Genomic DNA, 48,891 nt, shown 5'->3' on the forward strand with positions numbered 1-48,891 from the left:
CGTCCGTTGCTGACCGGCAGGAACGGCCGCAGCCGTTCCCACTCGGCATCAGTCAGATCACCCCGCCCCATGTCCACATCAACGACCCGGACACGAAGTAGTCACATGATCGACCGGACAAGTCCTACGCGAGTTCGACGTTTAGTCAACGCTGCGAGGAAGCGGGCATCCGGCCCTCCACTGGGCGGACCGGCTCGTGCTTCGACAGTGCCGTCACCGAGAGCTTCTTCGCTTCGCTGGAAACAGAGTTCATCGACCACACCACGTTCCGCATGCGTCGTCACGCCGAGCAGGCCGTGTTCGCCTACAGCGAGGGCTTCTACAACCCGCGGCGTCGGCACTCGGCGAACGGCCACCTCAGCCCTGCCGAGTACGAGCGTCGACATGCCGCCGGGACACCGAACGTACCTAGCTCCCGGCCGAATACCGGCCTACCGGCGAACGGCGGCACCGCGGCGGGGCCGTGCAGAGGACGGGCAGGGCACAGAGCGGGGGCCCGTCACCCGCCCGCAGGATGCCCGGACGCGGACGCGTCCGGGCACTTCGCATACGTGCCTCTGCGAACTCACCTATTCGACATACCGCACACAGTGCGTCGGCAAAGAAGCGCCCATGCAACTCTGGCAAATCACGCTTGTCCGGGGCATGATCCTCTTCTGACCACCCGACGGGTTCGCCGTTCGGGGAGCTGTAAGTGAGGAGAGTGGGGGGCGTATGTCCCGTATCAAGCGTGTTCTGACCGTGGCGGTCGGCGCCGCCGCCTGTGTCGCCCTGGCGCAGGCCCCGGCGAACGCTGTCGGGTCCTGGCACATCGCGGATGCGGCTAACGGTCGCGGAACCGGTGCGTTCAACAGCGGCGACAACAACAAGTTCCGGATCGCGGACACCAAGAAGGACGGCTACAGCATGGTGCTCCGCATCAAGCTCCCCGGCCGCTCCGAGATCACGTCGTGCGACGACCGGAACGGTGCGAACAACGGGTTCGAGTACTGCAGGATCAGCAACATCCCGCGCAGCACCGAGGTCCAGTTCAAGGCCTGCGCGAAGGACTTCAGCGGCAATCTGCCGGGGTGGATCGACTGCTCTTACTGGATCAAGGACTACACCAGGTAAGAGGCGAGCGGGAGGGTGGCGGTATCGAACGCGAGGATTCCGCCACCCTCCCGCGGAATGCCCGGACGCGTCCGCGCCTGACGGCAGCCTGTGGGACATGCACCCAGGACACACACCGTTGAGCGGCGCGGCGCGTCCTCGTCGGCGAGTGATCCACGCAAGACCGGAAGGCCTACGCCTTCAACCGGACGGACCCAGAACGGGTGGTGCCGCTCCTGGAGGCTGCCGGGCACCGGGTGTTCGCGCCGTCCCTGACCGGCTATGGCGACAAAGTGCACCTGCTCGGTCCGGAGGTGGGACTCGCTACCCACGTCGACGACGTGGTCGGGCTGATCGCCGAGGAGAACCTCCGCGACGTCGTACTCGTCGGCCACGGTTACGCGGGACTGGTGATCTCCTCGACGGCCAACCGGATTCCGGAACGCGTCGCGCACCTGGTCCACCTCGACGCGATGGTCCCGGAAGACGGCGAGTCCGCGGTCGACGTCCAACCGGTGACACGGCAACTGATCGAGCTCGCCGAGAAGTCCGGGGACGGCTGGCGCGTGCCGCCGATGCCCGAAAAGCCCGCGCCCTTCGGCCTGTTCGGCGTCGCGGATCCGGCGGACGTCGCCTGGTTGCGCGGAATGCTCTCGGACCAGCCGGTGCGCTGTCTGCAGCAACCGGTGCGACTGGACAATCCAGCCCTGAACGCGATCCCGCGCACGCACATCCACAATGTCGGCGCTGCACCGGCAGGCATCACCCGTCGCCCTGTCCCCCGATTCAACCCAATGGCACTGCCGCACAGGTCTGGGAACTGCCGACCGGCCACGACTGCATGATCACCATGCCGAGCGAACTCAGCGAACTACTTCTCAAGCTCTCCTGAAGGCTGTCCGGTAAAGGTCATCCGACAGACCCACTTCGAAGACACGGCCCAGGTCGCGTCCGCGATGCCAGGGGGAGCCAGGCTCCGCTCCGGGGTCGCCGCCCTTGGTGCGCCGCCGACGCAGGTAGGTGCGGATCTGGATGGACGAGCAGTCCTTGTCCGCCGCAACCCGGCCGGGCCACGTTCCGGCTCGGCCGGGGCCGCGCCGCGGGACGCGGATACGGGCCATCAGTCAACTCCTTTCGACGGCACCCCGAGCGGAACAACACACCAGCCACTTTGCGGACACGACCCACGCCCCGTCCGGCGAATCATGAGCGGAGCCGGAGCCGACTTGCCGCGCCGGTGGCGGAGGCGGAGACGCTTGCGCATGTCGGCCTGATCCCCGCGCTCCGTCGATCCTCCGGAGCACTCCAGAAAATGCTCCCGTTCGGCTCCCGACAGCGGTGCCAGGAGGTCGTCGTTGGCCCGCTGCCTCGCCTTCGGTGCAGTCCGCCACTCGCCCTCAGCGGTGAGGTTCACCGCATTCTTGCGGCGGTCAGCCGGGGTCCATCAGGGCGGTGACATAGGCGTCCAGCCGTTCCTCCACGAACCGGGTAGTCAGCTCTGTCCTCCCTGCCTCCCGCCAAGCCTGCGCCACCTGCTGCACTTCCTCCGAGCACGCCAGCCCGTCGCGCACCTGCCAGTACAACCGCTCGCTCGCTTCCGCAGCCAGCGCCCCGCCTGCCTGCTCATACGCCTCGGGGAAGCGCAGACCCCACGCCGGGCCGTGCAGAAGGGCGAGGATGGCCGAGCAGTGCGCCACATCGAGATCCGCCGGGCCCCAAGAGGTCGCTGCCCAGTCGACGACGCCGGTGATCCGGTCGCATGCCGGCCCAGAGGGCGGCACGTCGAACAGCACGTTGCCTGGCTGGAAGTCCCGGTGCAGGAAGCGCCCTTCATAGGGAGGCACGGGCTTGCGGATCACATCGATCGCCGCGGCCCATACCGCCGCGTCGGCGCCCTTCGGTGTCACGACGGTGTCGGCGGTCGTCAACGACACGTACTCCCGGGGCCGCTCGGCGGGCCGCAACGCATGGATCGCCACGAGTTGGCGGGCCAGCAGGTGAATGCGCGTCTGCAATCCCTCATCGTCGAGGACCGCCCGGCCCGCCAGATGGGTCATCAAGAGCGACGGATACTCGCAGTACACGGCGGTGGGATCAACCGCGACCAGCTCAGGAGCCGGAACGCCGGTCTGCGCGAGCATGGACAGGGCGCCGGCCTCCCTGTGCAGCGACTCCTCGGCGTGCTCCAGGTAGAACGGGTCGACGAAGCTCCGCAATACCAGGTCACGGGTGCCTCCGTCCCGCCTGCCGACAGTCAGCCGCCGCATCTCGGCAGTGATGCCGCCGCGTAGCACCTCGGTTCTGACGACCCGTTCGCCGACCTCCAGCTGCCTGTTCACCCAAGCCAGCGTCAACGGTCGGACAATCGCCACCTCACGGACGTTGGTCACCGTGCCACCTCATCATCCGGCGGCGGCACGCGCAAAGGCTTTCATTCAGCGGCCTGGGTCCGAGCCGGCCATAAGAGGTTGTCTCCTGCGGTGTGATGTTCGTGTGGTGAACCGAAGCACGACAGGTGTCGCACAGGCGGGGCTTGCTGTCACCGTGGCCCAGTCTGCCTGCGTTGGACTTGTTCAACTGAACACCGAGGCCAGCGACGTCGATTGAGGGGGACAAGGACCGTCGGTGGCTGGTGGCAGGATCACCGGCATGGTCTTTATACGTACGACTCCGCCGCGGCCTGTAGAGGTGTCCGCGGTCTTCCCTGAGCTGGCTTCTTGGGCGCGTCCTGCGATCCGGCTGCATCCCCGCCCGGGGTCGCCTTCGGTCAGGGAGAGCTCGGTCGGGGGACCGTTGCTGTGGCCGGCCGTGGAGCCGTGGCCACACTGCGAAAGCTCGCACCTGCACCGTGACAGTGGATTCCGCCAGTCACCGGCCATAGTGCGGCTTGAGAGACGCATGCAGGCCCGATGGCACCCTGATTCCGGTGATGTCGGGCTGACACCCTAGGAGGCGGCGCTCAAGGAACGGAGCGCCGCGAGGCTCGCGGGGCGACTCGACGCCGGCCCTCCGTGGCCTGCGGACTGCCCGGTCCCCATGCTGCCCGTGGTTCAGCTGTATCTGCGCGACATACCCTTGTTGCGACCGCCCGGCCAGGCCGATCTGCTCCAGATTCTATGGTGCCCCTACGACCACGAACCGGATTACAAGCCGTCGACCGCGCTGTTCTGGCGGTCCGCCGCCGCGGTCGTCGACATCCTCGCCACACCGCCGGAACCGTACGAGGTGAACTATCGGGGCTATGTGCCGGAGCGGTGCGGGCTGTCACCAGAAGCGATCACCAAGTACCCCGACAGCCTCGATCTGAGCCCGGAGATGCGGCTGATGGTGGAGGACCCGAGCAGGTGGCAGGCAGCCGGCGTCGACGTGGACAGCGCCTATGGGGACTACCCGCGGGACTTCTACGACTGCGAACTGGCTGACGCTCCCGGCTGGAAGGTCGGCGGCTGGCCCCCGTGGGGCCGCACCGACCCGTATCGCCGACACGGCACTGTCTGCGATGTGCAGATGATCCCGCTGCTGACGATCGCTTCCTTCGAATGGGACGGTGGTGAGGGACGCAGCTGGACGCCGTGCGAAGACCAGGCCGCCGCCTACGCCGCCCACTACGCCGGCCAAGACCCCTCGCAGCCGACTGCGGTCGAAGTGGGCAGCACCGACAACATGCAGCTCTACGTCTGCCCGGCCTCCCCCGAGCATCCGCACACCGACCTGATCCAATGAGCCATCGGGCCTGTCACACACCCTCCGTAGCCGGTGACATGAATGCTGCCGCATGAGGGTCTGACAGGCGATGTGCCTCGCATGTGCCGACCAGACAGCTGCGATCGATCCCGCTCACCACGTCATCCGGCTACGCCGGTGACCGACTACTGAAGCTCGGCACAGCAGCATGATGCTGGTCGTGGGTGCTGATCGGTCGAAGCAGCTGGTTCCTGACGAACTCTGGGAATTGGTCTTCCGGTTGCTGCTGGACGAACTCGGAGTCAGGGGCGAGGTGGCTGGATCACGGCGACCGTTGACGCGGCCTCCGTCCGCGCGAAGGGGGGCTCGCCGACCAGGCCGGACCCGGTGGATCGCGGCAAGAAGGGCAGCAAGCTGCACGTGTCGCCCGAGGCCCAGGGCATCCCGCCGGCGGTCGCAGCGTCTGGCGCGAACCTGCGTGACAGCCAGGTGTTGACGCCGCTGATCCTGGCGATACCTGCCATCCGTTCGCGGCGCGGGCGAAGTCGACGGTGACCGGTCAGGATCCGTGGCGGCAAGTTCACTCCTGTCCTGCCGGCTCAAGGGCGACGCCGTGTTCCGGGCCACCAGCTGTGTCGCCCACCTGCACGTCCTTCCACTCGGTCCCTGACCAGCCCCTAGCATCGCCTGTCATGGCTACAGTGATCGTGACCGTCGGGCTGGCGTTCATCGGCTACCTCGCGACCTACCTGAACGGCTTGCGGCTTGCGCAGAGACAGGCCCGGCTCACCCGCGTCAATGAGCAGCTGAGCGACTTCTACGGACCGCTGTTCGCCCTGATGGAAGCCAACGGCCGTACCTATGACGCCTTCTCGGAGAAGTACGCCCGCCCTGACGGTCGTGATCCCTTCCGCCACGAGACGCCTCCCACCGATCAGGAGCTTGCGGAGTGGCGCACTTGGGCCACAACCGTCTTCATTCCCAACATCCAGGCCATGCGCGACGTGGTGGTCACCAAAGCGGACCTCCTCATCGAGGAGGAGATGCCCCATGTCCTGCTCCAACTGTGCGCACATGTGGCCGGCTACGAGATCACCGCGGCACGCTGGGCCCAAGGCAACTACGAGGAGCACCTGTCACTCATATCCTTCCCCGGCCCGGAGCTCAGGGAGTACATCCGCGACCGGTTCACCCGACTCAAGAACGAGCAGGCGCGATTGCTGGGGCACAACCGAATCGCCGGCTGGAACCGGTGACGGGCTTTCGTTGCGTGACGGGCCCCGCTGAGTGGTGATGCGGAGCCCGCAAGCCATTGATGAGATGGCTCCTTGGCACCCGGCGTCCTCTCCGTGAAGGCGGTTGCGCTGCGGTCGGCCTGCAGTCCGGCAGGCATCGCCAAACACTGGTCTTCGGCAGATTCTTGCCCGGGAGAACAACGACGACAGCGCCCATACGCAAAGTAGCCCGTGGAGTGACAGGTCTCTGTGAAGGCAACCATTTCATCGGCTTGCCCTTGGCCTTTTCCGGCTCCCGGTAGGCAGCGACGGTCCAGCCCTGGGAGATCTTCGCCTGCAGGGTGGTGCCCGCACGGCTCATGCGCCAGCCGCCCGCCGCATGACTGTGGCGCGCCCACGCTCTCCGCCCCGTACGTCCGGCACCACGGATCCGGCTCGGGCAGCTCAGCACTCGCTCACCGCCTGATCCGGCTCAAGGCCTTGCCCGATGTCTGCGCAAAGCCTATGAACGTCGCCGATCAGTAAGCGTATGTGTATTGAGCGAGAACGCTGTTCCAAGGCAACGGATCGCTCTTGGTGGTACCGCTGGGTGCACCCAGATGTGTCGCAGGGGTGGGGCCCCTTGGACGTTCCGAGGGGAACAATCACGCCGCCGACCTGGGATCTTTGCGCTGTTTGGCATTGAAGCGTGCCTTCTTCTGACGATTCCCGCACGTGTTCATGTCGCACCATTTGCGGGTGCGACTCTGACTGGTGTCGAAGAAGGCGGCTCGACAGGTTGGCGATGCACACAAAGCCAACTTCCCGTCTCGTTCGCCTGCGATGATGCTGATCGCGTCCGCGGCGATCACGCTGAGGGCATCTTCCACGCAGGCGGCCGAGCTGAGCCGCCATTGGCGATTGCCCTCGGGCGTCAGGACGGCCGCGGCACGACCCCGAGCGCTGAAGTCATTGATGACTTGAACAGCAGACGCAGGGAGAGGGTCCTGGATCGCGGCAGCTGTCGCGGCGGCGTGAATCGACTCCCGCAGTTCCCGAGCGAGGTCGAGCTGGTCAGTGGTGCAGGAGTCCACGGCGAGGCCGTACACCGCCAGCCAGTCGACGAGTCGCTGCGGCGTGGGAATGCGCTCCACAGCGTCGCCATGACGCTCCGACAAGGTCCCCGTGAAGCTGGTCGCCAGCACGCTGCCGAGGCGGAAGTCAGGGAACCCAGTACGCATGGAACCACCTTAGGCGGTTGCGGTGTGGCTCGGCAACCTGCTAGAACCGTCTTAGCCGGTTCGCAACAGGTTGTAGCCGGTTCCGCGATGACCGGGAGGTCCTCATGCCCCGTCCGACCACCGACGTGCAAGCGTTCGAAGCCCACGCAGCTGACGCCGACCTCGACGATCTGCGCGCGCGACTGGCCGCGGCGCGGCTTCCGGAGGCCGAGACGGTCCGTCGCGCCGAACCCGGCTCTCGCCGCTGGGAACAGGGCGTTCCGCTCGCCGACCTCGTCGATGTCGTGAACTACTGGCGCACCGGGTACAACTGGCGGTCGTTCGAAGAGCGTCTCAACCGGATCGGCCAGTTCCGCACGACCATCGATGATCTGGGAATCCACTTCCTGCACCGCCGATCTCCGCGCGCCGACGCCACTCCTCTGATCTTGACGCACGGCTGGCCGGACAGCATTGCTCGCTTCATCGATGTGGTGGACGAGCTGGCAGATCCGAAAGGTGCGGACACGCCGGCGTTCCACGTCGTGGTTCCATCGCTGCCAGGCTTTGGTTACAGCGACAAGCCGACCACCACCGGGTGGGGAACCGAAAAGATCGCGGCCGCATGGGTGGAACTCATGGAAAGGCTCGGCTACAGCAAGTTCGTAGCCCACGGCGGCGACTGGGGAGGCAACATCACCACGGTTCTCGGCGGCCGATTCCCGTCGCACGTTCTCGGCATCCACACGACGTTCGCGGAGGCACCCCCCGGGTTGACAATGGACGGGCTGACGGCAGTCGAGCGCAAATGGGTCGAGGAAACCCGCGATTTCTGGCGCTACCGTGCGGCGTACGCGAAGCAGCAGGCGACCCGTCCGCAGACCATCGGCTACTCTCTCGTCGACTCTCCGGTCGGGCTGCTTGCCTGGATCCTCGACAAGTTCGCCGAGTGGACGGACACCGAAGACAGCCCGTTCGAGAGGATTTCCATAGACCGCCTTCTCGACGACGTCACCCTGTATTGGCTGACGCGAACCGGCGCATCGGCCGCCCGCATCTACTACGAGAGCCACAACTCGCTCGACCCCGAACTTCGGGTCGACGTCCCGTCAGCACTCACCATGTATCCCCGCGACGTCGAGAAGTGCCCGCGCCCCTGGGCGCAGGAGCGGTACCGGCAGATCGTCCGATGGGGGTTGCCCGAAGCCGGGGGACACTTCCCGTCACTGGAGGTTCCCGAGTACTTCGTCAAGGACCTGCAAGAAGGCCTCGCGGCAGTGCTGGCCGCTCATCGGTGAACGCGGCCGGGCACCGGCGCCCGATCACCGCCTGATCCGACTCGAGGCGCGAAGATTGCGCGGAGCGCGTCGGGGTCTGCCAGGCCCTTCGGACGGGCAGCGCAGGAACGTCACATCCTGGTAGACCTCGACGTCCACCCGGCAACGCCCCGACACACCTCACCTGCGAAGAGCCAATTACTACCCGCCATCCTCGCCGGCGCCCAAGGCGTGCCGGTGGTCCCGGCCGTACCGGCGCACAGCGCACGGCCTCCCCAGTACGAGGAACGCGTCACCGAGGAAGCGGGGGCGCACCGGCCACACCCGTACCGGAAGAGCGCTACCTCCCACGGAGCAGCTTCTTCTCTCACTCCTCATTCCGCGCAGCGCGGCCTGTCAGTGGCAGTGTCCGGCGGACCCGGTGCCGGAGGGGGATGGTCCGACAGCCGACTGTCGGCAGAAACAGGAGGCATGGATCGATACGTCGGCCCTGGCCTGGGCGAAGCGCAGCTGCTGCTCGACGAGGGAGGCCTCTCCCCTGTGCCCCTGCCGGACCAGGCACTCGTGGAGGCCGTGCAGGCCCCAGACGTTGCCCGGGTGCTGCTGGGACCGCGGGACGGTGCCGTCCAGGCCCAGGTCGGCCCGATACACCGCTGCGGCCTCCTCGACATGGCCCTGCTCCAACAGCAGTGCCCCGTAGGCATGTCGGGTCGGCTGCATCCACCCCCAGGGTTCGTCGTAGGGGAGGTTGTCATCGAGTTCGATCGACCGCCGCAGCGCGGCGAAGGCCTCGTCGATGTTTCCCTTGCGGTACTCCACCTCGCCCTCCAACATCGCGGCCGCCACCGCGAGGATGTCCCGACAGGTGTTGTTGAACAGCGTGCGCGACTCCGGGACCCGTCCCACTGCCTCCTCGAAGAGCGCCCGCTGCGCCTGAGCCGTCTCCACCCGGCCGGAGGCGGCGTGGGCGACGGCCTTCGCGTAGTGCATCATCGCCGTTGTGACGCAGTAGAGCTCCGGGTCTCTCGGCAGGGGTGCGTCGATGATCTCCCGCCACATGCCGAAGCGGATCAGCACGTGCATGCGCATGGAGAGGAGGCCCTCGAGCCAGTCCGCCATCGGTGGCACCCGGACGCGGAGGAGCTCCTCAGGAACCGCCGCCTCGAGTTCGCTGCACGTGTGCAGCGCGGCTGCGCGCTGCCCGAGGAACATCGAGCCGTAGATCTTGAAGTGGAAGTTGTGGCAGCGGTAGAGCGTGTAGAAGTTCATCGGGCCGGAACGCGTCACGAACTTTCCATCCGCCTCGATCGCGCGCGCGTTCGAGGACACCACCTTGGAGTAGTCACCGCACAGGACGTCCAGGTGGGTGGGCATGTGCTGGAGGTGGCCGGCATCGGGGACGAGATCGCGCAGGCGATCGGCCATCGGCAGGGCCTGCTCCGGCACGGACGACATCTCCATCAGATGGATGTACATGTGCAGCACGCCCGGGTGGTCCGGACCGCCCGGCAGTCCCAGTGCGTGATCAAGTGCGGCACGCGCCTCCACGGCGAAGGATCCCGGAGACGGTTCACCGGTCCACTGGTCCCACAGCTGCCACGGGGTGAGGTTCAGCAGCGCGTCGGCGAACAGCGCGATCACGTCGAGATCGTCGGGGTGTTCGGCATGCACCAGGCGCATCGCCTCGGCATATCGGTGGTTCCACACCGAGAGGTCCGGCGCCGCCTCCGGCTGCGGGTATCGCTGCCGCAGCGCGCCGATGAGCGCCCGCTCCACAGGCGTGGTCCGGTGCGCGAGACGTTCCGCCCGGGCGGACGCCTCGAATGCCCGGGAGATACTCGATTCGAGATCGGCAGGGTCGAAGCGTTCCCAGGGCTTGTTGTAATTGGGGCCCAGGGCGTAGGCGATGCCCCAGAACGCCATGGCACATTCCGGGTCGAGTTCGCGGGCCCGCTCGAAGCAGTCGATGGCTTCCTCGTGGTTGAAGGCATAGCTCCACACCAGACCGCGGTCGAACCAGGTCTGCGCCTCCCCCACACCGGTCGACACCAGCCGAGTGCAGCTGCCGAGATCGTAGTAGTCAGTCATCGAGCCTCCTTCGAAACGTCGCCCGGCGTCGCGTCAGGTCACCTCGCACCAGGTCCAGTCAGCGGGTCTTGTCCGATGTCAGGCTCGACCGATGCCGGGGGCGGCATCGGGCGCGCAGCCCTTCGGCCGCGTCGATGAGCTTGGGGGCCAGGTCCCGTGTGCATCGGTGCCGCGGGTGCACAGGGCGCGGCCAGGAGTGCCGCCTCGGCGATCTGCTCCTTGGCCACAGCCGCCATCTTCGCAGCAGGTGATGTGGTCCTCGGTGCAATACACGCGCTGGGTGAGGGACACACCTGCGACGCGCTCGGCTCACGGGCCCTTGCGCGCAATGCGATCGACCTTGTGTTCGATATCGACGGAAGTGGCTCGCATACCGTTGCCGCCTCCTCTTGCTCGGTGTGCGCGTCCCGGCCAACTGCATGGAGGACGGCTCCTACGAGGCAGTGTCTGAGACGTGCAGCCCCATCCGCTCAGTCCGCCGGCTGCTTACTCTTGTGGCCATGACTGCCCAGCCTCCGGAGCCCTCTCCGCGCCCTGCACCACCATCAGGAGAGCTTCGCGCCTCTCACGACGACCGGGAAGCAGTGGTGGAGCAGCTGCGCGATGCGGCAGCCGAGGGGCGAATCGATCTCGATGAGCTGGATTCACGCTTGGAGCAGGCGCTGACGTCCCGGACTTACGCCGAGTTGGCCGTTCTGACCGCCGATATACCTAGGCTGAATTCTGCTGAGAGCCGGTCGCCGCTGGTGCTCAAGGGCGGCATGTACGGCGCGTCTCGAGGCCCCGGACGCTGGAAGGTTCCCGGGCACGTGATCGCTCACGGTGGCGTAGGGGGTGTGAAGATTGACTTCACCCGGGTCGAGTGCCGCCTCACGGAGGTCGCAGTGGAGGCGTACGGGGAGACATCTGGTGTCACGATTGTCGTTCCCGACAGCTGGGTCGTAGACACCAGCGGCATGGATCCCGGCGTTGGCGGCCTGACGGACAAGACCACTCCAGACCGACTCCCGGGAACTCCGCTGATCCGACTCACTGGTTCCGGCGGCATGGCGGGTGTAGTCATCCGCCACCCCAACCGCCGGGAACGGCGCAAGCTGAACAGCAACCCGACGCCAGGTTAGGGCGCGTGCCAGGGTGCTGATCAAGACCTGAAACGATCTTGCAATGGCTCGCGGTGGTCTGCCTCGTCAACCGTGGGTGCGGCTGAAGCGGCCGTTGCCGCCGATACCTGATTGCCCGCTACGCGAGGACCGGCCATACATCCCAGCAGCCAGCCCAACAGCCCACCCAGCGGCGCGAAGAGCGGGGACCTCATCGCAGTTCACGGTCTGGTAAGCGCAGGCGCTGCGGTCACGGACGGCGGTATCCCGCCGTGCCTTCGAACGCCGCCGCCTTTGTGGCCTCTGTTTCCGTGAGGCTCCTTATGCGCGCTTTTGTATGTGCTGTTCCAGATTTTCTCACTGTCCGATCTCGTTGACCTGCGGCGGCAGTGTTCTTCCACTTGTTGCGGTGGCAATCGGTGATCGGCAGGCGTATGGGTGTTCGTGAGGAATAATGGGGCTGTCGGCCCCTTCCGGGGCCGTGTGGGTGACGGGGGAACCGGTGGGTAGACGGCACGTGCGGAAGATGCTGCGGCAGATGGCGAGCGGAGAGCCCGTCGAGGTCGCCCCCGCCCTGGGATCGATGAGGAAGCTCTCCCGCCTCGCCGCCATCGCCCAGCAGTTCGGGTACGAATACGCAGACGTACGGCAGGGGGGCGGGCCGCAGGGCAACGGGTATGTGATGTTGGTCGTGCCCGACCCCGGCCCGCAGGCCCGCGAGCGGGCGGCGCGGAACTGGGCGCAATACCCGAACGCCGTCGACGGGGGCACGCTGCCGCCCCTCGCCCCTGCGGAGGTCGAGCTTCTGAAGGCCCGCATCACGTTCGACATCACCACCATGTACACCAGTAAGCAGCTGGTTGTACTCGCGGGGGTCGGCGCTGTTCCGCTGGCCGTGCCCACCGGTTTTCTGATCAGCGCAGGCGCCACTGCCGTGGTTGTCGCCGGTACCGCCTGGGCCGCGCTGATGGCTCTCGTCCCCGTCGGGTTCGCAGTCAACCGGCGCCACAGGGACAAGCACGCCGCTCTTCTGGAGGGCGCCGGTTTCACACAGGTGACCGACCAGGAGGGGCGGACGCGGTACGTACCGCCGAGCGGGCAGCTTCCTGGGCACGGCAACCCGTTCGCCATAGGGACATGAGTGCCCTCGGCGCCGGGCCCGCCCGCCGCCGAGCAGAAACGGCAGGGCGCAGGCTGTTGCCGGAGGCCGGCTCGCAGGAATCCGGCCACGGCCGGGCCGGGGCTCACTCGGCGCCGTCGTCGTCCGCGAGAGTTGTCCCGTCCACCTTCCACATGCCCCGTAGGAGACCGCAGCAGTACCCGCCAGGCATCCGGCCGCCCCGAGCATGAAGCCGGCCTGCAGCAGGTCGTCCTTCAAGAGCTTGGCGATGCCCCAGACAGCCAGGCCCAGCCCCGCCGGACCAGAAGCACGAGAGCGAGCACCGTCCATGCGCGCCGCATGCCGAGCACCGTGCCCTCGGCAGCGTCGCGCACCGCCGGCGCGACCTCTTCCCCGTCCGCTCCGGGCGCCCCATGGACGGGACAGCGGGGCCAGGGGCAGCGGGCGACACCGGCTCCCCCGCTGCCCGCTGCTGCGGAAGACCGATCCTTCCCAGGAAGGCCTGCACCCCTTCCAGACGCAGGAATCCCCACCGGTCCAGCCGCTGTGGTTGCCGTGTTGGAGGAGGCGTTGGCCAGGTCCTCCGGCGTCACGCGATAGGTCACGCCGCCAACGCTGATCGACGAGGTTCCAGCCATGGTGGGTTGCGCCCCTCTCACTCGATGCAGCGAGCAGTCAAACCTCGACGGGCCCCGAAGAGGCCGCTGCCGCCCCGAGTGAGCGACATATGGTCACAAGCTGAGCAGAGCCGGAACACGATGCGGGCCACTGTGACAAGACTCCGTGGGTGAGCCGACTACCCGTCTTCCGGGTGGGCACCGCCGGTCAGTCCGGCCGCGGTCAGCGTGAGGTGCTGGGCCAGCAACTCGGCCGCGGTGTCGGCGTCGCGGGCCAGCGCCGCCTCCTCCAGCTCGCGGTGCTCGGCGGCACCGTCCCGGTCGGGGACGCGGTGCGCCGACCAGCGGCGGGCCAGTTCACTCGCGGTCCACATCCGGTCGAAGGTCTCCAGCAGGACGGGGTTGCCGCACCCCTCCAGCAGGGTGCGGTGGAAGACCCGGTGGGCTTCTGACCACGCACCGCTGTAGTACGCGCCCTCCTCCGGCACATACGCAGGGGTGCGGGCCAGGCGGTGGTGGGCGGCTCGCACGCGGGCCTCCCAGTCGAGGTCGCCGCGCTCGATGGACATCCGCAACATGACCGGTTCGACGGCCCGGCGGGCTTCCGCGATCTCCTGCCAGCGGCGGTCGGAGAAGGCCGGGACGGCGAAGCCACGGTTGGGCAGCCGGTCGGCGAGGCCGTCGCCGGCGAGCCGCACGAGTGCTTCCCGGACAACGGCCAGGCTCACGCCCTGTTCCTTGGCGAGGTCCTGCGGTTTGAGCGCGTCACCGGGGGCGTGGTCCCCGCGCATGATCGCGTCCCGCAGATGCGCGTGGACATGCTCGGAGAGCATCTGCTTCCCCGACGAGGGCGAGGTCTGGCCGGTCTGAGTCATGCATCCACCATAGACGATCCCGAGGATAATCGATTATTAGTGCTACAGTCGATTCATGTCGAGGGGCGGTGGCGACAGCGGTGCCCCTGCACGACGCTGCTGCCCTCCCTCCGTTCGCCCGCACCACCACCCCGGAGCACGACCTGAAAGGAACGACGCCATGAGCGCCAACGACCCCTTCGCCCGCCTCCCCGAGGCGGCCTCCTTCACCGTCACCAGCACCACCGTCACCGACGGCGCCACTTGGCCGCCCGAGCAGTTCTCCTCCGGTGTCCCCGGCGGGAAGGACATCTCCCCGCAGCTGTCGTGGAGCGGCGCCCCGGACGGCACCAAGAGCTACGCCGTCACCGTCTACGACCCCGACGCCCCCACCGGGTCCGGTTTCTGGCACTGGGCGGTCGCCGACATACCCGCCACCGTCACCGAGCTGCCCGAAGGAGCCGGCGACGACATCGGTTCGGGCCTGCCCGACGGCGCCTTCCAACTGCCCAACGACGCCCGTGCGGCCCGCTTCATCGGTGCCGCCCCACCGGCCGGGCACGGCCCGCACCGCTACTTCACCGTGGTGCACGCCCTGGACGTCGCCTCCATCGGCGTTCCGGCCGACGCCACCCCGGCCGTCCTCGGCTTCACGATGGCCGGTCACGTCCTCGGCCGCGCCGTCCTGACCACCACCGCCGAGACTCCAGCATGACGCACAGCGCAACCCACCTCATCGACACCACGGAGATGTATCTGCGCACCATCCTGGAGCTCGAGGAGGAGCACGTCCTCCCTCTTCGCGCCCGCATCGCCGAGCGCCTGCACCAAAGCGGTCCCACCGTCAGCCAGACCGTCGCCCGCATGGAGCGCAACGGTCTGCTGCATGTCGCGGACGACCGGCACCTGGAGCTGACGCGGGAGGGCCGACGGATCGCCACCCGCGTGATGCGCAAGCACCGGCTCGCGGAGTGCCTGCTCGTCGATGTGATCGGGCTGGCGTGGGAGCAGGTGCACGCCGAAGCCTGCCGATGGGAGCACGTGATGAGCGAAGCCGTCGAACGCCGCGTCTTGGAACTGCTGCGCCACCCGACACAGTCGCCCTACGGCAACCCGATCCCGGGCCTGGCGGAACTCGGCGAGAAGAGCACCACCGAGCCACTCCTCGACGAGAGCATGGTCAGCCTCAGCGACCTGGAGCCCGGGCCGCACGGCGCGAGCGCGGTCGTACGGCGCATCGGGGAACCGGTGCAGACCGACTCCCGACTGCTGTACGCACTACGGCACGCCGGGGTCCAGCCCGGTGCGGTCGTGAACGTGACCTCGACGCCCGGCGGCGTGCTGGTCGGCAGCGGCGCGAAGAACGCCGAACTCCCCGCGCAGACCGCCTCGCACATCTTCGTCGCCGAGCACTGAGTCCTGTTCCGTCGCCGAGCGCTGGGTCCAGCCGGCCACCGGTCCGTTGCGTAACCCACGCAGCCACCAGGGTGGCCCTCGACCACCTCACGGTCGAGGGCCACCGCACGCTGCCTCTGCTGGGAGGGAAGTCGCGATGCTCCGTGTGCGCCGGAAGACCTGCGCCCAAGGTCCACCCCCACCGCTGCTATCGGCGAGCTGTCGCGTCCGAGTCGGCGACGATCTTTTCCGCTCCGATCCGCCGCATGCGTTCGCTGCCCCATTCTCCCAGGGAGGCCAGGGCGGCGTTGAGTGAGACGCCGTGCTCCGTGAGGGAGTACTCGACCTTCGGTGGCACCTCGCGGTACACCTCACGATGCACGAGCCCGTCTTCTTCCATCTCCCGCAGATGTTGGATCAGCATCTTCTCGCTGACGCCCGGCAGTCCGCGTCGCAGCTCGGCGAACCGGCGGGTCCCGTGGTGGTGCAGTTCCCAGAGGATGAGCGACTTCCATTTGCCGGCAACTACGTCCATCGCCGCGTCGATGCCGCAGAAATATGGACCACGCCGCGCTGCGGTTGCCATTCGCCCTCCAAGAGGTACTTACTCGCGGGTGAGTACCCGACTAATTAGTCCGTACTGGTCAACTCTACTGGCTGCGGCCAGGATCGAACCGAAGGACGAACAGGAGGGGAAGCACCGAAATGACAAGTGACAACAGCGTCCAGGTGAGTGTTCTCGGGCTGGGGGCGATGGGCAGCGCCCTCGCGGACGCCCTGGTGAAGGCCGGCTACGAGACCACCTGCTGGAACCGCTCACCGGGGAAGGCGGACGATCTCGTTGCGCAGGGCGCGAAGGCCGCCGACACTGCCGGCGACGCGGTCCGGGCCGGCCGATTGGTGATCGCATGCCTGCTGGACCACGCTTCGGTCCATGAGGTACTCGATCCGCTCTCCGATCAGTTGGCCGGACGAACCTTGGTCAATGTGACGACGACATCTCCCGCGCAGTCACGGGAGTTGGCCGATTGGGCCGCCCGAGCAGGAGTCACCTATCTGGACGGCGGCATCATGGCCGTACCGTCCATGATCGGCCGACCCGGGGCATCGATCCTCTGCAGCGGATCGGCCGACGCCTTCCACCAGCACAAGCCGCTGCTCGACCTGTGGGGAACCGCTACCTACTTCGGTGAGGATGCCGGGCTGGCGTCCCTGTACGACCTCGCCCTGCTCGCGGGCATGTACGTCATGTTCGCAGGGTTCATGCACGGCGCCGCCATGGTCGCGCCGGCCGGTGTGACGGCGGGCGAGTTCGCGTCCATGGCCACACCTTGGCTGACCGCCATGACCGGCGCCTTCGAAGAGTTCGCCACGGTCATCGACGGCGGGGACTACACCGTCGAGGGGCAACAGAGTCTGCAGTTCGCCGACCTGGGTGATCTCCTGGCCGTCAGCTCCGCCCAGGGCATCAGCACCGAGGTGGTCGCCATGGTCCAGCGGCTCGTCCAACGCCAGATCGACGCAGGCCACGGAGAGGAAGGCTTCGCCCGCATCATCGAGAGCATCAAACAACCGGGCTGAGAGCCCGCGCGGACGGGCGTGAGGGCGTCGTCCGCCCGCCCGCGCGAGCTCTACAGCGCTGTTCATGGGCTTGGGGGCGGTGCTGGTCGCGATAGCCGGCGTCGCGCGAACGCTCGGGGGCGCGCTGCTCACCGCGAACGAAGCTGGAAGCCCTCTGGGCGCCTCCCGAGGGAGTCCAGAGCCCCCCGGGTGCGACCGGCCGACATCAGTGGCACGCAATGTGCCGACGGCAGCTCAGCACCAGGGAGGCTCTTGGGGCTCACTCCGACTCGGCCGCCACCGGCTTGGGGATGAGGAGCGAGGTGCCGAACGCGACGGCGAGCAACACCACACCGGCGATCATGCCTGCCGCGTACCCGGTGGACGAGGAGGCGTCCTCGGGCAGGGCCGCGGTCTGCACGGCGTAGATCACCGCGAAGCTGAGCCCCGAGCCGAGGTTGAACGCGCCCGCGTTGAGCCCCGGCAGGAAGCCGGGGTTTTCGCGCGGCGAGTGCACGATGCCCAGTCCGTTGAGCACGATGTTGGCCACGCCCGCGTACGCCACACCGACCAGGATCGAGGCCGCGAGCAGCAGCCAGCGTGAGTGCGCGTCCAGCGTGAGCAGCATCAGCACAACCGTCGCGGCGGCGCCGACGAGTCCGGCACGCAGGATGCGGCCGTAGCCGTGGGTGGCGGCGAGCCGGCCGGCGAGCGGTCCCATGGCGAGGCCGGCCAGCGCGTAGGGCGTGAGGGTCCACCAGGCGGACTGCTCGGCCGACATGCCCAGTCCGGCCTCGGCGTCCTGTGCGAAAGCGGGCAGCAGGCCGTTCATGATGGCGAAGACGCCGGTCATGGTGAGCACCGTGGTCAGCAGCGTCGCCCAGGTGGCCCGCCGCCGCAGATGACGGGTGGCCACCAGCGGGTGCGTGCCGCGGTCCTGGACGCGCCAGAACAGTGCGAAGGCCAGCGCCGAGACCGCGACGAGCCCGCCGGCGAAGGGCCAGTTCGCGGCGCCCAGCTTGCCCGCCTCGTTCAACGCGATGAGCATCGCGCCCACGGAGACCACGAGCAGGGCGACGCCCGGCCAGTCCATCCGGGTACCGGAGGCGGCACGCGACTCAGGTGCCAGCGTCGCCACAAGAACGGTGCCGAGGGCGGCGACCAGGGCCATCGTCCAGAAGACGGCCGCGAAGCCATGGTGGTCGGCCAGGTAGCCGCCGGCGAGCGAGTCGATGCCCGCGATACCGCCGTTGACCGCGGTGACGACACCCAGCAGGGTGCCGTACTTCTTCGGCTCGGTGACCTCGACCCGCAGCATGATCAGGCACAGCGGAACCGTCGGCCCGGAAACGCCCTGGATGACGCGGCCGGCGAACAGCATCGGCACACTGTTCGCCAGCGCGGCGACGACACAGCCGACGGCCATCAGCGCGAGCATGCCTGTCAGCACCTTGCGGCGGCCGATGAGGTCGCCGAGGCGCGGGAGGAAGAGGGAGAAGAGCGCGGCCGAGGTGAAGAACGCCGTTTGCGTCATCCCGATCTCGGCGGAACTGGCGTGCAGGGAGCGCTCGATGCTGCTGAGCGCCGGGCTGAGCATGCTCGCGTTGAGCTGGAAGGCGAAGCAGGCCATCAGCAACGCCGTCATCAGGACGCCGACCCGCACGGGCCGGCCTTGGCGCAGGTGCCCCTCGGGGGCCGGGGCGGTGGTGGAGACGTCGGTCATGCCCGTCCCACCCGTTCGTCGGATGCGGTGGCCGGTGCGCCGGTCGTCTCCTGCGCGGTCGCCTCGGCCGCGGCGCCGACCGTGCCCGAGGAGTCCTCGGCCGCCGACCGCGTCCCCTCGGCGCCGCCGCCCTCGCCGATCCGCTCCAGGGCGTCGATCACCAGGTCCCAGAACCGGGCGTGGTCCAGGTCGACGGCGACCTGGGTACGGCAGTCGGCCGGCGCCGGCGCGCGGAAGTCGGCGACCGTCATGCCCAGGGTCAGTCCGCCGCGCAGCTCGATGTCGACGGGTGCTTTTCGCACAGTCATCACGTCCGGGTCGATGACGTAGGCGACGGCGCACGGGTCGTGCACGGGCGGGTGTGCGAAGCCCTGACTCTCCAGGTAGGTGGCGCCGAAGAAGTCCAGCAGCTCTCGGACGAAGGTCGCCGGGCGGGTGCCCAGTTGCGCGATCCGCTCGGTGACCTCCGGAGTGGCGAGCGCCTGGTGGGTGAGATCGAGACCGACCATGGTGACGGGCCAGCGCTCGTTGAAGACGATGTGCGCGGCCTCCGGGTCGATGACGATGTTGAACTCGGCCACCGGGCTCCAGTTGCCCTGGTGGTAGCCGCCGCCCATCAGGACGACCTCGCGCACCCGCTCCGCGATCCGCGGCTCCTTGCGCACGGCCAGTGCGATGTTGGTGAGGCCGGCCGTGGGCACCAGGGTGATCTCGCCGGGTTCGTGGGCCATCACCGTGTCGATGATCAGGTCCACGGCGTGCCGCTCGTCCACGTCGAACGCGGGCTCGGGCAGCTCGGGGCCGTCCAGACCGGACTCGCCGTGGATGTCCGCCGCCGTCTCGACCGTGCGCACCAGCGGCCTGGGGCAGCCGGCCGCGAAGGGGACGCCGGTGATGCCTGCGATCCGGGCCACGGCGAGCGCGTTGTACGTCACCTTCTCCAGCGTCTGATTGCCGACGACGGTGGTGACGGCGACCAGCTCGACATCCGGATTGCCGTGCGCGAGCAACATCGCGATCGCGTCGTCGTGCCCCGGGTCACAGTCGAGGATGATCTTTCTGGCCACGAAGAGCCCCTTTGCTCAGCCCTCCCTCGCCCCACCCGCCGCCCCCTGGCGGCAGCGCGACGGGAGGGCAGGGATGCGTGTTGCAGGAGCGACGGGATTGGTGGGAAAACGTTCTCCCAAGACTTTGCGTAGCGGGCTACCGGATGTCAATGGAGGACTGCGTCACACCCTTTCACCTGGGCCTGAACCAGATCGAACCCGTCCTGATAACGTTTGCCGACCTTCGACCTGGCACGCGCGATAGGATCCGCCCGCCGGACTCCGACGAAGAAGTGGTGGCCGCCGTGAACCCTGGCTCAGACGTCACACTGCGCGACGTGGCGCGCGCTTCAGGCTGCTCCGTCTCCACCGTCTCCCGGGTGCTGGCCAACTCCCGGCCCGTCGGCGTCGGCACCGCCCGCCGGGTCCGCGAGGCCGCCGAACGCCTCGGCTACCGGCCCAACCAGGTCGCGCGCGCCCTGCGCAGCAGAAGCACCGCCACCGTCGGACTCGTCCTCCCCCAGATCACCAACCCCTTCTATCCGACACTGGTCCGGGAGCTGACACACGTACTGGACGAGCGCGGCCGAGCCGTACTGCTCGCCGACTGCGACGACGATCCGGCCAAGGAAGCCGCACGCATCGAGTCCCTGCTCGCCCGGCAGGTCGACGCGCTGCTCGTGGTGCCCGTCGACGAACACCGCAGCCGCCCTGCCGTCACCGCGGCCGCCGCGCGCGTCCCGCTGGTGCTGCTCGACCGCAGCTGCGGGCCCGGCGTCGCCGATCTCGTGGCCGTCGACAACGCCGCGGGAATGGCGCTGGTGCTCGACCACCTCGCCGCGCAGGGCCGCCGCCGGCCCTGTTACATCGGCGCTGACGGCACCGCCTCGGCCGCCGCGGAACGCCGCGCCGCCTACGAGGCGGGAGTCACGTCCCTCACCCCCGGCGAGTCACCGCTGCTCGCTCTCGGCGACTTCTCCGCCGCTTGGGGCCGGGAGGCCGTCGACCGGCTGTGGAACGAGCGGCAACGCGGGGACGGTCCGGCTTTCGATGCCGTGGTGTGCGGCAACGACCTCATCGCGCTCGGTGCCATCCAGCGGCTACGGCAGCTCGGCGCGGACGTGCCCGGCCAGATCGCCGTGACCGGCTTCGACGACGTCCCACCCGCCGATCTCGCCGATCCGGCCGTCACCACCGTGCGGCAGCCGGTGCGGGACATCGCCGTCGAAGCGGTGCGGCTGCTGGAACGACGACTCGCCACCGGGCAGGACGTCGGCCACTCGACCTACGGCGAATCGGCCGGCGGTGAATCGGCCGATGGTGAATCGGCCGACGGCGGGCCCGTCGGCAGCGGGCCGACCGACAGCGCCCGTCCCGGAGCCCCTACGGCCGCGTCGCCGAGCGGAGCGGGGACACGGCACGCCGTACGGCTCGCCCCGCAGCTGGTCGTCCGGGCCTCGACGGCGCCCGCCCCGCCATCAGCCCCCGGAGCCCCCGGCACCCTCGGAGCCCGAGGCGGCACCGGCAACGGCCCGGTGGCCTCCGGCACCCCTGGTGGAAGCCCTGCCGGGGACGCGGTACGCCACACCACCGCCCCCGCCCCCCGGTCCACCGATTCCCCCTCCGCCCCTCTCTCCTCGAAGGCAGCCCCGTGATCGCAGTCGTCGGAAGTCTCAACCTCGACCTCGTCACCTCGGTACCGCATCACCCGGTACCGGGTGAAACGGTGCTGGGCGGGGACATCGTCCGCCACCCCGGTGGCAAGGGAGCCAATCAGGCCGTGGCCGCGGCGCGGCTCGGCGGCGAGGTCTCGTTCGTCGGCCGGGTCGGTGACGACGACGATGCCGAGGTGATGCTGAGCGCCGCCCGCGATCAGGGCGTGGACGTCGGCCACTTCCGGCGGACCCCCGGCACCCCGACCGGCCGCGCCCTCATCGCCGTCAGCCCGCAGGGCGAGAACACCATCATCGTCAGCCCCGGTGCCAACTCCCGGCTGAGCGCCGCCGACTGCGCCGCCGCGGCCGACACTCTCGGCCGGGCGCGGGTCACCGTACTGCAGCAGGAGGTACCGGACGAGGCCAACCACGAGGCAGCGCGGCTGTCCGGCGGCACCGTGCTGTACAACCCCGCACCCGCCGTCACCGGAGCCGAACTCCCCTCCCGAGTCGACCTGCTGGTGCCCAACCGCACCGAGCTCGCCGCGCTCGCCGGGCTCTCCTCGACGCCGGATAAGCTCGACGACGTCTCGGCGGCGGCGCGAAAACTGCGTCGGCTGGGGGTCGGCGCCGTCGTCGTCACCCTCGGCGGGGACGGCGTCCTGGTGTGCGAAGGACACGCCGTCCTGCACATTCCGGCCTTCCCCGTGACGGCCGTCGACACCACGGCGGCTGGCGACTCGTTCTGCGGCGCCCTGGCCGTGGGGCTGGCCGAAGGACGGTCGCTGGAGCAGGCCGGTCGATGGGCGGCAGCGGCAGCGGCCATCAGCACCACGCGCGCCGGGGCGCAGCCGTCGCTGGCCCGACGCGAGGAGACCGAAGCCCTGCTCGCCCAAGGGACGCTCGGCGAGTCGCTGCCCGGGGCACTCGACTGAGACGACCTCACCTTCCGCTCCCCCGTTGCCGCCCCACCCCACCGTTGCCTCCCCGACCCGGCGACGGCTGAGGCTCCGACTCGGAGCCTCAGCCGTGTGCAGCGGAGCTGTCAGCAGGCGCCGGATCCGGGCGGCATGATGTCCTCCGTGATGAACAGCGCTGACCTGCGTCCTGCTGCCTGGATACCGGGGTACGACGGTGGCCCCCTCACACACCGGGCCGGGCCCCTGGACGAGCCCCTGTTCTGGCTTGGGCACCTCTGCTCGTGTGCCCAGAGCGAGGAGGCTGAGGAACTGCTGTTCGGCGCGGACTACGACGCGGCCGGCGACTTCCAGCAGCGCCTGTGGGACCGGGGCGAGTGGCCGACGTTCACTGTCCCGCTCGCCGACAAGCACCGTCTCCACGTGGTCTACCGCACTGTCGCGGACGACACCGGCACCGACTACCTCCTCCACCACCCCGACTGGGACCAGGCCGAGCTCCTCGCCCGGGACGACGGGCACTTCATGGGGCCGGGCCTGTCCTGGCCCGAACTGGTGGCAGCCGCCGACAACGGGCTGCCCGGCGGCAGCACCACCGATCCCGACGCCCGCCTGCTGCTCCTGCTGCCTGCGTTCGGTGACGACGAGGTACCCGACGATGCCGTTGTCCGCCTGACGGTCGCACTCAGCGCGCGTACGAGCGTGGAAGACCCCGAGACCCTGGCCTCTGCTCTCCTGGAGGACCAGGCCGCTCCCGGCCCGGCACACTGGACGACAGCCGGGCACGGTTTCCCCGTCAACGACGGCGAGTACTCGTTCCGTAATCCCGCCAACCGCTTCGCATTGTCAGCCGATCGGCTGTCCCAGGTGGCCACCGCACTGGCACCGTGACCGGCGCACGCCCGCCACGGCACGGTGTCCTTGGCACGGACGACCGATGCGAGCTGACGCGCCAACAGGTCCTGGTACAGGTGATTGTCGAGACCCTCCGGCACGCAGGCCACGCCGGCATCGTCCGCGAGCTCATCGACGGACCTGCCGATCTGCGTACTGGTCCGACAACAACTCGAACACCCGTACTCGCCGACCGCAGGTGGGATTGACCGTCTCACGGACCGGATGCATCCCCAGTTTGGTCATGATCCGCTCGGAGGCGTCGTTGCCCACTTGGGCGATGCTGACGATCCGCTCCAGCCCTCGTTCTTCGAACCCGAACCGTACTGCGGCCGCAGCGGCCTCGGTGGCCAGGCCCTGCCCCCAGTGGGAACGTCCCAGCCGCCAGCCGACCTCGACCGCCGGCAGTACCTCCGGCAAGAAGTCCGGCACCGAAAGGCCGGTGAACCCGGCCAGCTCGCCAGTGGACCGGATCTCCACGGCGAACAGCCCGAAGCCCCGTGATTCCCACTCGCTCTCCCATGCCTGGATCCCGCCACGAGTCTGCTGCTCGTCACGGACGCTGCCGTCCCGGATCCACCGCATGACCTCGGGGTCTGCATTGACGGCAGCCATGGGCCCGACGTCTTCCTCACGCCAGCGACGCAGGATCAAACGGGGAGTCTCAAGCGTGACCATCGAATCATTCTGGATCAGGAAATGAGCGCTTCGCCATCCTCACCAGGTATTTTCGCACTCGACCTGACGGCCCAGCCCCAGTTGCTGCAGCTGCAGCAGGCTTCGTGATCCCTCCCGTGCATCCCTCACAGAAATATTTCTGCGTCTCAGTTCATCAGTGTCTTCCGCCGAATTGCCAGGCGTGGACCTCGGTATGGTCGTAGCGGTTCGAAGGCAGGGTGGCGCGTGCGGTGTCTGGATCCGGCGCCCGGACCAGCACCGCGGTGCCCAGCCAGCTGGTGCCGTCGTCGGAGAGCAGCGGCCCGTAGGCGATCAACTCGTCGCGGTCGGGGAGCAAGGCGGGGTCGGCAGTCTTCCCGGTGCCGAGGCCGAGCACCAGGTACCGGTTGCCACCGGTCCGGCCACCGGCGGAGTCCCCTGATTCTTGATACGAGCGCGGAGACGGTCAGCCGAGTGGGTCTCCCTCGCCGCATTTGCCGTTGGCCCGGGTGTCGACTCGATACCACCAGCAGGTCTTGGCGTCCCATGAGTGGTACGGCCATTCCTGGACGTCCTTGCGCTCGTCGTAGCAGCCATGGACTCCGGTGATGCACACGGCGGACCTGATGCCGTTGATGTAGGAATCCGTGCCTGCTACAGGCAACCGACGTCACCACCGGTGGCGCCGACTTCGCTCCAGCTGTAGCCGGTTCGGTGCCTTCCTCTTGGCTGACTGAGCCCAGCAATGATCTCTGATCGGCGGCGGTGCGTGCGTCGTTGCAGAGCGGGTGCATAGGATCGCCGACATGGCGCTGCGACCTGTTCAGGTGAACATAAAGGCTCTTGACGTCACTGCCGTCGGCCGGTTCTGGGCGGAGGCGCTCGGCTGGAGCATGTATGGCACGGGGTCCGGGGTGACCACCTACGTCGGACCCGTCGGCGGCCTCGTCTGGCCGGACCCGGTCGCCGTCGGCATCGACGTCGTGACCGTCCCGGAAGCCAAGACGACGACAAAGAACCGCGTACACCTCGATCTCGCCACCACCTCTGCGGCCCATCAGGCGGAATTGGTCGCGCGCCTTCAGACTCTCGGTGCTACGCCCGCCCACGTGGGTCAGGGAAGAGTGCCGTGGGCGGTCCTCGCCGACCCGGAGGGCAACGAGTTCTGCGTGCTGGAGCCCCGGGAGGTCTACCGGGACACCGGGCCGATCGCCGCGGTGGTGGTCGACTGTGCGGACCCACGGGCCATGGCCCGGTTCTGGGGCGAGGCGATGGACTGGGCCCTGCACAAGGTGACTGACGAACTTGCGGTGATGCGCTCCGCCAAGGGTGTCGGCCCGTATCTCGAGTTCCTCCGCACGCCCGGCGCGAAGGCCGTGCCGGACCGCGTCCACATTGACCTGCTGCCGTACCCCGGTGACGACAAAGCAGCGGAGGTGGCCCGGCTGCGGGCCCTCGGTGCCACCGACCTCGACCTCGGCCAGGGCGACGTACCGTGGACAGTCCTCGCCGACCCGGAAGGCCACGAGTTCTGCGTCCTCGCCCCGTCCTGACGCGGGCCCTCGGCGGACACCCCGTCACGTCCGAGCTGGGTACTGTGCAGGATTCAACGGTGCGGTGTTGCGTCCGGCGTCCGGCAAGGGCGACGACAGTGCCGACTCGGGCGAGAGCAGGGAGCGTGGAAGCGTGACAGCGAACTGGCAGCTCGGCGAAGAGTTCGAAACGCCCGAGGGGACCATCCGATGGTCGGTCTTCGGCAGCGGAAAGCCGATGGTGCTGGTGCACGGCACCCCGTACTCGTCGTTCCTCTGGCGGGAGATCGCACCGGCGCTTGCCCTCCACCGACAGGTCTTCGTCTTTGACCACCTCGGGTTCGGTCAGTCGGACCAACGTGAGGGGCAGGATCTGAGCCTCGCGGCTCATGCGCGGAACTTCGCCCGCCTCCTCCAGCACTGGGACTTGTCCGGCCCAAGCGTCGTCGCCCACGACATCGGCGGAGCCGTGGCACTGCGCGCGCTGCTGCTGGAAGAAGCGAGCTACTCGGACCTCACCCTTTTCGACGCCGTCAGCGGTGGTGAATGGGAGAGGGGACTCTTCCGACTGATTCTTCAGCACTCGGACGTCTTCCATCAGCTCCCGGGCTACGCTCACGAGGCCTTGGTGGCCAGCCACCTGCGTAATGCCACGCACACCGGCTTTCGCCCCGGTGTCCTGGAGGCGTTCCTCGCACCCTGGCAGGGCGCGGAAGGGCAGGCCGCGTTCTACCGTCAGTACAGCCAGATCAAGCAGGCCGATACGGTCGGTTACGAGCCCCTGCTGGGTGAGATCTCCATTCCCGTGCGCCTGATCTGGGGCCGCGAAGACCGCATTCTTCCGCCCCAATACGCCGAGTGGCTGCACGAGCGAATTCCCCATGCAGAGCTCCATTGGGTCGACGGCGCGGGCCACCTGCTCCAGGAAGACGCCCCGGCCAGGCTGATGGCCCACCTCACCGCCGACGTTCCGGCAGGCAGGTAGTCCGAGGCCAGAGCAGAGGCTGAGAGGACGGGCTCCCCAGGACCTCGGGGCGGGCCACTGCTGCGGCCCGGACCACCAGCGCGGTGGGCCCGGGGGTTCGGGGACCTCGGGGGTGCGGGGCCTTGGGGTCCGGGGGGGTCGGAATGTCCGGGGCATCCGGGACCACCGTGGGGTGTGAGAGGACTGCGTTGTCCGCGTTGTTCCCTTACCGGACGATGTCCCCGGTGCCGTCCGGCTCCACGGTCTCCACAGCGGCTCCGAGGGAGCGCAGGGCCGCGACCTCCTCGGCAGGTGTGACCGTGTCGGTCACGACCTGCTGGTAGAAGGCGGCGGTGCCATAGGCGTGGGTGGCGGTCTTGCCGAACTTGGAGTGGTCGGCCAGGAGCAGGGCCGTGCTCGCGGAGTCCAGCATCGCCTCCTTGACCTCCGCGTACTCGCGCAGCGGGTGGAAGAGCCGGCCTTCCCGCACGGCGGTGGCGGACGTCAGGGCCAGGTCGGCGTGGAGGCGGGTGAGCGCCCGGGTCACGTCGGGGCCGGTGCAGGAGTTGAACTCGTTGTGGTAGTGGCCGCCGAGCAGGGTGACGGCCACGCCGGGTACGGAGCCGAGGCGCTGGGCGAGACCGACGGAATTGGTGACCACGGTGAGCTGGTCGATGTCGGCGAGCATGCCGGCCAGCGGGAAGAGCGTGGTGGAGTCGTCGATCAGCAGCGTGCTTCCGGGTGTGATCCGGGTGGCCGCCGCGGCGCACAGGGCCGTCTTGACGGCGAGGTTGGTGCCCTCCCGGAAGCGCGTGGCGGTCTCCATGGTCAGGGCGGGGAAGGCCACGGCCCACCCGCGCACCTTCTGCAGCAGGTGACGGGCGGCCAGATCGTCGAGGTCCCGGTGCATGGTCATGAGGCTGACGTCGAATCGCGCGGCGAGGTCGTCGATACGTGTCTCACCGTGCTCGGCGACGTGTTTGAGCACATCCTGTCGGCGCTGCTCGACGGCGGCCTGGGACAGCCGTGGCTTGGTCGGCAACGTGGTGCTCCTTCCCCTTCGCCGACCGCTGGCGGCCGATGGTGGCCCGGGGCGGCGGCCAGGGCGACCGGCCCCGGGCCCGGTGGTCATCCCGTGGTCGGACGGACCAGGGGTTTGACCGTCGTGCTGTCCCGGTCGGCGGCGGTGAGGGCGTTCTCCGCCGCCTCCAGGGGATATCGGTGGGAGATCAGCCGGTCCAGATCCACTTCGCCGGAGGCGGCCAGCGCGATGGCGGTCGGCCAGGTGTTGGCGTAGCGGAAGGTGCCGGTGACCTCGATCTCGAAGTTTTGCACATGGGCGAGTGGCAGCGGGACGGTGTCCCCGCCCATGCCCACCAGTACGGCTCGGCCGGCCCGCCCCACGGTGCGGAGCGCCTCGTCGACGACGGCGGGGACGCCCGAGCACTCCAGCAGCACATCGGGGGCGAAGCCGGTGTCGGAGAGGCCGGTCGAGCGTACGTCCACAGTCGTGGTGGCCCCCAACTGCCGGGCCAGTTCGAGGCGGTGAGGAGCGACGTCGGTGACGACGACCTCGGTGGCACCGAAAGCGCGGGCGGTCTGAGCGGCCACCAGCCCGATGGGGCCCGCCCCGGTGACCAGGACCCGGGAACCAGTCTCGACGCCGCCCTTGCGGCAGGCCCATACGCCCACCGACAGCGGCTCCAGCAGCGCCGCCGTCTCGGCGGTGAGCGGAGCGGGGACCGGGTGGGCGAAGTCCTCGTCGACGGCGACGTACTCGCACAGGGCGCCGTCGACGGGTGGCGTGGCGTAGAACGAGACGTCGGGGCACAGGTTGTAGCGGCCCCGGCGGCACTGGGCGCAGCGGGAGCACGGCACGCCCGGCTCCAGGGAGACGAGCTGTCCCATCTGGTGGCGGGAGGTGTCGGGGCCGAGGGCAACGACCGTTCCGCCGGGTTCGTGGCCCAGCACCATCGGGGCACGGACGACGAAGTCGCCGATCCTGCCGTGCCGGTAGTAGTGGACATCGGATCCGCAGATGCCGACCGCTTCGACGCGGACGAGTACCTGGCCGGGGCCGGGCGCGGGCACCGGGCGCTCCTGGATCTCCAGTTCCTCCGGGGCGCGGAGCACTGCGGCACGCATGGTGGAGGGGATGTGTGAGGGAAGGATGTGAGACGTCATTCTCCGGTCACGGCTCCCATGGTCAGGCCGGTGACCAGCCACCGGCGTTCGGCGAGACCGACGAGCATCATCGGCCCACGACGATGACGACGGTCGTCCGGTTGGCTGTCGGTCGGTCCCGGTCGATGCCGCTCCGGGCCACCAGCCGACCGACGGTGTCGAGGGCAACCTTCTGTGCCAGCGGGGACACTTCGGCGTCACGGTGTCGACGCGCACGCCGGTCGACTCGGTGCCGAGGACCGCGTCCGGACGGCCCGCGCAGACGTTGAGCAGTCCGGTTCCGGCAGTGTCGGCTGCCGACACCCGTCGGCGCAGCACGGACCGACGGCTCAGATGCGGCGGCGACCGGCGGCGACCTGGACGTCCGGGTGGTCGGAGAAGTGGCATGGCGGTGCCTCCCTGGACCGGTTTGACGGACATGAACGTCTGCGAGAACCATTCTTACCAGAAGAGAGACGTATTGTTAACACATTATGTGAGACGTTCGAAGATGAGGCCCATCCGGCGTCGCTCGCCTCACGTCCCAGAAGCATTGAGCGCGAGTTCGCCGTCCGGCTGGTCCAGGAGCACCTGGACAGTGAAGGCCCGAGACAGTTGGTGGTGACGCACGCCGAGGAGCACGAACTGGTCTGGATCGTCTGCCACCAGTCGCCGGAATATGTGCGCACAGGAGAGGCCCTCGCGGAGTATCCGAACGGAAAATAGCGGTGGCGTCAGGTGGTGAGTCCCGGCAGAAGAGCCTTTGCCGCTTTGATTCCTAAAGATCGTCAGCCGGGGCGCTTGGCCATGACGACCAGACCGGGCCCGCTGTCCTCCGGGGGGAGTCGCAACTCGGCGAACGGGTTGAGGCTGGCTTGCTCGATCAGGTTGGCGAGTTGTTCCGGCCGCCACTTGCGTGTCGTCCAACGGACGGGTACGCCTCCGTAGGCCTCGGTGGCACCGCGTCTTCGTCGCCGACGTGTGTTGCGGTGATGAAGTGTCCGCCTGGCTTCAACGCCCGCGCAAACAGGGCGAGGACCTGGGGAAGGACGTCCCGGGGGAAGTTGAACAGTGACCACCACCCGAGCACACCCCTCAGGGATGCTTCACCGAGGTCGAGCTCGGTGGCGGAAGCGACAGCGAAGCGGCACTCCGGATGAAGCCGGCGCGCGTTCTCGATCACGGCCTCGGGGAACATCGGTACAGCGGTTATCGGTGAGAACGATCACGGTCCGGGCCGTGCGAGTGTGGCCGCCCCTGCTTCAGGATGGACTTCCTGTTCCGTCATGATTCCGCGCCTCGGTTATGCAGTCGTGCAGCCGGTTGCGCACGTCCCGCAGGTCCGTCATCTGCCGGTCGAGGCGGTCGCGTTCGGCCGCGAGCAGCTCCAGCAGTTCCGGTGACGCCTCACCGGAGTCGGCGAACGGCAGCACCTCGCGGATGGTTCTGCTGGGCAAGCCCACGGAGTAGAGCTGTTGGATAAGCCTGACCCGTTCGACGGCACCGGCCGGATACTGGCGCTGGCCACCCGGATTCCGGGTGGAGTGCAGCAAGTCCTGCTGCTCGTAGTAGCGCAGCGCCCTGACGCTGACGCCCGCCTTCGCGGCGACCTCTCCGATCCGCATCCCGGCCTCCTGACTCGACTCCACGTCTCGCTTGCACCTGACGTTGGCGTCAGGTTTTAGCGTAGCGGACACGGCGCGAACCACCCCTTACGAACTCTGGAGCAGGCCTGTGACCAGCACATCTCCGACTCACTCCTCAGGATCCCAGGAAGAATCAGCAATGTTCATCGGGAACACGTCCGTGATCGCCGAAAGCGCAGCGTGGTCGGCATGACCAACATCAACAAAACCGTCGTCGTCCTGGGCGCCACGGGGCAGCAGGGGGGATCGGTCGCCGCTGCGCTGCGGGCCGACGGCTGGGTGGTGCGCGCGGTCGTGCGCGATCCGTCCGGCTACCGGGCCCGGTCCCTCTCCGCCTCCGGCGTCGAAACCGTGCGCGGTGACCTTGGGGATCCGGAGTCGCTCCGCGCGGCCTTCGCTGACGCCCACGGTGTCTTCAGTGTCCAGCCGAACTCCGGCCAGGCCGGCGCCGGCGTGACCAACGAGGACGAGGTCCGCTTCGGCACGGCGGTGGCCGACATCGCCGAGCGCTGCGGCGTCGCCCACCTTGTCTACAGCTCGGCGGTCACCGCGGGGTCGACAACGGGCGTCGACCATCTCGACACCAAGAGCCGTATCGAGGCCCATGTCCGGAATCTGGACATCGCCAGTACCATCATTCGGCCAGCCACGTTCATGGAGCTCCTGGTGACCCCCGAAATCGGCCTCGACCGGGGACACCTGTCCTTCCTGATGCGCCCCGACCAGGCCATGCAGTTCATCGCGGTACGCGACATCGGCCGCATCGTCGCCGCGGTCTTCGGCTCACCCGAAAGCTACGCCGGCCGCACCATGGAGATCGCCGGTGACGCTCTCACCGGCAACGCCCTGGCCGGGCATCTGACCCAGGCCGCCGGCCGATCGATCAGCTACAGCCGCCTGCCGACGACCCTGCCGGCACAGGACGAGGTCCTCAGCAAGTTGGAAGCACTCGTAGACGACGGCAGGCTGGTGGGAAACGCGAACCTCGACGCCTTGCGCACGGAGTTCCCGTTCCTGCTGTGCTTCGACCGCTGGCTGGCGGGCCCTGGTGCGGGCCTCCTCGATGAGGCGCTCCGTTCCACGGACACGGGAATCGCTCCGCGCTGAACGAGGCCCTTCCAGGCATCGGGAAACATCAGTACAGCGGTTGGCGCCGAGAACGATCATGGTCCGATCGGCGCGAGCGTGCTGACGCGCTTCTCGTACTCGCGGTGGGCCTTGCGCTGGGCCGGGACGTGCCTGGCAATGCGTTGCAGGGGGCTGGTGAAGAGATCAGGGCTCGCTCGGCCCCCACTCCCACGCCCCGCCGTCCTTCCAGTCGATGAGGTCGGCGTCGTCCAAGTGGATGTGCTCACGTTCCATGCCTGCCTCTTCCAGCAGGTCGAGCAGTTCCATGGCGTTGTACGCCACGCCGAGTATCCGACCGTGAGCAAGGACGCGCCGACCACCTTGGCTGTCGGGGGCGTGGACGACCACGGGTGCAGCCATGGCTCCAGAGTGCGCCAGGGCGGGTCGGCCCGCATCCTGGGCCGTACGGGCGCTGTCGCTTCCGGTCTGTGGTGTGCCTGCCCCCTCACCCTGGCGACGCACCACCGCAACTTCGTCCACTGTCCGCCTCCTGCCCCCGGGCTACTCGGTCTACGTCCCCGTCCGGCGCTCGGGCACTCGCTCGTCGCACCTTCCCACAGCGGTGAGCATCCAGCTGCCGAGACAGCTGGGGGGCTCAGGGCTATGCGTCCGTGGTCAAGGCAAGCTGGTAGCTGGGGCCGCCGCATCCCTCTCGCAGGACACCGTCACGGCCGCAGAGAGCACTGTTCATGCCTGCGCCACGAGGCAGGACCGGTGGCCCCAACCCGATGCGACCTTGGTGATCTCCTCGCCCTTCTCGTAACGGGACGCGCAGTGACCGCAGCGGCCGGGGAACTTCGCTTTGATCACCGGTCCCGCACCGCCACCCGACCGAGGGCGCGAGCGCGCCTTGCCGGAGCGGGTCGCGCGCGGCTTGTCCTCGGTCTCAGGGCTCGGCTGCGGGAAGCCGGCGGCGCCGTGAGCGGTGCCGGAAGGAGCCTGCTCGGTGGCCGCCGTGCTGGCCGCGGCGTCGGCGATGGCGTTGAGCGGGTCGCCGTTCATCTGGTGGGCGAGGACGTGTTGGAAGGTCACGTCGCGACCTTCCAGCAGGCTGTCGATGCGAACGACCAGGTCCTTGTTGGCCACGGGCTTCTTGGACGTGGTCTGCCAGCCGTTGCGCTTCCACCCGGCGATCCACTTGGTGACCGCGTTCATCGCGTACTGCGAGTCCATCCGGATCTCCAACGGCACGGCCGGATCGGTGGCCTCCAGCAGCTCCGCGAGCGCGGTCAGCTCGGCCACGTTGTTCGTCGTGCGGCCGAGCGGGCCCGACTCCCAACGCTGCGGGCTCCCCGAAGGGTCAGCAAGCACCCAGGCCCAGCCGGCAGGCCCGGGATTGACCTTGGCGGCACCGTCACAGGCCGCGACCATACGTTCTGGCATCCCTCGATCATGCCAGACCCCACAGCGCCACTGATCTCCGCCAGGAGCGTGACCGTCAGCGACCAGTTGGTGACCGACGTCCGTCGCCCGTGCGTCGAACCGTCCCCGACTTCCGTCCTTCCGCCCCTGCGCCGACCTTTGGCAGCCTGGGCACTCCCGGTGACCGCTTCACGGTGGTTCGGAAATCCGCCGAGTCTCGGTGTCTGCAGGGTGTCAGTTCGTGAACCGAAGGTCGGTGAACGACCGCATCTGGCAAGATCAGCTTGTGTCTCGCCCCTCGGTGACCTTGGCCAGAATCGAGCTCGCCGACTGGCGAGCTGTCCATTCCTGGGCTGCCCTCCCCCAGGTCTGTCGCTTCCAGGCGTGGGGACCGAACACCGAAGAGGAAACGCGCGCGTTCGTGGCGACTGCGGTCGAGGCCTGGGCGCACTCGCCGCAACAGCGGTTCGCTTACACGGCCCGGGTCAAGGGCGACGTGGTCGGCATGGGCGAGCTCCACGTCCGGAGTCGAGTGCAACGTCAAGGCGAGATCACCTATGCCGTGCATCCTCGGGCCTGGGGTCAAGGCGTAGGAACGGCGATCGGCAAGGAATTACTTGCGCGGGGGTTCGAGGATCTTGAACTCCACCGCATCTATGCCACCTGTGATCCGCGGAATATCGGGTCGGCACTGGTTCTCGGCAAGCTCGGCATGAGTTGGGAAGGACGTCATCGTCACACTGCGCTGATCCGCGACGGTTGGCGGGACTCCGACATGTTCAGCATCCTCGAAGAGGAGTGGCGCGAGAAGGAGGGTCCGGATGTCCACGAGTAGCCAGACGGCCTGTGCCTACTGCTCGGGCCGGATGGCCTCGTCCGCTGTCCACCGCGCCTTGCCGGGCGGCGGACCGGCGGTGGCCGGGAAGCGCTCCTCCTCACCCGAGCTGCCCGCCAGAATCTTGTGAACGATGAAGGGCAGCGCTTCATTCGTCCCGCGCTCGGCCGACCGATGGAAAGCCGTCCACCGCGCTCCTGCACCGACCGGCAGGCCAGACCGATGTCCGGCAACTTCCGGCAGCGAGGTCCGTCTGACGGGTCAGTCGCCGGACGCGCCGGGTGGGTTCCTGGGACGCGGCAGAGGCTACTGAGCGGCTTGGAAGCGGGCTGGAGTAGACGACGCTCGTGGTGACTGAGCCCAGGGCGGCGATGCGGCCCGTGGTGCCTTCCAGGTCGCGGTAGCGGAGGCGGACGGAAGCAAGAACCTCGAGCCCCAGGGCCTCGGGGCTCACGACGGCGGAGTAGCCGGATACGACTCCGTGCTCCTCCAGCCGTCGGACTCGTGATGTGTCCGACGTCCATGTCTCGCTGGAGTCCGGCAACCCGGGCTTCGTACTCGTCGACTCGCGGGGAGATGCCGCGTGGGCGCAGGCGCATGTGCCGCGTGCGGTGCACCTGCCCAGCGCTGAGATTCCGGAGCGCGCCGCGAGCCTGTTGGATCCGGCGGTTCCGGTCATCACGTACCGCTGGGGGCCCGGCTGTGACGGCGCGACCCGTGCTGCGCTCGCCCTTGCCCAGCTCGGCTACCGCGTCAAGGAGATGATCGGCGGGATCGAGTAGTGGATCCGCGAAGGGCTACCCGTCCAAGGGGCGGACGGCGTCGGACCTGGAGCAGCCGCCGGCGGCCACACGACGTCGATCGGGGAGGGGCGCGGACATCCTTCGAGCTTGGTCGGTCCGTTTCGTGTCAGGTGGTTTCGGCGAGCAGATGAATGACACCGGCTGGGTTCTTGATCCAGTGGGTTCTGGTCCCGGGGTCTTCCAGAGGTTCGACCTCGTCACATGGTCGGATGCCGATGCGGGCGAATTTGTCGGTGGCGGCGTCGAGATCATCGGTGTGGAGCTGGAGCCACAAGTCGGGCTGGCTGTAGTTGTCGACGCAGTCCAGCCACAGGGTGTTGGGGCCGAACCGCACCGAGTGGGTTCTGGAAACGGTCGGCGCGTAGGAGACGTCGTCTTCGTTGACATCGAAGCCCAGGGTGTCTCGGTAGAACGCCACAGTGGCGTCGTACTGTGCCTTGGGAATCTTCATGGCGATGTTCAGACCGGCGGTGAATCTCGGCTCGTTCATCGAGTGTCTCCATCGTTGGGGTCGGTGGCGTCCAGTGCATGTTCCAGCGCGGCCAGTCGGTCGTCCCACCGATTAGCGAGGGTGGCCAGCCACACCTGGGCGGTGCGGATGGCGGCCGGTTCCAGCCGGTAAGGGTGACGGCGGCCGGTTGGTTCGCCGAGGCTGATCAAGCCCGCTTCGGTGAGCTGGCCGAGGTGCTTGGCCACCGCCTGCCGACTGACGGGCAGCCGCCGCGCCAACTCGGTCACCGTGGCCGGCCCAGCACGAGCCAGCTCGTCCAGCAGCGCTCTCCGGATAGGCTCGGTCAGCGCCGCGAACACCGCAATGGCCTGCCGGTCCGGGTCAGGTGGCCGCATCGAGGTAGGCCTCAAGGTCAGCGAGTTCGGCATCCCATCCCTGGCTGTTGGTCTTGTGTGCGGATCGAGCCATGTCGACGGCGACTTGGGCGAACCCGCTCTCCACCAGGCGTAGCCGCGTGCCCTCGGCCACAGGCTCCAGGGTGAACTCCACCAACGTCTGGGGCGCGCTGTCTTGCGGCAAGCCCTCCATGGCCCATCTGAAGGCGAAGCGGTAGGGCGGGTCAACGACTGTGATCGTGGCGGTCGATTCATCGCCCAGGTCGTCCCACCGGAAGAACGCCCGCCCACCGGGGCGCAGATCAATCTCAGCCACCGAGCCGAACCATCCTGACAGCCCTTCGGCGGTGGTCAGCGTGGCCCACACCCGCTCGATGGGGTGCCGCAGCACCACCACCCGCTCGATCGTGTCCGAAACCATTGCCACCTTCCTATCGCAACCTGTAGGTTGCCATCGATGGCAACCTACAGGTTGCGATCACTTCTCGCAAGCTCGGCGAGTTTGTCGGCCAGCGCGTCCAGTTCGGCGCGGCGCGCGGTGATCCTCTCCAACGCTCCGGGCTTCTCCCCGATCGCCGTGACGTGATGTTCTTGCTACCGGTCGTAGGAAGTTGGTGGGCCGAGCCGCAGACGAAGCCGGGAACTGTCCGTAAAGTGATCAGCAAGGCCAGTGGTCGCCGACCGCCCTCACCGGTCAGATGGAGCTCCGCCGTCGGACCACCTCGGGATCACCCCAGAGCTCACCCGTGCGATGCCAGGCGGGGCGGTTCGCTTGCCGGGGACTCATGGGACACGGTTGCGGGCGCCGGCCACATTCGGTGAGCACGGCAGACGGTCGAGTCCGCTTCCACAAGGGCCGGTGCCTCGTCGAACCACGGCTTCACCCGGGCGAACGGAGGTTCGGGGGCGAACCTGCCACGCAGCCAGGGAAAGTCCACTTCCTCCATGGTGATCGTGTCGATCAGTACGTCCTGGCGCATGAGCCGCCATATGTCACTCTGCTGCGCGATCCTGCGGCCACGGCCATGGCTCCACCAAATCCGGCCGCTACCGGGAGGGCGACCGAAGGGGCGGAGAGATACTTGACTTAAAGTTTGGTTGAACTATCAGGATTGCGCCATGACCACACAGAACAGCGCGATCCTCCTCTTCCGCAACACCATGCGCATCAACGACGGCCACCTGGACGGCTTCCGTGACGCCATCGCCCGAGCCGTGGACTTCGCGCAGCAGCACGGGCCGCAGTTGATGGTGGAGACCTTCGTGGACGAGGAGCAGATGCTCGCGCACAGCTTCCAGCTCTACCGGGACTCCGACGCGGTCCGCCTGCACTGGCAGCTCGCGGACCCGTACATCAAGGAGGTGATGGAGCACTGCCGAGTGGAGCGCTTCGAGGTGTTCGGCGAGCCGGACGCCGACGTGGTGGAGAGCGTGCGTTCGGCGCTGGGCGATCAGTGCCCGCTCACTTTCTCCCCCCGTATCGCCGGCTTCGTCCGCTTCGCACAATCGCCGGAGACATAACCAGCATGCCTGTGCGGGCCGGGGCAGAGCACTGTCCCGGCCCCACGAGATGTCCCGCGCGGCAAGTCGTCCCCGCAGCGACCCAGTTCCTGCGCGCAACTGAGCCGCCGCCGACCGACCGCCACCCCCCTATCCGTTCCGGTCCCGATCAGCGGCAATATCGGGCGTCACGAGGGCGGGGTGCTCTGTTGGCCGGGTGAAGGTCGGTGGACGGTCGGTGGATGCAGTACCCGGCCTCCGTCACTGCCCCACCCGTCCGTCTATGCACTCGCGCAACAGGTCGGCATGCCCGCAGTGACGGGCGTACTCCTCGACCCTGTGCACCATCAGCTCCCGAACTGCGATCCGGTCCTTCCCCAGACGCTCACTCGGGTCCGGGTGCTCGGCCAGCGCGGCATCGGTCGCGGCCTGCTCGCGGGCCAGCGCGGCATACGCAGCGTCGACCTCGGCCTGCTCGGCGACCGCTCCGTCGAAGTCCCCGTCGTTCTCGCCGTACAGCTTCGGCAACGGCTCACCGTCGCTGATCCAGTTGAGCCAGTCGCGTTCCGTCTCGGCGAGGTGTCGAAGCAGACCCAGCAGCGACATCGTCGACGGCGGGACCGATCGACGGGCCAGCTGCTCCGCGTCCAGACCCTCGCACTTCATCCGCAGGGTCATGCGGTAGTTCGTCAGGGCGTCCTCCAGCGACTCCAGCTCACCCTCCGGGCTGGGCCCGTCGTTGTTGCGGGGGTCGTCGTCCGGGTCGGTCCACATGTCGGGGTAGATGGTCGCCCGACTCCATCTCGCGGGTTCGTCACTCATGCGTTGCATATTCATCCGTGACGACCCCTGCCCGCCAGGGTCTGGCGCCAATGTGGTCTTGGCTCGTGGATCGCGGCCGGGCGATGCGTCGGGAGCCGGGCACTGGTCGTCGTCCTCCGACATGTTCCCGCGGCGGCTTCTTCCCTGGTACAGGGCAGGGCGCACAACGGTGTCGGTGGGGCGCGTCGCCGTTCTGTCGGTCACACCGGTGCGCCCTGACAGCCACTCGATAGTGGTCGGGAGCGCACGCCAAGGGTGGGCAAGGGACGGAAGTGGGCCGTGCGTCTCGGCCCGCCCGGGGACAGTAGTTCCTGGGGAGATTCTTCGAGACGGAGCAGCGACATGACCTCCACCGCCTCCTCCCTGCACCGCTCCTTGGCCATGGCCGTAGAGGCCACGAGCGCTCCCATGCCCTCTTCCGCTCTGCTGCCGCAGGAGGGCGAAACGACCGAACAGCGGGCCGCACGCAAGCACCACTTGTTGCCCGAGAGGCTGGCCGCCAACCGCGACATCAACCATCTGACCCCGATCATGCTCAACGCCTGCCGCAAGGCCGAAGCGGGAAATCCCCTCACCGATCTGGAAAGTGACCTGCTCGACCTGGCACGTCTGGCCGCTCCGACCCGCAGCGATCTGTTCGGGTACGGGACGGCGTACACGGAACTGGGTGAGGGAGGTCGCGCGGCTCTGTTCCCCGACCGCATTGCTGAGCTGACGATCGAGGACTCGTGCACCTACGAGCAGGTCTCCCAGGAAGTGGCGGACTATTGGCCGGTCATCAGCCAGTTGCCCAATGTGGCGTTCCATGAGCCGGGTATGCGTCCGCAGGACATGCCGTCGGGCGAGGTGGTGCAGCGCTACGGGTGGAGTCGGATCATCCCGCCCCGCCCCCTGCCGGAGGCCGGTCGCGGGAAAGGGCAAGCGGCCTCGGGCCCGGTCGGTGCTGCCGATGCCTCGCGTGACCCGATGTGCGCGACAGTGCACGTCGTGCGGGCGAAGTGCCATGAGCACACCTGGGGCGAGCCGGGCACGGACGAGGTCTATTTCACCCTCCAGGTCACCGACGGCGATCCCGACTACACCTTTGACCGGACCACCAAGACAGTCGAAGGCTTCAAGAAGGGCGTCACCAAGGATTACAACCAGCCTGTCGTGGCGTGGATGCACGACGACGAGGTGGACGAACTTCCCGTCACCAACGTCTGGATCGCCATCCAAGGGTGGGAGGAGGACCACGGTAAAAGTGACTTGGTGAAGAAGATCGGAGAGAAAGCCCGAGACATCAGCGAGAAGCTGATCAAGGGCGTCAAGGACCCGACCAAGAAGGGTGATATGGCCAAGGGGATCGGCGGCATCATCCTGGCCATCGTCAGTCTTCTCACCCAATGGTGGCACGACGACTACATCGGGCAGAACTTCCTCGGCCCCTGGGGCCCCGATATCAGGGACGAGCGGAGCTTCAACGTCCTGGTTGTCCAGTACACCCCTGACGGCCACGAGGCGAAGGGCAGCGGAAAGTACGAGGTGACCCTCAAGGCCACCCATGAGTGCTACGGGGAGCGCTGACCCCGGAATGCACCGCTGAGGCAGCGCACCTGGCCTGGGTATCAGGGAAAGTGGGCGTGACACCTTGACGGCGGCGCCAGATCCCCCTCCGACGTGCCCTTCGCAACGGGGAGTCCCCTTGCGGGAGGGCGGAGGCCTCGCACCGTTACTGGTTGACCTGTGCCGTGTCGCGGGACCGGCCGCCCATTGCCCGCGGGTCGCTTTGCCCGCGGGTCGCTCAGGCGGCGACTTCCGAGCCGACCGTGACCCGCTCGCCCGGGGAGCACCGCAGGATACGCGCATCGTGCCCACGGCGCCCGGCCTCGGCGAGGAAGTCCGAGAGCGGTGAGCGGAAGACGGTGTAGTCCTCGTGATGGACAGGAAGCGCTCGACGCGGGCGGATCAGGTCGAGCAGGTCGGCGCCCTGTTCGGCGTCCATGGTGACCACCATCCCGCCGGGCAGGGTGGTACCGCCCAGGTGCATGACTGCCAGGTGGATGTCGGGATGGCGGCGGGCGATCTCGCGCAGACCGTCGTACATCAGGGTGTCGCCGGTGAGGTACACAACGAGACGGATCTCGCCGGAACGGTCGCCGAACTCCAGCAGACTGCCCATCACCGGCGGCAGCAGGGCGCGCGCCGGGGCCGGCGCGTGGCGTCCGGGGAGCGAAGTGATTCGTACCAGGGAATCACCCCGCAGCAGGGTGTGACTCTGCCATGTCCTCAGACCCACTGCGCGATGGAACCCGAACAAGCCCTGCAGAAGGCGTGAGGCGTGTGGGGTGGACACGAAGGGCAGGCCGCGGTCCAGGCCGCGCCGGGCCACGCGGTCGAAATGGTCGCCGTGCAGATGGGACAGTACGACCGCGTCCAGGTCCTCGTGGGGCAGCTCGGAGATGTCGACGGCCGGTTCCGTGAGCCGACGTGAGACGAGACCGTAGCCGAGGTGGGCGAGCTGCCCGCGGTGGAGGAAGTTCGGGTCGGTCAGCAGCGTGAGCTTCCCGTAACGAATCAGCAGCGTGGCGTTACCGATGAACAGGATCTCCGCAGTGCCTTCGGGCGGTCTGTGCTGCACGGCGCACTCCCTACGTCACTCCTGTGCCGGGTCACCCCCTGAGTGACCCGGCACTGTGCATCTACACCTGACGGCGCCGATGATTGGCCTGCAAGCCCTTGGACACGCACTCCCCCGCTCCCGGCCCTCTGGCGTCGTCACTGCGGGTCGGCGGGGCGCTGCAGTGCGCTGCATTGCACCACAGGGCACCGCGATGCGCGATCAATGCTGTCACGGGCATTCACGGATCTTCCGGAACTGCGATTCCGGCTCGGCTCGTGTGGGCCGACCATGACGGCTGGGAGAGCATATTGTCGCGTGGTGGACAACGCGTTCTGGATCGCTGCCCTGACCGGTGGCACGGCTGTCCTCGCCAGCTGGGTGACGAACCAAGGCAATGCCAAGGCGGCCCGGATACAGGCGGACTCCGCAGCAGAGACACAACGAATGCATCAACTACGTGAGAGCCGACGTGCCGCATACATCGACCTGATCGAGCACACCCATCGGATGGCGGAACTGTACTGGGAGGTATCGACCACCCGGCAGATCAGTGACGCCGACGAACGCCTCGTCGCCCGTACCGAGCTGCGTGACCGCGAACTCGATGCATACGCGAAGCTTCGGCGCTGCGTACGCGTGATCGATCTCGAGGGGCCTCCAGACGTGGCCGCGGCAGCGGAGGCGTTGAAGGATGAGGTCAGCAACTTCTACGCGGCCTTCAAGGCTCTGCTGGCCGACGCGGCAGGTGCCGAGACGGACTTCGACAGCCGGTACAGACCGTTCTGGGCGGCCCTCACACGGTTCACCGAAGCCGCCAGGCAGACCCTGTACGCCGAGTAACGGCCGTTGTCCCACCGGACTTGAGGCCGGGTGTCGAGTGAGCGCGGGCTCAGTGCGGTCGGCGACCGTGACCCCGACGCTGTCGCCGACCAATACCCCAGAGCGTCCCCAAGGCCCCGAACGCCGCCTGACGCCGCCTGACGCCGCCGACTGACGTCACCGGACGCGGCAGGGGCCGATCGGATCGGCTACGTCTCCGTCAACGCGGTGACCAGTTCATCGAGTCCGTCGAACCGCCAGTCGAAGACATCGGTGCTCGTCGGCGGGTCCCCGACCGGCCGCTGGACGTAGGCGGTCCGCATACCTTGCGCCTGAGCTCCGCGCAGATCCCAGGCGTGGGCGGCCACCTTGAGCACACGTTCCGGTGGACAACCGGCGGTGTCGAGGGCGAACTGATAGACCTCCGGCGCCGGCTTGTAGGCCTGGACGGCTTCGGCGGACAAGGCCTGGTGCCACCGCAACCCGGCATGCGCGTTCAGCCGTAGCAGGGCGGTCCGGGCGGCGTTGGACAGTCCCACCACGGGGAACCGCTGCGCCAGCCGCTCCAGACCGGCGACAGAGTCTCCCCAAGGGGGCAACCGCCGGCTCGCTGTTGCCAGCCGGGCAACGGTCGCCGGATCGGCGATCCCGGCACGGTCGGCCACCCGTTGAGCAGCCTCTCGGTCGATGATCTCGCTGTTGACGTACGCGCGGTGGCCTTGCTCGATGCGTTGCTGTTCGAACTCGACATGCTGCTGCCACACGGTGAGCAGCTCGTCGACGGCCGCGTCGTCGGCCGCCGGTACCGCGTCGCGGATGCCCGCTCGGAGCCCGCCGGGTTGATCGACAAGTGTTCCGAGGATGTCGAAGACGACGACCTCGATGTCGCAGATCTTGACCATGCGTGCTCCTGTTCACTCTCGCGTCACCGGTTCAACAGGTGACGATATTGCCGCCAGGCTCGTCACCGGTCAAGATGGTGACGTGAATTTCGCGTACGTGAGCGGCAACGCAGCCCTCGATCTGGCCGGCACCGTGGGGTCGCGTCGGGACGAGCCCGACGACACCCTCGCCACTCCTGCTGACCTCGAACGGTGGGTGGCCGCATGTGACGAGCTTCCGGACCGTGTTACCGCCGACTCCCCGACCTTCGAATTCGCGCTGTCGCTGCGGGAGGCGATCTACCAGCTCGCTCTCGACCGCGTGCTCGATCGGCGCTTCGACCCGGCCGGCCTCCGGATCGTCAACGACGCGGCCGCCGGGCCGGTGCCCAAGATGGAGCTGAGCGACGCGGGGCTGCGCATGTCGGGAGACCTGCGCGCAGCGCTCTCTCACATAGCCAGAAGCGGCATCTCCGTGCTGGCCGACCCCCACGCCTGTCTCAAGGAGTGCGGTCGCCCAGGCTGCACCCGCATCTATCTGGACCGCTCACGGGGCGCCCGGCGCACCTGGTGCGGTATGGACGCGTGCGGCAACCGCGTCAAGGCCGCCGCCTATCGAGCCCGCAGACGGGCAGCCACCACGGCCGAGGACGACGGTCCCAGGGGAACCACCTGACGTTCGAGGGTGACAGCGATCACCACGCTGGTCGCCACAGGCACGAGTGGATGTGCGATCGTGGACGGCAGAGCCCGACAGGCTCCTGGACGAGGTGCGCCGTACCCAGTCATGACAAGACGACGCGAAGGGTGTCTGTCATGGCATGGCTGGTTCTTGTGGTGTCCGGAGCGCTGGAAGCGGTGTGGGCAACGGCGCTGGGCAAATCGGAAGGCTTCACCCGTCCCCTGCCGAGCATTGTTTTCGGCCTCGGGCTGGTGCTGAGCATGGCCGGACTGGCCTTTGCGCTGCGGACGGTGCCCGTGGGCACCGGCTACGCGGTCTGGGTGGGCATCGGAGCGGTGCTCACCGCGACCTACGCCATGCTCTTCGACGGTGAATCAGCCGGCCCGGTGAAGCTGCTGCTGCTGGTCGGCATCGTCGGCTGCGTTGCCGGTCTGAAACTGACGCACTGACCTCGTCCCGAAGCCCGCAGCGGCACCCGACGTAAGTGCGTGCGGCTGCACGCGCCGGGGCGGCATCCTGGGGCGATGGAGCAACTGCAGAAGATCGCGGGCCTGGTCGACGGTGTGCTGGGGCCCGAGGCCATCGGGACGTACCTGCACGGATCCTGGGTGCTCGGCGGCCTTCGACCGGCCAGCGACGTGGACGTCCTCGTCGTCTCACGGCGCCGTATGAACGACCGGGAACGGCAGGCACTTCTCGATGGACTGCTGCGTATTTCCGGTTCCGGTTCGCCCGGCAGCCCCCGCCCGGTCGAGCTGACTGTCGTCGTCCAGTCCGAGGTCCGCCCGTGGCGGTACCCTCCGACCTGCGACTTCCAGTACGGCGAGTGGCTGCGCGCCGAGTTCGAGGCGGGGATGCTCCCCCAGCCGGAGCCGATGCCGGATCTGGCCCTGCTCATCACGATGGTGCTGTCCGGTGATCGCACGGTCGGTGGCCCGCCGCCGGCGCGGGTACTGGAGCGCGTTCCGCACGAGGACTTGGTGCGGGCCGGCGTGTCGGGGATCCCGGCGCTGCTCGACGAGTTGGACAGCGACACCCGCAACGTCGTCCTGACCCTGGCGCGCATCTGGACCACGCTCGCCACCGGGGAGAGCAGGCCGAAGGACTCCGCCGCCGACTGGGCCCTGGCGCGGCTTCCACCGGAACACCGCCCTGTACTGCAACATGCTCGGCAGCTGTATCTCACCTCCCTCTACTCCGAAGAGAGCTGGAGCCGCGCGTTGAAAGCGCAGGTGCGTCCGTACGCGGACGCCGTGCTCACCGAAATCGACCGGTTGGCGCCACGTTGACAGCTGGGCCGCGTTGACTGCTGGGCCTCGTCGTTCGGATCACCGATTGATCCCGCTGGACGAATGACATAGAGGTCCCCGGCCAGGTGGCCGGGTGTCAGACGAGCAGCCCCGCATCGTGCGCCAGCACCGCCGCCTGGACCCGGTTGGTGCAGCCGGTGCGGGTCAGGATGCTGCTGATGTGGGCCTTGACCGTGCCGGGGCTCAAGTGGAGCTGTGCGGCGATCTCGGCGTTGGAGAGACCGGTGCCCAGCAGCCGGAGGACGTCTCGCTCGGCCGGTGTCAGATCGGCGATCCGCCGTGAGGCGGCGTCGCTGCCGTGGCCCAGTCGGGTCCGGAAGTCGACGAGTTGGCGGGTGACCTGCGGGGCGAGGACGGGTTCCCCGGCGGCGGCGCGGCGTACGGCGTCGATGAGGTCGCGGGGGCCGGTGTCCTTGAGGAGGTAGCCGTGGGCTCCGGCACGCAGAGCGCCGGCGACGGTCGATTCCTCGCCGAAGGCCGTGAGCATCACCGCTCGGGTGCGGGACGACTGCCGGGTGATCTCGGTGACAGCGGTGATGCCGTCCCCGGGCATGCGGATGTCGAGGAGGGCGACGTCGACGGGGTGGGTGCGGCAGGCTTCTACGGCCTCATGGGCGTCCTGCGCCTCGGCCACGACACGGATCTCGTCGTCGTTCTCCAGGATCAGACGGACCCCGGTGCGCATCAGCGCCTCGTCGTCGGCGATCAGGACTCGGATCATCGGCTCAGTCTAGAACTGCCATGATCAGCAGGGCGATGGTGGCACTGACCGTCGGCAGCAGCACCAGCAGCGCCGCGCAGCCGCCTCCCAGGAGGCGGGGCCATGTGAGGACCTCCGTGGACAGCGGGGGCCGGGAGCCCGCCCCGTCGGAGACCGGCCCGGGTGAAGTGGTGTACACAGGCGGCACATCGGGCCGGACGGGTATACGGGCGGAGAGGACGAAGCCGCCCTCCGGGCGCGGTCCGGCGTGAAGAGCGCCCCCGAGCAGGTTGATCCTTTCCTGGAGGCCGACGAGTCCGCTGCGGTTCCCGTCCCCGGGCGGACGGGGCAACGGCGGGGCCTCGTTGACGACGGCGACCACCACCGTGTCTCCTTCGTCCTGGAACGTCACCCGGACAGGTGCGCCAGGCGCGTGCTTCAGCGCGTTGGTGAGTCCCTCGCGGGTGACACGGTGGACGGCCTGCCGGGTGCGGGCGTCCGCGTCCGTCGCCCCGGTCGCGTTCCAGTGCAGTTCGGCGTCGGCCCCCGCCTTCCGGGAATCCTCGACCAGGGCCGAGAGGGACTCGCGTGTCCCCCGCTCGCCGATGTCCTCGCGGGACTGGTGCCGGAGGACTCCGAGGATGCCGCGCAGCTCGTCCATGGCCGTTCCGGCGGTGGTACGCAGCAGTTCGGCCTGGGGGGCCAGCGGGGGCGCCTCTCGTTCGGCAGCGAGCTGGAGGGCTCCGGCGTGCACCGAGATGAGGCCGATGCGGTGGCCGAGCAGATCGTGCATCTCGGCGGCGATGCGCGCCCGTTCCTCCATGCGGGCCGCCTCGTCGGTGAGCAAGCGGGTCTGTTCGAGGTAGGCATTGCGCTCCCGGAGCAGCCCCTTCAGCGGGCGGCGATGCCCCAGCACCATGCCGGACAGCGCGGGCAGCAGGATGAACAGCGCAGCCACGCCGGCACCGGCGAGCAGGTACGGCAACGTCGGGAGCCCGCTGAGGGATTGGACGGCTATCGACAGGAGCACGGCGCCGACAGCGCTCGCCCCGACCGCTGCCCAAGCACGTCGTGCGGGGGTGATGCGGCGTACGGCGGACCACACGACGCACGGCACCACCACCGTCGACCACACGTTCTCCCCCGCGATCACCGGCATGCAGCCCAACACCGTGAGGGCTGGGTACCTTCGCCGCGCGGGCACGAGCAGCGCCGTCCACACGCCTATGACGGCCACCCCCACCGGGTGGGCCGGCGGAATCAGCGGAAGCGGCACCAGCGAGCACAGCAGGACCAGGCCGGCGAGTACGGACTCGACGACGACCGTCCGCCGGGGCGCGGTACGCACCGCGTTCCGGATCGCGACGGTCTCGCGGCGCATCCGCTTCCACAGTCGCGCTGCCGGGCTCAAGGTCTCCTCCGTGCGGGTTCCGGTCTCGACGTCTGCTCCGGCCGTACGTGTCGGCGAACCACTGCGGCCTCAGGCGGCACGTGCCGCTCCCGCCGGGACCCGGAGCTCCGGCTCCGCCCGCAGTCCGGCGACGTCCGCCCCGCTCTCGGTCAGCACACGCTCGATCTCCGCCGCGGTCTCCGCGTTCGTCCCGGTCTTGTCCAGCAGCGCGGCCAGCAGGTGGGTGGTGCCGACCGTGGGCGAGTTACGAGCGGAGGCGGTGAGCTCTGTGACATGCAGGAGCCGTCGTTCGAAGTCGGCGGAGCCGCGGATCTCCGGGGGCTCTTCCTCCGCGACCCCGGTGGTGGGAAGCAGTACTCGGGCGAGAGCATCCTGCCGTACACCGTATCGGTGCAGGAGTGCCGCCCCCTGGTTCGCTCCCGTCAGCTCTTCGGGCAGCTCACGTTCCGCGACGGTCAGCGACCGGTCCAGCGCCAGGACACCCAGCAGCACATCGACGGCTTCCATCTCCGACGCCCCGCGCCGCACCGCCACTCGTGGTGCCTCCGCGCGCACCGCGCTCACGAGCGCGGAGCCGAACCCGGCGCCGCCCCCGAATATCCAGGCAGTGAACTTCCGGGTCAGCGGATTACCGCTCTTCCCGAACGTCCCCGCCTTGCGCAGCATCAACACCGAGCCGGGTTCCGGCGCTTCGTCGCTCCCCCGCAACGCGTCGAGCGCGGTCGAGGCAGCCGAAACCTCCAGCTTCTGCAGCACCAACCATGGCCTCGCGGGCACGTGTATCGGGCAGTTCGACCAGTGCGCGTGCTACATGGCGGACGCGCACGGAGACGGTTCCCTCCTCCCGTGCGATCTCCAGCGCCTTGCGCAGACAGGTCCGCAACGCGCCGGTGATCGGCGGGAGTTCGACGCCTCCCTGCTGCTTCTCCTCCTCCTTCTTCCGGTTCTTCCAGCGGAGTCTCTTGGCCTCCTCGTGCCTGACCTCCCGCCAGAAGGCGTCGATCTCCCGCTCGTCGTCCGGGCTTCCCGCTGCGCCGTCACCCGCATCGTCACTGACCCACACGGATGTCCCCCGGCACCCGATCGAGCCGCCGAGCGAACCAGAGGCCTTCATACCGGGGCGATCGCGGAACCCGCGGCCGAGTCGCCCGAGACGAGCGCGTAGAGCACGCTTTCCGTACCGACGTCCTCGCGTTCCTGCTTGGCCACCGCGCGCATCGCCTCCAGCAAGAGCTTGACGACGTCCCTCTCGAACTCGGTGGTCACGCCGGCGTTGCTGTCGGACGTTCGCTGATCCATCGGGCGCCTTCCTCTCCGTGGTGCTGCCTGCTGAGAAGGACGCTAGCCCGCACTCTCCAGCTCGGCCTCGGCTGACCGGCCATGCTTTCTGGCCGATCGGCCAGGTACTTCCGTCCGACAGGCAAGGCACCCGCCTTCGAGACGCTGACCGGCGCCGGCGCGGTCTTGGGGCAGTGACCCCCATCCCCGTAAGACCGGCGCGGCCGTCGCCGAGCGGTGCATCAGCAGCCTCCAGGCAGTGACGAGGCTGCCTGGCTCATCCACCGACGAGCGCCCGCAGCGTCACGTACAGCAGTGACGGGCCGAGCAGGCAGCCGACACCCGTGTAGAAGGTCGCCGTCATCGCTCCATAGGGCACAAGGCGCTTGTCGGTGGCCGCCAGCCCGCCGGCCACCCCGGAGGTCGTGCCCATCAGACCGCCGAACGCCATGGCGGCCTTCGGGTTGTTCAGACCGATCAGCGGGGCGATCAGTGGGGTTCCCACCATCACCACGACGGATTTGACCAGACCGGCCGCCACGGACAACGCGATGACCTCCGAACTCGCGCCCACCGCGGTGCCGGTCACCGGCCCGACGATGTAGGTGGCCGCGCCGGCGCCGATCGTCGCCATCGAGGCGGCGTCCGTGTAGCCGAAGGCCGCGGCGATGACCGATCCGGCCACGAACGAGACCAGTACCCCCAGGAGGATGGAGAGCGCGCCGGCCGGCCCGGCCCGCTTGATCTCCCGCAGGTCCACGCCGTACGCGGTGGAGACGATCGCGAAGTCCCGCAGCATCGCACCGCCCATCAGACTCAGGCCGGAGAGGGCGGCGAAGTCGGCCAGTCCGTCTTCGCCACCGGTCACCGCACCGCCCCAGTAGGCCAGGATCAGGCCGAGCAGAATGGCGATGGCGGAGCCCTGCAGCCGGCCGCGGGTCAGTGCCTTGGACAGCCACCCGGAGAACAGCATCAGTCCACCGACCAGCGCGAACGCCACCAGCAGGCCGTTGTCTTCGAAGACGGAGGCGAACACGTCCATCTCAGGCCTCCTGCTTCTCTTCGGCGGTCAGCGGCGCAAGCGGCTGCGCCGGTTCGCCGATCCGGGTGAGCACGGGGACCAGGGCGCCTCCCGCGACGAGCGCGGCGAGGCCGGCCAAGATGGCCATCGGCCCTCCGGTGACCGCCTTGACCACGTTCTGGGTGGAGGCCATGGCGATGACGATCGGTATGTACATCGCGCTCCAGAAGAGCACGCCCTGCTCGCTGGCTGCCGGGAACTTGCCCTTGCTGCGGAGCCAGCTGGTGACCAGCACCAGCATGATCATGGCGAATCCGACTCCGCCGACATTGGCGTCGACACCGACGGCGACGCCGAGCAGTTCACCGACGAGCGTGCCCACGAGCATGCACAGCGCCAGTGCTGCCACTCCATAGATGACCATCGTCTTCTCCACACTGAGAGACTGAAAAAACGGGGGAAGGGGGGAAGGG

At 68.4% G+C, this 48,891-nt stretch carries 54 protein-coding genes, 5 pseudogenes and 1 riboswitch; of the genes and pseudogenes, 27 read left to right on the forward strand and 32 right to left on the reverse strand.

Translation table 11 applies throughout. From position 1 onward, the window contains the following. Positions 1 to 167 precede the first annotated feature (167 nt). The 3 genes and pseudogenes from KBY19_RS37825 (at position 168) to KBY19_RS23715 (ending at position 1,984) form a co-directional block, all read left to right on the forward strand. Positions 168 to 698 (forward strand): IS3 family transposase, encoded by a 531-nt coding sequence (locus KBY19_RS37825; protein ID WP_368860994.1) that lies wholly within the window; start codon positions 168 to 170, stop codon positions 696 to 698. Between the two features lie 16 nt (positions 699 to 714). Beyond that, a complete protein-coding gene (locus KBY19_RS23710) occupies positions 715 to 1,113 on the forward strand; it encodes a hypothetical protein (RefSeq protein ID WP_210966652.1) in 399 nt (132 codons plus the stop codon). Between the two features lie 203 nt (positions 1,114 to 1,316). Next, positions 1,317 to 1,984: pseudogene (locus tag KBY19_RS23715) on the forward strand (alpha/beta fold hydrolase). A gap of 112 nt (positions 1,985 to 2,096) precedes the next feature. Here KBY19_RS23715 and KBY19_RS23720 read toward each other — a convergent pair. Continuing rightward, positions 2,097 to 2,216: pseudogene (locus KBY19_RS23720) on the reverse strand (IS5/IS1182 family transposase); the annotation flags it as partial. A 306-nt stretch (positions 2,217 to 2,522) separates the two neighbouring features. After that, a complete protein-coding gene (locus tag KBY19_RS23725; protein WP_307842569.1) occupies positions 2,523 to 3,482 on the reverse strand; it encodes an aminoglycoside phosphotransferase family protein in 960 nt (319 codons plus the stop codon). A 646-nt stretch (positions 3,483 to 4,128) separates the two neighbouring features. Between KBY19_RS23725 and KBY19_RS37590 the strand changes: the two genes are divergently transcribed. The 3 genes from KBY19_RS37590 (at position 4,129) to KBY19_RS23740 (ending at position 6,032) form a co-directional block, all read left to right on the forward strand. Continuing rightward, positions 4,129 to 4,815, forward strand: coding sequence for a hypothetical protein (locus tag KBY19_RS37590; RefSeq protein WP_307843598.1), 687 nt, complete (start codon positions 4,129 to 4,131; stop codon positions 4,813 to 4,815). 348 nt (positions 4,816 to 5,163) lie between these two features. Further along, a complete protein-coding gene (locus tag KBY19_RS23735) occupies positions 5,164 to 5,331 on the forward strand; it encodes a hypothetical protein (RefSeq protein WP_180289534.1) in 168 nt (55 codons plus the stop codon). A 137-nt stretch (positions 5,332 to 5,468) separates the two neighbouring features. Further along, entirely contained in the window at positions 5,469 to 6,032 is a 564-nt protein-coding gene (locus KBY19_RS23740) for a hypothetical protein (protein ID WP_210966653.1), read from the forward strand. A 623-nt stretch (positions 6,033 to 6,655) separates the two neighbouring features. Here KBY19_RS23740 and KBY19_RS23745 read toward each other — a convergent pair. After that, positions 6,656 to 7,231 carry an ABATE domain-containing protein gene (locus KBY19_RS23745; RefSeq protein ID WP_210966654.1) on the reverse strand — a complete coding sequence of 192 codons (576 nt, stop codon included), beginning with the start codon at positions 7,229 to 7,231 and terminating at the stop codon, positions 6,656 to 6,658. Positions 7,232 to 7,335: 104 nt separating this feature from the next. Here KBY19_RS23745 and KBY19_RS23750 point away from each other — a divergent pair, with 104 nt between their 5' ends. After that, a complete protein-coding gene (locus tag KBY19_RS23750) occupies positions 7,336 to 8,508 on the forward strand; it encodes an epoxide hydrolase family protein (protein ID WP_210966655.1) in 1,173 nt (390 codons plus the stop codon). A gap of 375 nt (positions 8,509 to 8,883) precedes the next feature. Here KBY19_RS23750 and KBY19_RS23755 read toward each other — a convergent pair whose 3' ends face one another. Next, entirely contained in the window at positions 8,884 to 10,575 is a 1,692-nt protein-coding gene (locus KBY19_RS23755) for a tetratricopeptide repeat protein (protein ID WP_210966656.1), read from the reverse strand. 500 nt (positions 10,576 to 11,075) lie between these two features. Between KBY19_RS23755 and KBY19_RS23760 the strand changes: the two genes are divergently transcribed. Both KBY19_RS23760 and KBY19_RS23765 read left to right on the forward strand, forming a co-directional pair. Further along, positions 11,076 to 11,696 carry a DUF1707 domain-containing protein gene (locus tag KBY19_RS23760; RefSeq protein ID WP_210966657.1) on the forward strand — a complete coding sequence of 207 codons (621 nt, stop codon included), beginning with the start codon at positions 11,076 to 11,078 and terminating at the stop codon, positions 11,694 to 11,696. Positions 11,697 to 12,213: 517 nt separating this feature from the next. Next, positions 12,214 to 12,816 carry a hypothetical protein gene (locus tag KBY19_RS23765; RefSeq protein WP_210966658.1) on the forward strand — a complete coding sequence of 201 codons (603 nt, stop codon included), beginning with the start codon at positions 12,214 to 12,216 and terminating at the stop codon, positions 12,814 to 12,816. Between the two features lie 775 nt (positions 12,817 to 13,591). Here the strand turns inward: KBY19_RS23765 and KBY19_RS23770 are convergent. Then, positions 13,592 to 14,287, reverse strand: a complete 696-nt coding sequence (locus tag KBY19_RS23770; RefSeq protein ID WP_210966659.1) for a GntR family transcriptional regulator — start codon at positions 14,285 to 14,287, stop codon at positions 13,592 to 13,594. Between the two features lie 160 nt (positions 14,288 to 14,447). On the opposite strand from KBY19_RS23770, the gene KBY19_RS23775 reads away from it, so the two are divergent. Both KBY19_RS23775 and KBY19_RS23780 read left to right on the forward strand, forming a co-directional pair. Continuing rightward, on the forward strand, positions 14,448 to 14,981 hold the full coding sequence (locus KBY19_RS23775; RefSeq protein ID WP_099877291.1) for a YbhB/YbcL family Raf kinase inhibitor-like protein: 534 nt from the start codon (positions 14,448 to 14,450) through the stop codon (positions 14,979 to 14,981). Continuing rightward, entirely contained in the window at positions 14,978 to 15,682 is a 705-nt protein-coding gene (locus tag KBY19_RS23780; protein ID WP_099877294.1) for a metal-dependent transcriptional regulator, read from the forward strand. The genes KBY19_RS23775 and KBY19_RS23780 overlap by 4 nt, the downstream gene beginning before the upstream one ends. Before the next feature lie 187 nt (positions 15,683 to 15,869). Here the strand turns inward: KBY19_RS23780 and KBY19_RS23785 are convergent, their stop codons facing one another. After that, the gene (locus tag KBY19_RS23785) at positions 15,870 to 16,247 is read right to left on the reverse strand and encodes a helix-turn-helix domain-containing protein (RefSeq protein ID WP_210966660.1); all 378 of its coding nucleotides are present in this window, start codon (positions 16,245 to 16,247) and stop codon (positions 15,870 to 15,872) included. Between the two features lie 119 nt (positions 16,248 to 16,366). Here KBY19_RS23785 and KBY19_RS23790 point away from each other — a divergent pair, with 119 nt between their 5' ends. Beyond that, positions 16,367 to 17,242 (forward strand): NAD(P)-dependent oxidoreductase, encoded by an 876-nt coding sequence (locus tag KBY19_RS23790; protein WP_099877301.1) that lies wholly within the window; start codon positions 16,367 to 16,369, stop codon positions 17,240 to 17,242. A 259-nt stretch (positions 17,243 to 17,501) separates the two neighbouring features. Here the strand turns inward: KBY19_RS23790 and KBY19_RS23795 are convergent, their stop codons facing one another. Both KBY19_RS23795 and KBY19_RS23800 read right to left on the reverse strand, forming a co-directional pair. Continuing rightward, positions 17,502 to 18,944 (reverse strand): MFS transporter, encoded by a 1,443-nt coding sequence (locus KBY19_RS23795; protein WP_210966661.1) that lies wholly within the window; start codon positions 18,942 to 18,944, stop codon positions 17,502 to 17,504. Then, positions 18,941 to 20,011: a nucleoside hydrolase gene (locus KBY19_RS23800; RefSeq protein ID WP_307843599.1), complete on the reverse strand. Its 1,071-nt coding sequence runs from the start codon at positions 20,009 to 20,011 to the stop codon at positions 18,941 to 18,943. The genes KBY19_RS23795 and KBY19_RS23800 overlap by 4 nt, the downstream gene beginning before the upstream one ends. Positions 20,012 to 20,328: 317 nt before the next feature. Here KBY19_RS23800 and KBY19_RS23805 point away from each other — a divergent pair, with 317 nt between their 5' ends. The 4 genes from KBY19_RS23805 to KBY19_RS37595 all read left to right on the forward strand — a co-directional run bounded on the left by KBY19_RS23805 (position 20,329) and on the right by KBY19_RS37595 (position 23,665). Beyond that, a complete protein-coding gene (locus KBY19_RS23805) occupies positions 20,329 to 21,645 on the forward strand; it encodes a LacI family DNA-binding transcriptional regulator (RefSeq protein ID WP_307843600.1) in 1,317 nt (438 codons plus the stop codon). After that, entirely contained in the window at positions 21,642 to 22,580 is a 939-nt protein-coding gene (gene rbsK, locus KBY19_RS23810) for a ribokinase (RefSeq protein WP_210966662.1), read from the forward strand. The genes KBY19_RS23805 and rbsK overlap by 4 nt, the downstream gene beginning before the upstream one ends. 150 nt (positions 22,581 to 22,730) lie before the next feature. Then, a complete protein-coding gene (locus tag KBY19_RS23815; protein ID WP_247691354.1) occupies positions 22,731 to 23,453 on the forward strand; it encodes a hypothetical protein in 723 nt (240 codons plus the stop codon). Continuing rightward, complete coding sequence (locus KBY19_RS37595) at positions 23,450 to 23,665, forward strand: DUF664 domain-containing protein (protein ID WP_307842573.1); 216 nt, start codon at positions 23,450 to 23,452, stop codon at positions 23,663 to 23,665. The genes KBY19_RS23815 and KBY19_RS37595 overlap by 4 nt, the downstream gene beginning before the upstream one ends. Here the strand turns inward: KBY19_RS37595 and KBY19_RS23825 are convergent. From KBY19_RS23825 to KBY19_RS23835, 3 genes and pseudogenes are all read right to left on the reverse strand, one after another. Continuing rightward, on the reverse strand, positions 23,586 to 24,134 hold the full coding sequence (locus KBY19_RS23825; protein ID WP_210966663.1) for a GNAT family N-acetyltransferase: 549 nt from the start codon (positions 24,132 to 24,134) through the stop codon (positions 23,586 to 23,588). The two genes, KBY19_RS37595 and KBY19_RS23825, sit on opposite strands and share 80 nt — an antisense overlap. A 154-nt stretch (positions 24,135 to 24,288) precedes the next feature. Next, positions 24,289 to 24,540: pseudogene (locus KBY19_RS23830) on the reverse strand (hypothetical protein); the annotation flags it as partial. 39 nt (positions 24,541 to 24,579) lie between these two features. Continuing rightward, positions 24,580 to 24,777 (reverse strand): hypothetical protein, encoded by a 198-nt coding sequence (locus KBY19_RS23835; protein WP_210966664.1) that lies wholly within the window; start codon positions 24,775 to 24,777, stop codon positions 24,580 to 24,582. A 142-nt stretch (positions 24,778 to 24,919) separates the two neighbouring features. Between KBY19_RS23835 and KBY19_RS23840 the strand changes: the two genes are divergently transcribed. Both KBY19_RS23840 and KBY19_RS23845 read left to right on the forward strand, forming a co-directional pair. Next, positions 24,920 to 25,666, forward strand: a complete 747-nt coding sequence (locus KBY19_RS23840) for a VOC family protein (RefSeq protein ID WP_210966665.1) — start codon at positions 24,920 to 24,922, stop codon at positions 25,664 to 25,666. A gap of 133 nt (positions 25,667 to 25,799) precedes the next feature. Further along, positions 25,800 to 26,630: an alpha/beta fold hydrolase gene (locus tag KBY19_RS23845; RefSeq protein WP_185016001.1), complete on the forward strand. Its 831-nt coding sequence runs from the start codon at positions 25,800 to 25,802 to the stop codon at positions 26,628 to 26,630. A 205-nt stretch (positions 26,631 to 26,835) separates the two neighbouring features. On the opposite strand, the gene KBY19_RS23850 is transcribed toward KBY19_RS23845, so the two are convergent. The 5 genes from KBY19_RS23850 to KBY19_RS23865 form a co-directional block, all read right to left on the reverse strand. Beyond that, positions 26,836 to 27,651, reverse strand: a complete 816-nt coding sequence (locus KBY19_RS23850) for a DeoR/GlpR family DNA-binding transcription regulator (RefSeq protein WP_247691344.1) — start codon at positions 27,649 to 27,651, stop codon at positions 26,836 to 26,838. Positions 27,652 to 27,737: 86 nt separating this feature from the next. Next, positions 27,738 to 28,754 (reverse strand): NAD(P)-dependent alcohol dehydrogenase, encoded by a 1,017-nt coding sequence (locus KBY19_RS23855; RefSeq protein ID WP_247691345.1) that lies wholly within the window; start codon positions 28,752 to 28,754, stop codon positions 27,738 to 27,740. A 106-nt stretch (positions 28,755 to 28,860) separates the two neighbouring features. Next, positions 28,861 to 28,983, reverse strand: coding sequence for a hypothetical protein (locus tag KBY19_RS37325; protein ID WP_282102969.1), 123 nt, complete (start codon positions 28,981 to 28,983; stop codon positions 28,861 to 28,863). 672 nt (positions 28,984 to 29,655) lie between these two features. Beyond that, positions 29,656 to 29,970 carry a class I SAM-dependent methyltransferase gene (locus KBY19_RS23860; protein ID WP_247691346.1) on the reverse strand — a complete coding sequence of 105 codons (315 nt, stop codon included), beginning with the start codon at positions 29,968 to 29,970 and terminating at the stop codon, positions 29,656 to 29,658. A gap of 64 nt (positions 29,971 to 30,034) precedes the next feature. Further along, positions 30,035 to 30,397, reverse strand: a complete 363-nt coding sequence (locus KBY19_RS23865; protein ID WP_075743866.1) for a MerR family transcriptional regulator — start codon at positions 30,395 to 30,397, stop codon at positions 30,035 to 30,037. 210 nt (positions 30,398 to 30,607) lie between these two features. Here KBY19_RS23865 and KBY19_RS23870 point away from each other — a divergent pair, with 210 nt between their 5' ends. Continuing rightward, positions 30,608 to 31,525, forward strand: a complete 918-nt coding sequence (locus KBY19_RS23870; protein ID WP_185016004.1) for an NmrA/HSCARG family protein — start codon at positions 30,608 to 30,610, stop codon at positions 31,523 to 31,525. A gap of 165 nt (positions 31,526 to 31,690) precedes the next feature. On the opposite strand, the gene KBY19_RS23875 is transcribed toward KBY19_RS23870, so the two are convergent. Both KBY19_RS23875 and KBY19_RS23880 read right to left on the reverse strand, forming a co-directional pair. After that, positions 31,691 to 31,906, reverse strand: coding sequence for a hypothetical protein (locus KBY19_RS23875; RefSeq protein WP_210966667.1), 216 nt, complete (start codon positions 31,904 to 31,906; stop codon positions 31,691 to 31,693). 327 nt (positions 31,907 to 32,233) lie between these two features. Beyond that, positions 32,234 to 32,917: a ribonuclease H gene (locus KBY19_RS23880; protein WP_210966679.1), complete on the reverse strand. Its 684-nt coding sequence runs from the start codon at positions 32,915 to 32,917 to the stop codon at positions 32,234 to 32,236. Positions 32,918 to 33,164: 247 nt separating this feature from the next. Here KBY19_RS23880 and KBY19_RS23885 point away from each other — a divergent pair, with 247 nt between their 5' ends. Next, positions 33,165 to 33,743: a GNAT family protein gene (locus KBY19_RS23885; protein WP_307843601.1), complete on the forward strand. Its 579-nt coding sequence runs from the start codon at positions 33,165 to 33,167 to the stop codon at positions 33,741 to 33,743. A 15-nt stretch (positions 33,744 to 33,758) separates the two neighbouring features. Here KBY19_RS23885 and KBY19_RS37830 read toward each other — a convergent pair whose 3' ends face one another. Then, positions 33,759 to 33,986, reverse strand: a complete 228-nt coding sequence (locus KBY19_RS37830; RefSeq protein ID WP_368860995.1) for a DUF6192 family protein — start codon at positions 33,984 to 33,986, stop codon at positions 33,759 to 33,761. A 64-nt stretch (positions 33,987 to 34,050) separates the two neighbouring features. Continuing rightward, a pseudogene (locus KBY19_RS36810) lies at positions 34,051 to 34,248 on the reverse strand (Lrp/AsnC family transcriptional regulator); the annotation flags it as partial. 1 nt (position 34,249) lies between these two features. On the opposite strand from KBY19_RS36810, the pseudogene KBY19_RS23895 reads away from it, so the two are divergent. Further along, positions 34,250 to 34,522 (forward strand): annotated as a pseudogene (locus KBY19_RS23895) (rhodanese-like domain-containing protein); the annotation flags it as partial. Positions 34,523 to 34,652: 130 nt separating this feature from the next. Here the strand turns inward: KBY19_RS23895 and KBY19_RS23900 are convergent. From KBY19_RS23900 to KBY19_RS23910, 3 genes are read right to left on the reverse strand one after another with little or no spacing between them, the layout of a single operon-like run. Then, positions 34,653 to 35,036: a VOC family protein gene (locus KBY19_RS23900; RefSeq protein ID WP_210966669.1), complete on the reverse strand. Its 384-nt coding sequence runs from the start codon at positions 35,034 to 35,036 to the stop codon at positions 34,653 to 34,655. Then, a complete protein-coding gene (locus KBY19_RS23905) occupies positions 35,033 to 35,392 on the reverse strand; it encodes a helix-turn-helix transcriptional regulator (RefSeq protein WP_210966670.1) in 360 nt (119 codons plus the stop codon). Before KBY19_RS23905 ends, KBY19_RS23900 begins: the two co-directional genes overlap by 4 nt. Continuing rightward, the gene (locus KBY19_RS23910; RefSeq protein ID WP_247691347.1) at positions 35,379 to 35,813 is read right to left on the reverse strand and encodes an SRPBCC domain-containing protein; all 435 of its coding nucleotides are present in this window, start codon (positions 35,811 to 35,813) and stop codon (positions 35,379 to 35,381) included. The genes KBY19_RS23905 and KBY19_RS23910 overlap by 14 nt, the downstream gene beginning before the upstream one ends. A 698-nt stretch (positions 35,814 to 36,511) precedes the next feature. On the opposite strand from KBY19_RS23910, the gene KBY19_RS23915 reads away from it, so the two are divergent. Then, positions 36,512 to 36,913 carry a hypothetical protein gene (locus tag KBY19_RS23915; RefSeq protein WP_210966672.1) on the forward strand — a complete coding sequence of 134 codons (402 nt, stop codon included), beginning with the start codon at positions 36,512 to 36,514 and terminating at the stop codon, positions 36,911 to 36,913. 240 nt (positions 36,914 to 37,153) lie between these two features. Here the strand turns inward: KBY19_RS23915 and KBY19_RS23920 are convergent, their stop codons facing one another. Then, the gene (locus tag KBY19_RS23920; RefSeq protein ID WP_209211171.1) at positions 37,154 to 37,714 is read right to left on the reverse strand and encodes a DinB family protein; all 561 of its coding nucleotides are present in this window, start codon (positions 37,712 to 37,714) and stop codon (positions 37,154 to 37,156) included. A 342-nt stretch (positions 37,715 to 38,056) separates the two neighbouring features. Here KBY19_RS23920 and KBY19_RS23925 point away from each other — a divergent pair, with 342 nt between their 5' ends. Continuing rightward, complete coding sequence (locus KBY19_RS23925; protein ID WP_209211172.1) at positions 38,057 to 39,280, forward strand: hypothetical protein; 1,224 nt, start codon at positions 38,057 to 38,059, stop codon at positions 39,278 to 39,280. Positions 39,281 to 39,497: 217 nt separating this feature from the next. Here the strand turns inward: KBY19_RS23925 and KBY19_RS23930 are convergent, their stop codons facing one another. Further along, on the reverse strand, positions 39,498 to 40,334 hold the full coding sequence (locus KBY19_RS23930) for an MBL fold metallo-hydrolase (RefSeq protein WP_210966673.1): 837 nt from the start codon (positions 40,332 to 40,334) through the stop codon (positions 39,498 to 39,500). Positions 40,335 to 40,634: 300 nt separating this feature from the next. On the opposite strand from KBY19_RS23930, the gene KBY19_RS23935 reads away from it, so the two are divergent. Beyond that, positions 40,635 to 41,156: a hypothetical protein gene (locus tag KBY19_RS23935; protein ID WP_307843602.1), complete on the forward strand. Its 522-nt coding sequence runs from the start codon at positions 40,635 to 40,637 to the stop codon at positions 41,154 to 41,156. Positions 41,157 to 41,344: 188 nt separating this feature from the next. Here the strand turns inward: KBY19_RS23935 and KBY19_RS23940 are convergent, their stop codons facing one another. Beyond that, on the reverse strand, positions 41,345 to 42,037 hold the full coding sequence (locus KBY19_RS23940) for a haloacid dehalogenase type II (RefSeq protein WP_099877349.1): 693 nt from the start codon (positions 42,035 to 42,037) through the stop codon (positions 41,345 to 41,347). Positions 42,038 to 42,119: 82 nt separating this feature from the next. On the opposite strand from KBY19_RS23940, the gene KBY19_RS23945 reads away from it, so the two are divergent. The 3 genes from KBY19_RS23945 to KBY19_RS23955 all read left to right on the forward strand — a co-directional run bounded on the left by KBY19_RS23945 (position 42,120) and on the right by KBY19_RS23955 (position 43,987). Next, positions 42,120 to 42,692, forward strand: coding sequence for an ABATE domain-containing protein (locus KBY19_RS23945; RefSeq protein WP_185016009.1), 573 nt, complete (start codon positions 42,120 to 42,122; stop codon positions 42,690 to 42,692). A 67-nt stretch (positions 42,693 to 42,759) separates the two neighbouring features. Then, positions 42,760 to 42,821: riboswitch (guanidine-III (ykkC-III) riboswitch) on the forward strand. Between the two features lie 11 nt (positions 42,822 to 42,832). After that, complete coding sequence (locus tag KBY19_RS23950; protein ID WP_099877354.1) at positions 42,833 to 43,147, forward strand: multidrug efflux SMR transporter; 315 nt, start codon at positions 42,833 to 42,835, stop codon at positions 43,145 to 43,147. Between the two features lie 75 nt (positions 43,148 to 43,222). Beyond that, positions 43,223 to 43,987, forward strand: coding sequence for an aminoglycoside adenylyltransferase family protein (locus tag KBY19_RS23955; RefSeq protein ID WP_210966675.1), 765 nt, complete (start codon positions 43,223 to 43,225; stop codon positions 43,985 to 43,987). A gap of 97 nt (positions 43,988 to 44,084) precedes the next feature. Here KBY19_RS23955 and KBY19_RS23960 read toward each other — a convergent pair whose 3' ends face one another. The 6 genes from KBY19_RS23960 to madL all read right to left on the reverse strand — a co-directional run. Then, positions 44,085 to 44,729, reverse strand: a complete 645-nt coding sequence (locus KBY19_RS23960) for a response regulator transcription factor (protein WP_099877359.1) — start codon at positions 44,727 to 44,729, stop codon at positions 44,085 to 44,087. A 4-nt stretch (positions 44,730 to 44,733) separates the two neighbouring features. Beyond that, positions 44,734 to 46,119: a sensor histidine kinase gene (locus KBY19_RS23965; protein WP_247691348.1), complete on the reverse strand. Its 1,386-nt coding sequence runs from the start codon at positions 46,117 to 46,119 to the stop codon at positions 44,734 to 44,736. Between the two features lie 69 nt (positions 46,120 to 46,188). Beyond that, complete coding sequence (locus KBY19_RS36815) at positions 46,189 to 46,875, reverse strand: hypothetical protein (protein WP_247691349.1); 687 nt, start codon at positions 46,873 to 46,875, stop codon at positions 46,189 to 46,191. A gap of 354 nt (positions 46,876 to 47,229) precedes the next feature. After that, positions 47,230 to 47,418 (reverse strand): hypothetical protein, encoded by a 189-nt coding sequence (locus KBY19_RS36820; protein WP_247691350.1) that lies wholly within the window; start codon positions 47,416 to 47,418, stop codon positions 47,230 to 47,232. A 256-nt stretch (positions 47,419 to 47,674) separates the two neighbouring features. Further along, positions 47,675 to 48,439, reverse strand: coding sequence for a malonate transporter subunit MadM (gene madM / locus KBY19_RS23975; RefSeq protein WP_210966676.1), 765 nt, complete (start codon positions 48,437 to 48,439; stop codon positions 47,675 to 47,677). A 1-nt stretch (position 48,440) separates the two neighbouring features. Continuing rightward, positions 48,441 to 48,891: malonate transporter subunit MadL (gene madL, locus KBY19_RS23980; protein WP_247691351.1), on the reverse strand; the 451-nt coding region annotated here is incomplete at its 5' end.

Origin of the sequence: Streptomyces sp. B15 (assembly GCF_018070605.1) — a bacterium.
Classification (GTDB): Bacteria; Actinomycetota; Actinomycetes; order Streptomycetales; family Streptomycetaceae; genus Streptomyces; species Streptomyces smyrnaeus.

Coding starts and splice junctions, on each gene's coding strand:
- KBY19_RS23710 (WP_210966652.1), top strand. CDS start 715: ATGTCCCGTATCAAGCGTGTTCTGACCGTGGCGGTCGGCGCCGCCGCC.
- KBY19_RS37590 (WP_307843598.1), top strand. CDS start 4,129: ATGCTGCCCGTGGTTCAGCTGTATCTGCGCGACATACCCTTGTTGCGA.
- KBY19_RS23740 (WP_210966653.1), top strand. CDS start 5,469: ATGGCTACAGTGATCGTGACCGTCGGGCTGGCGTTCATCGGCTACCTC.
- KBY19_RS23745 (WP_210966654.1), bottom strand. CDS start 7,231: ATGCGTACTGGGTTCCCTGACTTCCGCCTCGGCAGCGTGCTGGCGACC.
- KBY19_RS23750 (WP_210966655.1), top strand. CDS start 7,336: ATGCCCCGTCCGACCACCGACGTGCAAGCGTTCGAAGCCCACGCAGCT.
- KBY19_RS23755 (WP_210966656.1), bottom strand. CDS start 10,575: ATGACTGACTACTACGATCTCGGCAGCTGCACTCGGCTGGTGTCGACC.
- KBY19_RS23760 (WP_210966657.1), top strand. CDS start 11,076: ATGACTGCCCAGCCTCCGGAGCCCTCTCCGCGCCCTGCACCACCATCA.
- KBY19_RS23765 (WP_210966658.1), top strand. CDS start 12,214: ATGGCGAGCGGAGAGCCCGTCGAGGTCGCCCCCGCCCTGGGATCGATG.
- KBY19_RS23770 (WP_210966659.1), bottom strand. CDS start 14,287: ATGACTCAGACCGGCCAGACCTCGCCCTCGTCGGGGAAGCAGATGCTC.
- KBY19_RS23775 (WP_099877291.1), top strand. CDS start 14,448: ATGAGCGCCAACGACCCCTTCGCCCGCCTCCCCGAGGCGGCCTCCTTC.
- KBY19_RS23780 (WP_099877294.1), top strand. CDS start 14,978: ATGACGCACAGCGCAACCCACCTCATCGACACCACGGAGATGTATCTG.
- KBY19_RS23785 (WP_210966660.1), bottom strand. CDS start 16,247: ATGGCAACCGCAGCGCGGCGTGGTCCATATTTCTGCGGCATCGACGCG.
- KBY19_RS23790 (WP_099877301.1), top strand. CDS start 16,367: ATGACAAGTGACAACAGCGTCCAGGTGAGTGTTCTCGGGCTGGGGGCG.
- KBY19_RS23795 (WP_210966661.1), bottom strand. CDS start 18,944: ATGACCGACGTCTCCACCACCGCCCCGGCCCCCGAGGGGCACCTGCGC.
- KBY19_RS23815 (WP_247691354.1), top strand. CDS start 22,731: ATGAACAGCGCTGACCTGCGTCCTGCTGCCTGGATACCGGGGTACGAC.
- KBY19_RS23825 (WP_210966663.1), bottom strand. CDS start 24,134: ATGGTCACGCTTGAGACTCCCCGTTTGATCCTGCGTCGCTGGCGTGAG.
- KBY19_RS23840 (WP_210966665.1), top strand. CDS start 24,920: ATGGCGCTGCGACCTGTTCAGGTGAACATAAAGGCTCTTGACGTCACT.
- KBY19_RS23855 (WP_247691345.1), bottom strand. CDS start 28,754: ATGCGTGCCGCAGTGCTCCGCGCCCCGGAGGAACTGGAGATCCAGGAG.
- KBY19_RS23860 (WP_247691346.1), bottom strand. CDS start 29,970: ATGTTCCCCGAGGCCGTGATCGAGAACGCGCGCCGGCTTCATCCGGAG.
- KBY19_RS23865 (WP_075743866.1), bottom strand. CDS start 30,397: ATGCGGATCGGAGAGGTCGCCGCGAAGGCGGGCGTCAGCGTCAGGGCG.
- KBY19_RS23870 (WP_185016004.1), top strand. CDS start 30,608: ATGACCAACATCAACAAAACCGTCGTCGTCCTGGGCGCCACGGGGCAG.
- KBY19_RS23875 (WP_210966667.1), bottom strand. CDS start 31,906: ATGGCTGCACCCGTGGTCGTCCACGCCCCCGACAGCCAAGGTGGTCGG.
- KBY19_RS23880 (WP_210966679.1), bottom strand. CDS start 32,917: ATGGTCGCGGCCTGTGACGGTGCCGCCAAGGTCAATCCCGGGCCTGCC.
- KBY19_RS23900 (WP_210966669.1), bottom strand. CDS start 35,036: ATGAACGAGCCGAGATTCACCGCCGGTCTGAACATCGCCATGAAGATT.
- KBY19_RS23905 (WP_210966670.1), bottom strand. CDS start 35,392: ATGCGGCCACCTGACCCGGACCGGCAGGCCATTGCGGTGTTCGCGGCG.
- KBY19_RS23910 (WP_247691347.1), bottom strand. CDS start 35,813: ATGGTTTCGGACACGATCGAGCGGGTGGTGGTGCTGCGGCACCCCATC.
- KBY19_RS23915 (WP_210966672.1), top strand. CDS start 36,512: ATGACCACACAGAACAGCGCGATCCTCCTCTTCCGCAACACCATGCGC.
- KBY19_RS23920 (WP_209211171.1), bottom strand. CDS start 37,714: ATGAGTGACGAACCCGCGAGATGGAGTCGGGCGACCATCTACCCCGAC.
- KBY19_RS23925 (WP_209211172.1), top strand. CDS start 38,057: ATGACCTCCACCGCCTCCTCCCTGCACCGCTCCTTGGCCATGGCCGTA.
- KBY19_RS23940 (WP_099877349.1), bottom strand. CDS start 42,037: ATGGTCAAGATCTGCGACATCGAGGTCGTCGTCTTCGACATCCTCGGA.
- KBY19_RS23950 (WP_099877354.1), top strand. CDS start 42,833: ATGGCATGGCTGGTTCTTGTGGTGTCCGGAGCGCTGGAAGCGGTGTGG.
- KBY19_RS23955 (WP_210966675.1), top strand. CDS start 43,223: ATGGAGCAACTGCAGAAGATCGCGGGCCTGGTCGACGGTGTGCTGGGG.
- KBY19_RS23960 (WP_099877359.1), bottom strand. CDS start 44,729: ATGATCCGAGTCCTGATCGCCGACGACGAGGCGCTGATGCGCACCGGG.
- KBY19_RS36820 (WP_247691350.1), bottom strand. CDS start 47,418: ATGGATCAGCGAACGTCCGACAGCAACGCCGGCGTGACCACCGAGTTC.
- madM (WP_210966676.1), bottom strand. CDS start 48,439: ATGGACGTGTTCGCCTCCGTCTTCGAAGACAACGGCCTGCTGGTGGCG.